Consider the following 57,671-nt stretch of genomic DNA (forward strand, 5'->3'; position numbering starts at 1 on the left):
TTAAAAATCGACTCATTCGTTACTCCTTGATCATTAAGTTGTGGGGACAACTCGATCATAGAGTAACATGAGTCGTACAGATGGCAAAGCCTCTGCACTCTGACCTGGCCCTGAGGGCCAGGGTTTTCACATTAGACTAAAGAATATTTTATAAAAATTTTTTTCGAAATCACAACAACCAGGCAAATTTAGCAAAATTGATGATTTTAATTGAAAGGGTTGGCATCAAGTATGCAATAGTGTTTTTCAGTTATCAGATAAAGTATGCATTTACTTACCTCCAGAATCTGAATAACCACCTCACCGTCATCCGGGGCAGCTTAAATACCGCCAGTAGCTGCCCCGGATTTTTTTGCAAAAACTCGATTAATCATATTGTAAATCTATTAATTGCCATTACATATAATTAACAAATAGTTAATGTTATCCATACACTTTTTTATATTGTTATTGGTTTTAAAATCTATTTTGTTCTATAAAATTAAATGGTTACGAACTGCTTTTTTATATTTACTATAATGGCACAGTGGGAAAGAATTTTTGAAAAAAAGAAAGATTCCCTTATGGGTTAAGGCTGAAGTGGTATATCCCACTTTTTCATGTATTTCCAGATAGATGCCCGGCTCAATCTCACACGTCTGGCCACTTCAGCCTTATTCCATTTACTGTCATGGAGAAGTTCAATCAATTTTTTCCTGGTCAAAGGAGAAATATGTTGACTTGGTTTTTTATTATCAAAAGCGCTTTTTTGTGCAACAGGCTTTGAAATTATAGTTGGTTCCCTGATTTCAATGGGAAGGTCTGCCAGGTCAATTTGCCTGTTGGAACATAAAACAAAAGCATGTTCGATGGCATTGGCCAGCTCTCTTATATTACCCGGCCATGCATAATCCATAAACGCTTTTAAAGCTGTTTTTGCAATTCCTTTTACTTTAGCCGGTTTTTTATTGTTTGTTTTAATGAAGTGGTTGACAAGAAGAGGGATGTCTTCTTTCCTGTTTCTCAAGGGTGGCAGATAAATGGGAAAGACTTTAAGCCGGTAATAAAGATCCTCTCTAAAGTGTCCGGCATCTACCCGGGATTTAAGATCTTTGTTTGTGGCAGTGATGATGCGGATATCAATTTTGCGTTTTCTGGATTCACCCACCCGTTCTATCTCTTTCTGCTGCAGCACCCGAAGCAGCTTTACCTGTATATAAGGGGTTATTTCGCCTATTTCGTCTAAAAAGATAGTACCGCCGTCTGCCTGTTCAAATCGCCCGATACGGTCCTGGATGGCACCGGTAAAGGCACCCCTTACATGACCGAAAAGCTCACTTTCAAGCAGTGATTCCGAAAGGGCACTGCAATTTATGGTTATCAAGGGCTTATCTCTTCGTTCTCCGATGGAATGAATCGCACCTGCAACAAGCTCTTTTCCGGTTCCGCTTTCTCCCAGAATGAGTATGGTTGCATCACTTGCTGCCGAGGCTTTGATAAAGGTAAATACGTTTTGCATGACCTGACTTTTTGCAATAATACCTCCCAGACGATTTAATTCTCCAAGACGGCGAGTGGCTTCTTCCATTTTTACCCGGGCATTTCTCAGTTCTGTTAAATCTGTAACCACTTCAACAATTCCAATGATTTTATTTTGCTTGTTTTTTATCACCCTGGCATTCTTAGTTACAGAGAGGGCGTGTCCTTCTTTATGGCTCAATAAACATTCTGTGGGTTCCACCTTTCCGTGTTTTAAAATACCACAATCCTTTATGTCTGTTGGGCAATCTTTATCAAAACACTGATTGAAGTTCAGAATTTTACAGGTCTGTCCCTTTATTTCGTTGGCTGAATAACCGGTTATTTTTTCCATGGCCGGATTCCAGGCAATGATCGTTCCGTGGGTATCAAGCACAAAAATACCGTCACCAATGGATTCAAGCAGTAATTTGACAAACTCATTGTTTTGTATTTCAAATTCTATGTCTTTCATAAAGGAATCCTTTTTATTCGGTCTCGGCGCCACTAGTGGCGCCACTTTGTCTGGGTGTCATCATAAGTAACGGGGCAGCCATTTGTCAATACGTAATATTTTTGTGAAAAACACTGGTTAAATATAAGTTTTTTTATCTGTAATTATAAATGGTTATAAATTTGGAAACGATTTTACCCAATGCCTGGCATAGTTGTTGAAATAATAGTTTTTAACTCAGTTTTAGAATGCGCATTCGCTGGGAAAGCAAAAATAATAAAAAAATTAATAAAAAGGAGAATGACAATGAGTAAACTTAATAAATATATGATGGTTCATAACAGCCCTGGAATTAATTGTGACGAAATTCAGGCCAATTGGAGAAAACTGGCTGAAGTTGAAGCCGGCACATGGATAAGAACATATTTCAATGAAGAAAAAGGGGTTCGTTATTGTATCTGGATGGCACAAAGTGAAGAAGATTTAAAAAATATTTTTACAGAAATCGGCATCAGCTGGGATTCCATTATACAGGTTGAAGAGACTGTTCCCGATCTTTGGGGCGAAAAGTGGAATGAGCACCTTGAGAAAGACGCCGTGGCTGATACCCTTGGTAACTGATGTTGAATATATGAAGTGTGGGCAGCAATTATTTGTGCCCGCACTTTAACCCATCGATTTTTAAGACAAACCATCGTGCAAAAATAAGGAGACCGGCTTATGTATGCTTTAATTTATGATGATCATAACCTGGACCAATCTCAAAAAAAAGTTATCTCAGCTCATGGAACCAGGGATGAATCAGACAAGGCTCTGATACAAAGACAAAACGAACTTGGAAGAAAAGTCTATGAGTGTAATACTCGCATTGTCTGGACAGATAAAGCTGTGGCTGCTAATGATGTGCTTGAAACAGGCGAATTTGTAACCTGGCATCCCTATGAAGATATCCCTGAAGGTGAATTAAACAGTGATTCGGATTAATTATGTTATTTAGGAGGTTATCGTGGGAGAACAATCATTTAGTGATACTGCAATAGTGGCCTGTGGAACCATGAGCCCTGAAATGAACCATCTTGTAAAAGAAGGATTTCTTGATACCCGGCATATTTTTTATACAACACCCGGGCTTCACCAGGATATTCCTGAACTTGAAACTCAGCTCATAAAATTTATAGAGAAAGCCAAGGCCGTTGCCACTGGTGTGATTGTTGTCTATGGCGGCAAGTATTGCTATGTCAATCCGGACAATCCAACCCGGTTAATGCAGACAATTATCGAGGAACAAGGGTTGAAAGTTGTCAGAATTGAGGCCACACACTGCATGGGAATGCTTGCCAGTGATGATGAGATGAAACAGATAACAAATGAAGTTGCCGGCGGCGAACCGGTCTGGTTTATGACACCGGGCTGGGTTAAATATCGAAAACAGGTGTTCAATGGGTGGGATAAAGCCATAGCCAATGAAAATTTTCCGAGACATACAGGGGGTGCTGTTGTTCTTGATGGTATTGGATACCTGGATCAATATATGGATGAAGACCCGGAGGGATTTCTTGAATATTGTGACTGGATGGGGATTCCCATGCAACCCTATCCCATAACCCTGGACCGGTTTAAGGGTCTGCTTATGGATCAATTGAAAGTATTGAAAAATAAAACAATATAATTTACCATGCCATTGCATGTACGCCTAATTCTATTTAAAACAGGTATACAAATAAAAACGGAGATCGTATGAAATTTGTGATTATCGGTGGTGATGCCGCAGGCATGAGTGCCGCAAGCAGGGCAAAAAGAAAAAATCCGGATATTGATATTATTGTGTTAGAGCAGACCCATGATGTTTCTTACAGTGCCTGTGGTATGCCCTATAACATTGCTGACCCCCAAAGGGATATGGAAAGGCTTGTTGTAAGAAAGGCTGAAGTGTTTATTGAAAAAAACAAGATAAATCTTCTGACGGGCCATAGAGTTACGGCCATAGACCATGCAGCCAAAAAAGTATCTGGAATCACGATTGAAGGAGAGCAGTTCAGTTTTGATTATGATAAGCTGTTTATTGCAACGGGTGCCTCTCCAGTGATTCCCGACCTGCCGGGATTTGATTTGCCCCAGGTGATGTCCTTAAAAAGCCTTGAGCAGGGCAAACAGATAAAAGATTATATCCAGCAGAACAGGATCAAAAAAGCGGTAATTATCGGGATGGGATATATAGCGCTTGAAATGTGTGAAGCCTTTGAGAAAAGAGGTGTAAAAGTGAGTATGGTTAAGCCGGGACCGGTTTTTTTACCCTGGCTGTCCCCCGGCCTCGCAGATGTCATTTACGAGGAGCTGATTCATAAGGGTGTTGATATCTATTCAGGGCATGCCATTCAGAAAATTGAACCCCTGGGTAATGGTGTTCGGGTTGTATGTACAAATTTGACTTTAGATGCAGATATGGTCCTTGTGGCAATGGGGGTAAAACCCTGTAGTGGAATGGCAGAAGAAGCCGGTCTTGACCTGGGAATTTCAGATTCCATAGCTGTGGACAGGTATTTAAAAACATCAGATAAAGATATTTATGCGGCAGGAGACTGTGCTGATGCCTATCATATAGTGACGGATCAAAAATGCTGGATTCCTCTGGCATTAATAGCTAACAGGGCAGGGTGGGCCGTTGCCGATAATGTTACCGGGACTCACACGCGCCTTCAAGGTATTGCCGGGACATCTGTCTTTAAAGTTTTTTCCCTTGAGGTTGCCAGATCCGGTTTAAATTTTAAAGAGGCGATAGACGCAGGATTTGATCCTGTAGAAAACAGCGTTAAAACAAGATCCCGGGCTCATGGACACCCGGGATCAACACCGATTCATATCAATATGGTTGCAGACAAAAAGACCGGCCGCCTGCTGGGGGCTCAGATGGTGGGAAAAGAAGGAGTCGCCCACAGGATTAATGCTGTTGCTGTTGCTTTGCACAATAAAATGACGGTTGAGGATTTTTCTCAGACAGATCTGGCCTATGCACCACCTTTTGGACCGGTTTGGGATCCTTTGTTAACTGCCGCTAACCAGTTGGTAAAGAAAATATAGTTTTTTACCTCCAAAAAAATTGGGGTTATCCAAATGCCCTGTGGCACTGATCTGCCCATGCAAATAACTCAGGTGTGCCGCCCGTATGCCAGAACAACACTGTTTGGTCGTTTGTGAAATAGCCTTTTTGAATAAGGTCTATAAAACCGCCCATGGCCCGGGCCGTGTACACGGGTCCCAAAAGGATTCCTTCATGATGTGCGAGATCTTTGATAGCATTGAATTCCAAATCCCCGGGCATGGCATATCCCGCCCCCAGATAGTCACAGTTAAGAGAAAAATCCGATTCCGTCATCCGGATATCAGACCCGATTCTTTCAGCAGTGGCATTGGTAATTTGGGTCAGGACAGGCGGAAAAGGATCAGGGCCGGTCTTGATCTGGTCAATGCTGATTCCCAGGATTTCGCCGTTGAATCCGGTGATTTTTCCCCCCAGAGTCAATCCTGCCTGTGTGCCTCCAGAACTGGTTGCAAATACAATGGCATCTGGTATAAACCCCATATCATTCATCTGGTTGGCAAGTTCCAGCATGGCACTAACATAGCCTACAGATCCGGTGCTGTTTGAGCCACCCACAGGAATCACATAGGGTTTCTTTCCGGCTGTTTCCAATTCGTCCGCCACCTGGAACAGTCTCTCATCCCTATCTTTTCTGTCGCAAAAATGAACCTTGGCCCCGAAAATTTTATCCAGCAAAAGATTTCCATTGGGGACTTCAGGTTCAGTGCCGTTTAACACCAGATGGCAGTCAAGACCGGCCTTTCTTGCAGCAGCAGCAGTCAAACGGCAATGATTGGACTGTATCCCGCCGGCAGTGACCAGAGTGTCTTTCTGCTGTTCTAATGCTTCTCCAATGAGAAATTCAAGTTTCCGGGTTTTATTTCCCCCCATGCCCAGGGAGGTAAGATCATCCCGCTTCATGTAGATAGCAGGCCCTTGATATTTTTTGGTAAGAAAGTCAAGATATTGAATTGGAGTTGGAAATTCGGCCAGATGAAATCTGGGCAGGGTATCTAATTTCATGGGAATTCCTATTTTATTTTAATGGGTCAGAATTTTACTGATAAATTCTGCAGCACGATCGGTTTTAGGATTGTCAAAAAAATCATCGGGAGTACCGGTTTCAACAATCTTGCCCTCATCCATGAACAATACTCTGTGGGCTACTTTTTTAGCAAACCCCATTTCATGGGTGACTACACACATGGTCATGCCTTCTGACACCAGGTTAACCATAACATCCAAAACCTCTCCGATCATTTCCGGATCAAGGGCAGAAGTAGGTTCGTCAAAAAGCATGATCTCAGGAGACATGGTAAGCCCCCTGGCAATGGCCACCCGCTGCTGCTGGCCACCGGACAGTTGGGCAGGGTAGGCAGAAGATTTTTCGGTCAGTCCAACTTGTTCCAGTTTTTCCAGGGCAATTTTTTCGGCCTCAGATTTGGCAAGTTTTTTTACGTTTACCGGTGCCAGCATAACGTTCTGTAATACAGTCATATGAGGATACAAATGGAATTGCTGGAACACAAATCCGATCTGAGCCCGCAGTTTGGTCAGGTTGGTATGTTTATCATGCACAGGGGTATTGTTAACAATAATTTCGCCTTTTTGTATCTTTTCAAGTCGGTTGATGCATCTGATCAAGGTGGATTTGCCGGAACCGCTTGGGCCGCAGATAACCAGCACTTCGCCCTTTGATATTTTTAAGTCGATATTGTTCAACACATGGAGCTTGCCAAACCATTTGTTTACATTTTTAAATTCTATCATGTTTTACTTGGGTCCTTTTTTTATTAGATTGCCATTTTTCGTTCCAGGTAATTAGACAACAGGATCAGGGGATATGAGATTGAAAAATAGAGGGCTCCGACCAGTGAAAATACCATAAGTCCTTCGGGAATTCTGACCACGGTCACCCATCCCACTCGAGTCAGCTCCATGACGCCGATTACCGACACAACGGAAGTGTCTTTAATCAACAGGACATACTGGCCTACAAGTGGCGGCAAAATTACTTTCATGGCCTGGGGCACGATGACAAGGCGAAGCTGCTGAATCATGGTAAGTCCGGATGAAGTTGCCGCCTCCCACTGGCCTTTGTGGATGGAATTAATTCCGCCGGCCACAATTTCGCATATAAAGGCTGAGCCCATGATGGCCATGGCCAGAAGGGCGGCAGGAAACGCATCCAATTGAAGTCCCCAATCCGGCAGGATAAAAAAGATGATAAAAATCTGGACCACAAAGGGTGTGCCTCTTACAAAGGCGACATAGACCCCGACAATGCGTTTTAGAATAATATTATTACTGGATCTGATAACACCCAGGACAAATCCAATTAAAGTACAGGTCACAAGGCTGATAAAAGCAATCTTACTGGTCATCCACAGGCCTTTGAGGAAAAAGGGGTAAATCTCCACAAGTCGGCTGAAATAAAATCCCATCATATTAATACGCCTCCCTGAAGATCAGTTTTCGCTGGGACCAGTCTGCCAGGGCCTTGAGGCAAAAATAAATACACATATAGAAGAATGCCACAGTAAAAAATGCTTCTGCGGGCATAAAACGCTCGGATGTCATGGTCTGACCGCACCGGGTCAATTCCATGACTGATATCAGAGAGAGCAGGGCAGAATCCTTGACCAGGACAATGTTCTGACCCAGTAGCGGGGGAATGGTGACCCCCAGTGCCTGGGGAAGAATGATAAACCGCATTCTCTGAAAATAGTTAAGGCCCGAGGCCGTCCCAGCCTCAAGTTGACCATCATCCACAGAGGTGATTCCTGCCCGGATGATTTCTGCAATATAAGCCCCTGAATTTAGCATCAATGCCAGGATTCCTGTCTGGAGTTCAGGGACTCTTAAGCCCAGGGTGGGAAGTCCGAAATAAAGAAAATAGATCTGGACCAGAAGGGGAGTGGACCGGATAATCTCAATATAGGCGATGGCAGGGTACTTAATGGCTTTGACACCTGAAATCCTGCATGCACAGGCAATGATTCCGGTTGCAAGGGCAAGGGCAATGGATACAACAGCAATGAAACATGTAGATCTCAACCCGGTTAAAAACAAGGGCAGATACTCAAATATGATTCTGAAATTAAAATCAACCAGCATAGCGGCATCCGTTTTTTGGGGGTGTACGCCCCAAAAGGAAAGTTGCGGGCGCACACCGGATTTGATTTTATTTACATCTTATGGATTCGATTCTGTTAATGATCTTTTTTCCACTCAATGCCTTCCATCCAATAGGCAATATTTTTATCATAGGCGCCATTGGAACGGATGGTTTCAAAATAGAGGTTGATCCACTGCCACAGGTTTACAGATTCATGAAGGACTGCAAAGGAAAGGGGGGCTTTACCTCCCAGACGTTTGTCCAAAAGGCGGATGGAGTTGGGTGGAAAATCCGGAAGTGCAGTGAGAACTGCCAGGTCATCATTGACACCTGCATCCACATGGCCTGCAAGCAGGGCCTGGATAATCATCCTGCCGCCGCCTTTATAAGATTTGATCTTGGCATTGGGCAGATATTGTTTTGCAATGGTTTCACCAGTGGATCCCAAAAGAACTCCCACTGTGATATCTGGTTTATTCACATCTTCAAGGCTCTGATAGCCGGCACCTGTTTTAGTAAAAACACAGGTCTGAACAGACATCCAGGGATCTGCAAAGGAAATTTTAAGAGCGCGTTTAAGCGTTGGGGTCATGTCGGCTGCCAGGATATCGGCTTTTCCGGATAAAAGGGCAGGAATCAGACCGTCCCAGTCAAAATCGAGAATTTTAATCTTTACTCCCATGGCATCAGCCATTCCCCTGGTGAAGTCGACCATGGAACCGGTATGTTCTCCGTGTTTGTCAATAAAGGCATAGGGTGCGGCTCCGGACTGCACTGCCACGCGGAGTTCTCCCCGTTTAACAATTTCGCTCAAAGTACTGGAAAAACTTATACCGGTTAAGAACAGTGTCACCACAACGGCAAGTACAATTGAAACTAATTTTTTTTGAATCATGCTTTTCTCCTTTTTACGGGTTAGGGTTATTTGTTTTATTAATCCTCTTCTCAGTCTGCTATTTCCTCCATTTTTTCGGTTGTTATAATTCCTCTTTTTTTCAGGCGTTCCATAAAAGCCGCCACCGGGATATGGGTGACAGGGGACAATACCCCTTTTTCTTTTATTTCACCTCTGGCAATCATCTTTGCCACAATACAGGCGGTATAGGCAACCCCCTTGCTCATGGCCATGATTCCTGTTTCAAGATCTCTCTCAATAAGCATGCTGGAGGTAAACCGCATTTTTTTATTGTCTTTTTTACCTTCAAAAATGTTGATCATGGCGACAAGATCTTTTTCGTCATCCTGGTAGGCCAATCGAGGACCTAAATGTTTCTCCATGAAATCCATTGGAGATACTGTGCCGTCAAGGCCTTTAACCGGGTCTTCACTTAAAAAGTCCAGTTCCTTGAGGGGCCGCCAGAACGCACTCCATCCGGGCCATCGAAGGGAATACCTGCCTGTGTTAGCAATCGTTTTTGTCAGGCCCATGCGATCAGTGAAAAAAACCGCATCCCCGTTGGGAACAGCCTCCAGGGTACCAAGGTCCGGGAATTCAATTTCATGGACAAAGGATTCATCATGTTGTCTGGCACCGGGGATTTCGATAATCTGTCGATCCTTGATGATCCTTCCGTACCGCATGGTGGAGCTCAAGACCCCTCGCCAGATCCAGGACAGCTTGTAATTCAAGGGATTGGTGCAGGCCTTTCTTTCCGGGAATCCACCACAATAGGAATTGATCACTGACAGGCTGTCAAAACGACTTTTGGCATCTCCATAAATCACAAGATCTATTCCAGGATCCAGACCGCACTCGGGCATGATGGTGATTCCGGCCTCTTTTGCTTTTTTGTCCAAGATTTTGGTGTCATACATATAATTGGTATTCACCACATGAACCTTTGCTTCCAGTGCCGCTTCATTGACATGGGTCTTGAAGTCTTTTGGCAGAAGATCAATGACCACATCCACTTTTTTGTACAGATTCAACAAATCTGATTTGTTTTGGGCATCAATGCTGGCAGTGGTAATTTTTTCCATATCAGTAAAGTCTTTAATCTTTGACAATTCGTCAAACCGGATATCTGCGCAGATAATCTTAGAAATATTTGTATCTGATGCCAGATCGTACAAGGCGGTCCTTCCCTGAATACCGCACCCGCCAAGGACAAGAATTTTCATAAAGGTCCTCTTTTAAATTTTTTTTATACACTGTAGACTAAAGCCAGTATGGTTTAATGTATACATTGATAATTGCTGTTTTTTTGTCAAGTATTTTTATTCAAGCCGGTTGATGTTGAAGTGTATGAAATTTTCCCCAGACCTCCCTTGACAAGACAGGAAGAAAATATCTATCTTACAAAGTAACAGGTTGCTAATAGAATAATGGATCAAGGTGAAATCGTGGAAGAAAATAATCCTGAAATGTTTTTTACCAGCCCGAAATATGACAGAACTCAAAAATTCTTAAGCCAGATTATCTAAATAAGAAGACAGATTAAGGAATCCAAATGTCAGATAATAAATTTCAAATTCATCTTTTGCCACATGGAAGGAAGGTTGAAGCAAAACCCGGAAGAAGCCTGATGGAATCGCTCATGGATCAGAGCATTTTTTTAAGATCTGACTGTGGCGGTAAAGGTGTCTGTAAAAAATGCCGGATCAAGGTTGTTGCAGAAAACGGTGATCTTGAACTGAAAAAGGCATGTACGCTCACTATTCTTAAGGATATCGCCATTGAAATCCCGGAATCCTCCATGTTATCCTCCCATATTATCAGCAAGGCGCCCATATCTCTTCCTGCAGTATTCAAGGACAGATTCAAGAATGTTAACGACAAAAAATGCTACGGCATTGCCACTGACCTTGGCACAACAACCATTGCTATTTACCTTTGCAATATAACCAGGGGCAGGGTGCTTTCTTCATTAGCCGTAAAAAACCCCCAGGCCCTGTATGGGGATGATGTCATGAGTCGGATTGGTGCCATCGGCCAAGAGGAGAAAAACCTTGGACATTTGCAAAGACTTGTCGTCAGGGCAATAGAATGGGGGATCAAAGAACTTTTAATATCTCTTGATCTTGAAGAGGAGATGATCTCTCAAATGGTGACAGTGGGTAATCCAACCATGATTCATATATTGGCCGGGGTCGATCCAAAATCTATTGGTGTTTTCCCTTACCAGCCCGTTTTTAAAAAATCAAGAAATATCCGGTCAAAGGACTTGGGTTTTAAAATAAAAGATTTTTCAATTCAACTACTGCCCCAGGTATCCGGTTTTATTGGAGGAGATATCCTTAGTGCAGCCATAGCGGTTGATCTTGAAAATCAACCTGAAGGAACCCTGCTTGTGGATCTGGGTACCAACGGGGAATTGATGCTGAAAGGGGAAAACGGGTTCTTTGCAACTTCATGTGCAACCGGCCCTGCCTTTGAGGGCGCATCCCTGTCCTGCGGGATGCAGGCAATCCCCGGTGCCATCAATAAAGTTAAAATAAAAAACTTGGAAGACTTACCCGAATACTCAATTATTAATCCGTCAAATTCTTCAGGACTGAAGCCATCCGGAATATGTGGAACGGGCGTTATCAGTGCTGTGGCCCAGTTTTATCGAAAGAACATCATAACGTCCGACGGCGCTTTTAAAAAAGAGAGTCCAGAAAAAAAACAATTTGTTCTTGTACCGGAAAATTCTTCTGTAGATGGTTCTGCTGTTTTTATCACTCAAAAGGATATCCGTTCCGTCCAGCTTGGCAAGGCAGCATTGATTACCGGGATTGAATTTCTTTTAAAGGAAGCAGGGCTTGAAAAGGCGGAAAAAATTATCATTGCAGGAGCCTTTGGATCATTTCTCGATAAGGCGGATATGATAACCTTAGGAATGATCCCGGCAATGGATCTTGGCAGGGTGGACGTCGCGGGGAACTCAGCCGGAGCCGGAGCCATTATGGTTCTGTGTGATAATGTCTTTCTTGAAAAAACGATACAGATAGCAAGTAAGGTTATGGTTGTGGATCTTGCCTGCAATCAGGATTTTCAAGACGTTTTTATTCAAAAGCTCAACTTTCCTAATTTGAAAAATCAGTTTGAAAAAAAGTTGTAATTATTTTTTTGATAGTTATTTTTCAGAGAATTGTTTTAAAAAAATGGATTATACATACAAAATACATTTTAAAGGAGACGGTTATGGCTCTGGTTCAAATCGAAAATGTTTCAAAAATATATCAGACAGGTGATATTGAGATCGCGGCGTTAAGTGATATTAACCTGTCCATAGAAAAATCAGCCTTTGTTTCCTTTGTGGGCCCGTCAGGAAGCGGAAAGACTACCATGTTAAACATGATCGGGTGTCTTGACAAACCGACCCACGGAAAGATTCTTGTTGACGGCAAACAGGTTGATAGTTTTAACCGGCAAAAAAGAGCCGCATTCCGGGGCGATGTGATCGGATTTATTTTCCAGTCCTTCAATCTTTTCCCGGTACTGACGGCTTATGAGAACATAGAATACCCCCTTGTTATGATAAAGGACGAACCGGCCGAAAAAAGAAAAGAAATGATTCTTACTGTTCTTGATTCCGTGGGCATGTTGAACCAGAAAGATAAATTTCCAGACCAGCTGTCCGGGGGGCAAAAGCAGAGAATTGCTGTGGCAAGGGCTTTGGTTACTCAACCAAAACTGGTAATGGCAGATGAGCCCACTGCAAACCTTGATAAGACATCTTCAATCAATGTGATTCGCCTGATGCGGGATATGAAAGACAAGTTTGGCACCACTTTTATATTTTCCACCCATGATCCACGAATTATGGAAGAGGCAGAAATTACACATACACTTGTTGACGGGAAACTTTCATAGACAAAGGAGATAAGAAAATGATTCGGATATTTAAAATCGCGCTTCGTAATCTGTTAAGATATAAACGAAGAACCATCTTGACCTCTCTTTTAATCACCCTTGGCATTGTTCTCGTCATCCTTTTTTCCGGTCTTGCCGGTTCTTTTAAAACCATGATGATCGGACAAATTACGGATTCAAACCTGTCGCAAATGCAGATTCATAAAAAAGGATATGTATCTTCAATTGATACCATGCCCTTAAATCTGACTCTGGATACAAAGCGATATAAGAAAATTGAAGACTTGCTTTCAAGCCATAGTGAAATAAAAGCCTGGGCTCCCAGGATCAAACTCAATGCCATGTTAAGCAATTTTACCGACACCACTAATATCCGCCTGAATGCCATAAGTCCTGAAAAGGAGGTCCTTGTCTGTCCTGATGTGGGAAGCCGGATGACATTTGATGAAAAACGGGACCCCGGGATATTGTTAAATCCGGGTGAGGTAATTATTCCTGAAAAACTTGCCAAGGGAATGAAACTTAAAATTGGTGACCCCATCGTGCTGGTTGCAAACAACAAAGACGGCAGTGTGAATGGCTTGAACTTTCAAGTTGCCGGTATCATTGAAAGCATTTTAGGTCCCCAGGGCAAAGAGGGCTATATGCACATTAAAGATGCCCAGGAGCTTTTGCGGATGGATAACCCTGAAATGATTGAGGTGGCCATTCGATTACATGATTTTGATAAACTTGAAAAAGTATATGCAGTCCTATCGTCAAAATTAGCAAAGTTTATAAATAAAAAAGGAATGCCAGAATTTGAAATCCACACATGGGATCAGCTTTCCCCATTTTCAAACATTGCTAAAATGATTGATTTTATGACCATAACAATGAAAATTATTATGATTGCCATTGTATTAATCAGTATTCTAAATGTTATGATGATGTCTGTTTACGAGCGTGTCAGGGAAATCGGAACCATGTCGGCAATCGGGACTTCCCCTTCCAGGATCATGGGTCTTTTTCTTGCAGAAGGCCTTTTATTAGGGCTTATCAGTTCAATTGTCGGCAATATCATTGGATTGTCCGGCATATTTGTTTTAAATATTTATAAAATCAGTTTTGCTTTTGGCCGACAGGATAATTTATTATTGGCTCCCACTGTGAATATAACAGAGCTTTTGTGGGTATCCGGCATTGTTCTGCTTATCTCTGTCTTTGCCAGTTTGCAGCCGGCTTATAAAGCTTCAAGAATGGAACCGGTTGATGCACTGGGTCATGTTTAATTTAATATAGGTGGAAAAAATGAAAAAAATAATCATCATCACTTTGCTTGGACTGCTTTCCTCAATGACAGCCTTTGCTCTGGATGGAAATGAAATCTTAAAACAGGTGGATCGAAATCTGAATCCCGAAAGTTTTGAAATGTACAGGAAACTGATAAATATAGAGCCGGATGGCACAAAAAAAGAGTTTGTCATGTTTTCCTTAAAAAAAGGTAAAGAAAAAATTGCATCGGTTTTTCTTTTACCTGCCAGTGAAAAGGGAAGGAGCACCCTGCGTATTGGGGAAAACATGTGGCTATATATCCCTAATGTAGGAAAACCCCTCAGAATCACGAGCCTTCAATCTGTGACAGGGGGAGTTTTTAATAACTCTGATATCATGCGGGTGGACTACAACAGTGAATACAATTGTGAAAAAATAGAAACAATAGATAAAGGATACATCCTCTATTTAAGGGCTAAATTAAAGAGTGTGGCCTATGAAACCCTTACCATGTTCATTGATTCTGAAAAGTTGCTTCCATATAAGATTGAGGCCTATGCAGCATCTGGAATGTTAATAAAAAATCTATATTTTAAAAATATTAAGGATTTTGGCAATGGTGTCATCCGTCCGGAAATTATTGAAACAGACAGCCCTTTGTATAAGGGATATAAATCCTATATTGTTTTTGCAAATGTAAAAAAACGAGAGCTTGCCAGCGAAATATTCAGTTTGAATTATATGCATAAAATTGATGGACTGCGGTAATAATGAAACAGGTTTTTTTCATTCTGGCCATTTTGGTTATGGTACTATTTTTCAACGATGGTGCGTTTTCACAAACCACTGATGACATATTGCTTGATCTTGATTTTAATGTTGAGGAAGTTGCAAAAAAACCATATTCGATAAATGCGAATATTGAAACAAAAGAAACCATAAGATTTTTGGATCGGGATGCACTCTTGTTTAAACAGAAATATCTGGACAAGAAAAGTGAGGATGTCGCCTGGCAGACAGATCTTGATTTAACCATTGAAGCCCAGTATCAAAAGGATAGCTTTAAATTATATGGCCGTTTCAATGGTCTTTTCTATTATAATGATGATGAAAATTTTGAATCCCAAAGAAAGGCTGAAGAAGCTTATGTGTCGTTTCAGCCTTCTTTCTCGTGGGCATTTGATGTCGGGAAAAAAGTACATAAATGGGGAAAGGGATATGCCTTCAGTCCCTCTGCATTCTTTTCCAGGCCCAAAGATCTTGATGATCCTGATGCAACCCTGGAAGGGTATTATTCCTTGAGTGCTGATTATATCAAGAGCATGGAAGGCGCCCTGCAGACGATTGCTATAACACCTGTTTTAATGCCGGTTACAAGAGATCTTAATCATGACCTTGGTCCAAAAGATGAGCTCATCTGGGGGGGGAAATTTTATTTTTTTGCCTTTGATACAGATATTGATTTCATGTTTTTAATCAGTGATAATATGGATGACCGCTTTGGGATCGATTTTTCTAAAAATCTTTCCCCTTCGTTTGAAATTCATGGAGATGCAGCTTTGGTTAAAGACTATCATCAATATATTATCGATGAATATGGAAATACCAGCGAGCAGGAATACACGGCATTTAATTTTTTGTTAGGCCTGCGGTATCTTTCAAGCCGGGACACGACCTATATATTTGAATATTATCGTAATGGCCAGGGATATTCAGCCCGGGAATATGATAATTATTTATCATTAATTGAAAGAGGATTTGATCAGTATTTAAATACATCAAGTCAAACATTGATTTCTCAAAGTAAAACCATGTCAGTTTATTATAATCAACAGGCTGCCATGAGAGACTATCTGTATTTAAAAGTTTCTCAAAAAGACCCCTTTGATCTTTTATATTTTGTTCCGGCAATAACCTTAATTTATAACATGACCGATCAAAGTGCATCCATAACCCCACAGATCACCTATTCCCCATTGACCAATTTAACTTTGGACCTGAAAACAGGCCTTCTTTTAGGAGAAAGTAGAACCGAATATGGTGAAAAAATAAATAAAGCCAAGATCGTTCTATCCATTCAATATTATTTTTAAACAAACCTCAGATTTTTTTAGTGGTTAAGATTTCACTGGTATGTATTTTGCTGTCTAATATATCAGGCCATACATTAGGTATAATATCGTATGATATATGGGATGTTTCCAAATTATAATAATAAAAATGGAGAAAAAAATGAAATCATTGATTGTTTATTCCAGTCAGTCTGAAAATACCAAAAAACTTGCAGATACAATTTACAAGAGTCTGGAAGGTGAAAAGGATATTTTTTCTGTTGATAAGGCGCCTTCTACCAAAGGATATGGCTTGATCTTGGTTGGGTTTTGGCTCATGGCTGGAAAACCAGATCCAAAATCCAGTGAGTATCTGTCAAAACTGGGAAAGGATGACCGTTTGTTTCTCTTTGCCACCCATGGCTCCTGTCTTGACATTATCGTACCTCCAGTTTATGAAAGGATGACCGTTTGTTTCTCTTTGCCACCCATGGTGCAGCCGCAGGATCAGACCATGTCAAAAACGCAGTTACCCATGCCATTGGTCTTACAAATGGATCAAATATTGCCTGTGTGTTTACCTGCCAGGGAGAGGTGAATCCAAAAGTGTTGGAAAAAGTGAAGAAAAAATCAGAGCCTCCTGTATGGATTGGTGATGCAGCTCATGCTGTCGGCCACCCCAATGAAGCTGATTTATCTGCTTTAAAGAAAGTGATCACCCAATTATAATGATGAAAAAGAAGCTGAATAATTTGTTGCTTTTATTATTCAGCTTCTTTGTAAATGAGTTAAGTTTCAATTATTCCCTGGATTCGGATAGATTCTTCAACTGGTTTTTAAGTGCTGCAAGTTCTGTTTCAAGCCTATCCACGCTATTCTGTAATGTATCCTGATTGCCGGAAGCCGTTATCGGAGCTGGAGCTGCCCCTGCCCATCGGCCACCACCCATTCCCTGACCGGGTGCATCCTGATATCCTCTCTTGCCTCGCTGCCTGCCCATTCCCATGACATTTCCCCGGCCTGCAAATCCCTGGTCGGGATTACCAGCACCTGTGCAGTTGCCTCTTCCTCTGCCTGTCATGGCACCTTCATTCATTGGTCCTCTTTGATTAAATCCTGGCATGATATTGCCTCCTTTTGTTTATGATAAATCAATTTTTATTACCTCTGCCTCTCCTCCTGTTCCCTTTTCCGTGACCGTGTCGTCCATAACCCCGGCCATTTCCATGTAGCATATAACAGCCGCCTTCTATTTTGAGACGATATGCGTTTACAAGAGCTTTTGACAGGTTAAACCGACCAGCTTTCAGAATTCTTCCAAAGGTTTGTCGAGAGACGTTCATGATTTCTGCTGCCTGGCTCTGATCCAGTCCTTCAAAATCGATATGTCGGATGGCCTCAAACTCTTCAAGGGAGAGCGCTACTTCTCCTCTTTCTTCAACACCTACAGGCCTGAATTCTTTGATGATCGGGCGGGATCTGATACATCTTGGTCTCTTGGGTCTAGGCATGGTGTCTCCTTAGTTTTGATCATTTGACTATAATAATAATGCTGCTGCGGAAGTATGTCAAGTAGAATTATGGTCAAATGACTAAAAAAATGCGATGAGAAATAATTTTATTCCTTACCGCATTTATTATCAGCGTTATTAAAGCTTTGTTTGTATTCTCAGAGTTTTGCTTACAGGTTCTTTTTCTAGGATGGTCTTGCCACAAGCACCGGTATTTTGGATTTAAGAATAACACCGCTGGCAGTACTTCCCAGCACCATCTCCTCAAATTGTCCATGGCCGTGGGTTCCCATGATTATCAGATCAAAATTGTTATCCTGTGCCGTTTTGACGATTTCATTAACCGGGTTGCCTGCTGTAACAATCGTTCGATTTTCTGAAAGCGGACAATGGGGCATTTGTTCAAGAACTTTTCGTGAAGTTATTTTCATTCTTTCGTGGATGAGCTTCTTTGCCGTTTCAATATTTTTTCGGTTAAATTCATCCCATTTCTTTTTATCAATTGAGTGTGACAGATTAATCCCTGTTCCGGAAGAGTATTCATCCAGTACATCAGGAACAACATGAATGGCATGAACCTGGGCGTTATATTTATTTCCAATGCTGCAGGCATATTTAACAGCGTATCTGGCGGTTTCAGATAGATCTGTTGCAAAAAGTATCTTTTTTACATCAATTATCATGGAATCATTTTTTTCAAATTCAGGAACTTTTAATATTTCATCCTTTTCAAATTCAGCTGTTTCTTTCTCCTTTGCCCTGGGTGCGCCAAACATATAATTGACAAACTTTACATACCATGCCGCAGTCTGAATCTGGATGATATAGGCAAGGGCGATCAAAAGTGCTATGGTCATTCCTTGTTTACCAAAGGCCGTCATAGCGATAGCAAGCGCAATGGATAAATCACGCATAACAACACCGAAAACCATTGCAATGGCATCCTCTCTTGAAAAGAAAAGTCTGCCGACTATTGTTAATAAAATATATGAGATGAGATAAAAAACGGCTAATGGGACTAGGATAATGATGATATCGCCAGGATTGGCAATGATATGTTTTGCTTTGAGAGACATGGCAAGAAATGCAATTAAAACGACCCCAAGGGCAGAAAATGGAGGGAATTTAGGTTTGATTTTTTCATTCCATACTTTTTTACCATATTTTTTCATTCCTAAAGTCTGGGTTAAGAGGCCTACAAATAAAGGGAAAAATACAAATATCGCAATTTGTTTAAACATATGAAGCATATTTACTTCTATGGTCGCACCCATAAACACTTTGGTAAAAATCGGAGCAGCAAGAGACCCGATCACAAGTCCGAATACAACCATTTTAATGGCAGCTTCCTTATTGCCTTTGGCAAATCCGGTCCAGGAAATGGTCATTCCTGATGTCGGCAAAACACCTATTAAAAAAAGCCCAACTGCCCAAAGAGCAAATTTGGGTGCTTCACCGGATAAAAATATTTTTCCAATGGAAAAGACAAGCAGAGGAACAAATATGAAATTGATGATCTGGGTTACCAGTTGCAGTTTAAAGTCATGACCTTTAAAAATGGTTTTCACATTTAATGTCACCATCATGGGGTAGACCATGATAAATGTTACCGGAATAATGAATTGTTTTAAGGGTGCCGCGTTAAACAGATATCCATAGATTAATCCGAACATCATGGAGATTGGGATGGCCCAGACGAGATTCTTTTGTATGACTGACAAAAATTTGAGCACTATATCAATTCCTTTGTGTTTTAATCTGTGTGAACGCTTGGAAATAAATTTGCATCGGTATGGGGTAGAAACTGGGCTCTTGTGAACTCTTCCATAAAGGCATTATTACTTGAAAAATCAAGATATGTCATTGTATTTGAAATCGCAATAGCCTGCTGTCGATAAGTATTGGAAAGCAATGCCATATAAGCACCGGCAATGGAACTGTTTCCCATATATTTAAATTTTTCTCTTTCAATATCCGGGAGCAATCCTATGGTTATTGCCTTTTCGATATTTAGGTATTGGCCAAAACCGCCGGTGATAATCATCTGGCTGATGGAAGAAAAATCCATTCCAACCTGATCAAGAAGGATGCTGAATCCTGCATAGATGGCAGCTTTGCTTAGAATCAAACTCTTAATGTCTGACTGGGTAAAAATAATATCTTCTTCTGAGTCAATATTGTCTGCATATTCAATAATAAATGCGGGTTCTTCATTGAAAAGGACAAATCGCGGGTGATTTGTATCAATCTGAAATTTACCATCCTGACCAATGACTTTCTTTAAAAGCATTTCAGATAAAAGATCAATCATTCCTGATCCGCAAATTCCCCTTGCCGGCTTGTTTTCTACAGTCAAATAGTCAGGCTCAAACGTTTTCGAGTCTATAGTAATCTTTTCAATGGCACCGTCTTCTGCACGCATGCCCCATCTGATACCTCCTCCTTCAAAGGCAGGACCTGCGGAGCAGGCTGCCGTCATGAGAAATTCATTATTACCCAGGACAATTTCTCCATTTGTTCCAATATCAATAAAAAGGGTAAGATCTTCAAACTGATTGAACCCTGTATATAGTACACCCGACACAATATCCCCGCCAACATAGCTGGCAGGTCCGGGCATAACAAAAACACCGGCATAATATGCTGCCTTTAATCCGATTTCCCCGGCTTTAATAATGGGGAATTCAGAAACTGTCGGGATATAGGGTTCTCTTCTAATATACTTTGCATTGATTCCCAGCAATAGATGGATCATGGTTGTATTGCCGGATATAACAATGCTCTCAATCTGTTTATGATCTGCATTAATTGAACTGATGGCCTGTTTTGTCAGATCATTGATAGTAGAGATGGCCATCTTTTTTAATTTTTTTACACCATCTTTTTCAGAACAGACAATGCGATTGATGACATCGTCACCACATGCTGCCTGACGATTATGACCTGATGCAGTACTCAGTATGGCACCATCAGACATATCCACAATGTAGACAACGATAGAGGTCGTTCCCAGATCCACAGCCATGCCGAATGATTTTTTTTGATCCTTGGCCGGGCTGACATCAACAATTTCCGAAGAGCATTTTTTCCATAGTAAGGAAGCAATAACCTTCCATTCATCATTCCTTACAGACTCTGTCAGCTGACGCATTACTCTGATATTGCTGCTCATTTTGGACGTATCATATCCAAATTTTTTAAGCTGTCGTTTCAGCCGGTCAAAATCACTGACAGTATCTTCCATGGTCGGCAAATCAAGCTGCAGGGGAACTTTTTCGACGATGGGTTCAATTTTTTCCACAAGGCCTGAAAGTTTTTTTGTGGCAGTCTCTCCCATTCCGGCCGCTTTTAATTTTTTTTCGATTGTCTCTTCAGGTATTTTGACTATGATATTTTCAAAAATTTTTGATTGACAGGCAAGGACATATCCCCTTTCATTTTCTTTTTCACTTAAAAGGGATGTTTTTTCAGAGTCTGCCTTACCGGATTCTATGATCAGTTTGCATTTCCCACATGATCCCTTACCATTGCAGGAGGCATTGATATAGATATCGGTTTTTTGAGAGGCTTCCAATAAATTTGTCCCCGGGGTAACGGCAACTTTTTTTCCCCCTGGTTGAAAAGTGACGATACATTCTTCTTTATCAGGAACGTCCTCTGAAGATTCAAAACCTTTTTTTGTAATAAAATGAATCGGGCAGGAGGGTCTGAACTTGCAATATATATCAGGATCACGGCATTCCATACAATCTTCGCAAAAATAAATGTTATGTTTCATGCAGATATAACCGGTTTCTCGATCAGGATGATTGACACATTTACCCATTTCAAACCTCCATTTTTTTAATGATTCAATTTTTATAATGCGTCGTCCAGGCTCTTTACAATGGTGTTTTCGGATTGAAGACCAACGAACCGTTTAATCTCTTTGCCATCCTTAAAAAGGATTAAGGTAGGAATACTTTGGACCATATATTTTGTTGCTAAGGCTCTGTGTTCATCAATATTAATTTCAATAATAGATGCACGGTTCTGATACGTGTTAATCAGCTTTTTGATGACAGGTTCCTGTGCCTTACAAGGAGCGCACCAGGTTGCATTAAAATCCATAAGTGTAACACCATTTTTTAAAGTTTCCTGGAATTGATCTATACCCATTTTTAGTTAACCTCCATAGATGATTTGATAAAGTGGCGATTCTAAAAATTAGTATAGTCAAAAAGTATGCCATATATGTTTTTCCGGCAGTGTAATATGTTGTAATATATTGAAAATAAAGAACATAATAATAGAGAGCACCTGAATTTATTGTTTCTGGTGGTTTTGGTTAAAAAAAAAGGAACGTTACTTTATCGAAACGGTTTCGGTCTGTAACGTTTTTTTGACAAAGACCATATCATATATAAGTTATATTCAATAGAAATATATAGATGGCACAACCCTTGCTTTAATATACTTTGGTAATTATGTAATTAACCCGTAACCATGAGGTACATATGAAAGAAATGATTTATGTTTTTCTCTTCCTGGGAATTTATATCCTGGTACAAGTCTATATCCTGCCTAAAATGGGGATATCCACCTGAATGAGAGATGCCTGTCAGGTGACAGACAAGAAAAAAATTCAAAAAAAGATGCCTGAGGATAACTCATAGTGTTTAAAAATTTTCCTGGTATTGACTATAATAGTAACGTTACCTATTCTTTGTGGTTAGGACAAAATGTGTTACACAAAAGGATAAGATATGGAAACCCATCAATTATGGAATGTTAGTTTTTTAAACCAGATTCTTGATACGATGGCAGAAGGTCTTTTCACTCTGGATGACCAGGGCATAATTACATCCTGGAACAAATCAATGGGAAAAATCACGGGCTATTCTGAACAGGAGGCTGTCGGCAATACCTGTAGTTTGATTGAATGCAGCCGGTGTTTCGGTAAAGAGTGCCCGGCCAATATTAATAAATGCGGTGTAATCAAGCATGGAAAAACAGAAGCTAAAGAATGTTTTATTAAGCATAAGGACGGACACAGTATTGCCGTAATAAAAAACGCAAGGCTTGCCCGGGATGAAAATGATCAGATCTTGGGAATTGTTGAAACCATTACAGATCTGACCGAATTAAAAAAAATTAAAAAAACCGCTGAAGAGGCTCAAGGGAAACTTAAAAAAACTTACCGGCTTGGGAGTATTATCGGGAAAAGTGCTGTAATGCAGAATGTGTTTGATGCCATACAGGCTGTAGCAAACAGTCGGGCCACAGTGCTGATCCAGGGTGAAAGCGGGACGGGAAAAGAACTGGTTGCCAAGGCCATTCATTATACAGGTGCCGGTTCCTCAAGCCCTTTGATTACGGTGAATTGTTCCGCCCTTTCTGAAACCTTGCTTGAAAGCGAACTATTCGGACATGTTAAAGGGGCCTTTACAGGGGCTCACAAAGATCGAAAAGGCAGATTTGAGGAGGCGGACGGAGGGACTGTTTTTCTTGATGAAATTGGAGAATTGACCCCATATATGCAGATAAAACTGCTAAGAGTCCTACAGGAAAGAGAGATTGAAAGGGTAGGGGACTCAAAGAAAAGAAAGATAGATATCAGAATTATTGCCGCGACCCATAAAAACCTTTATGACTTGACTCAGCAGGGTAATTTCAGAGAAGATCTGTTTTATCGATTAAAGGTTTTCCCCATTAATGTTCCATCCTTAAGAAAACGCCGTGAAGACATCCCAATACTTGTCAGACATTTTATTAAAAAAGGGAATAAAAGAGAGAATAAATCCATAGGAAAGGTTGATACACAAGGGATGAAACGATTGATGGAACATTCATGGCCCGGAAATATAAGGGAACTTGAAAATGCCATTGAACATGCATTTGTGATTTGTAATTCAAATCGGATTGAACTCAAAGATCTGCCTGTGGAGATCAGAGAAAACCAGGGGCACATGAAAAGCATTCCTCCTATTACGAATCTGACCCAAACCAGATCATATAGTACAGATAAGGTTGCAAAGCTAACAAAATTGGATCTTGTAAAATTGCTCGAAGAGTGTAATTGGAATAAGGCAGAAGTGGGTCGACGAATTCAAAAAAGCCGAACCTCGGTGTGGAAATACATGAAAAAATGGGGCATCCCATTGCAAAAGCCCTAAAATGAAAAAAGAGCAAAAGCCTTGATGGAAAGTTTTGGCAAGGCTTTTTATCGGTTTGGTTTAAGCCCCCAGGTACGCCTTTTTAACATCCGGGTTATTGAGCAATTCATCTGAAGGCCCTTTAAGGACAAGAGAACCATTCTCTATTACATAACCCCTCTGGGCGAATTTCAAGGCAAGCCGGGCGTTCTGTTCAACCAGCAAAATTGTGGTACCTAGCTTATTGATTTCTCTTAACGCATCAAACATTTCCATCATGAGAATCGGGGCCAACCCCATGGAGGGCTCATCTAAGAGCATGATTTTGCGACCGCTCATGTAACCTCTTCCAACAGCCAGCATCTGCTGCTCACCACCGGACAGAGTCCCTGCAAGCTGGTCTTTTCGCTCATTAAGCCTTGGAAACAGATCAAACACCCATTTTTTGTCCTTGTTGATCTGATCAGTGTCTTTTCTGGCAAAGCAGGCAAGGGCAAGATTTTCTGTTACCGTAAGGTTTCCAAAGACTCTCCTTCCTTCGGGTACATGAGATATGCCTAATTTTGAGACAACTTTATCCGTACTGTATTTAAGAAGATCTTCTCCTTCAAACTCAAGAACAGATCCAGGCTCAGCTGGAATCATCCTGGAAATTGCCCTTAAAGTAGTGCTTTTCCCGGCACCATTGGCACCGATAATGGTTAGAATTTCACCCGCTTCAACACTAAAGTCAATTCCGTGAAGCGCCTTGATATTTCCGTAAGAAACTTTTAAATTTTTAACTTTTAGCTGCATCAGGTAAGATCCTCCTTGCCAAGATAAGCCTCAATAACCTGGGGATTATTCTGAATTTCTTCGGGTGGTCCCTCTGCAATGAGTTCTCCAAATACCAGGGTCTGGATATGCTGGCACAATTCCATTACAAATTTCATCCTGTGTTCAATCAGAAAGATGGCCACTTTAAAATCCTTATGGACCTGGCGGATAATTTTTATCATTTGAAGCAGTTCATCCGGTGTCATCCCTGCGGTGGGTTCATCAAGGAAAAGAATCTTCGGGTTGGTTGCCATGGCCCTTGCCATTTCTACCCGTCTTTGTGCCCCATAAGGCAAGTTAGTAACTATTTGATCTGCATGCTGTTTGATATCAAATAATTCAAGCAGGTGATAGGAATTTTCTTCAATCTGGGTTTCCTGCTGTCTGCATTTTGAGGTATTGAAAAATGATCCGATCAGCCCATAGGATAATTGTGAATAATGGGCCATTTTAATATGATCCAGAACATTCATGTGTCGCCACAACGCAAGGTTTTGAAATGTTCGGCCCAGCCCTTTGGCAGCAATTTCATTGGTTTCAAGCCCTTTGATATTCTCGTTTTCAAGGGTAATGGAGCCTTCTGTCGGCGTATAGACGCCTGTAATTAAATTAAATATGGTTGTCTTTCCTGCACCGTTAGGGCCGATAAGTCCTGTGATCTGCAGGGGTTCGATATTTAGATTATAATTATATACAGCTCTAAGACCACCAAAATAATGTGTCATTTTATTTACATTGAGCAAAGCAGACATGGGTTTTAAGCTCCTTGTTCTCTTTTATGTTTGGCTCTTAAGAGTTTTTTGGCGTTGATTTCTTTAAAGGAAATCAGGCCGTAAGGACGGAAAATCATTACCAAAATTAAAATTAAAGGAATAATAATCCATTTAAAGAGTTCAAGCGGCCTTAAGGCTTCGCCCAAAACATTGATACTGACAGCCCCGACAATGGAACCAATAATAGAATTAAGACCGCCAAAATAAACCATGGCAAGTATTTCGGCAAGTCTGTTTATGCTGAACATACCCGGATTGATATAGGCCAGTACATGGGCAAACAATCCCCCTGCAATGCCTGCCCAGAATGCTCCGAACATAAAGGCGGTCATTTTTGTTTTCCGGGTTTTAACTGTCATGGATTCCGAGGCAGCCTCATCGTCTCGAACAGCATTTAATGCTTTTCCCATGATAGAGGTGACAAAATTGTGGACCACCCAGATGCAAAGCATGGTCCAGATGAAGATGATGGGCAGGGGCGCATAATCGGGCTGCCCTCCCATTCCCCTGGCCCCGCCAATGACATTGAGGTTTTCAATAGCACTCTTTATAATAAACATAAATGCAAGGGAGATAATGGCCAGATAATCCCCCCTGGTTCTAAAAGAAGGGATCGCTACCAGCAGCGAAGCAAGTGATGCTCCAATGCCACCTACTATAAGAGCAAAGGGAAATAGCCAGGGACCCAGGCCCTGGGATAAAACAGCGGCACCAAAGGTTTTGTCATTAACAAAAAAATATAGTGTTATGATTGAGGAAATATAGGCTCCTATAGCCATGAATCCGGGATGGGAACAGGAAAATTCTCCCTGGTACCCATTAATCACATTGATACTGATGGTTAATATGATGGAAATCAGAGTCAGCTTAACAACAAGTACCCTGTAATCATTGATTCCAGCCCATAGATGAAGCACGCCATAGAAAAAAATCAAATGAATAATGGCTGACATCCACAGAGGTGTTGTTTCCAGGATGGCTGCCATCGGATTGGTGAAAAAAATGCTTGCCTTTGCAATCAAAAGAATCGGAATAACATAAACGATAAGATCATACCCAATCACACCGGGTATCATCATTGGATCCTTAAGCACAATCAGAGCGCCGAATAAAACCGGTATCTTGGGTAAGCCAAGATAGTATGAGATATAATCATAGCCCCAGTAATATTCGATGAGTACGGCGGTAAATACACCCAACAGCCATCCCAGCATCGGCACTGTAGAAAACATATTTTTAAATTTTCTTGCTATTTCCATGTAACTTTCCTGTATTTGTTGAAGTTAAAGAATTAAAGCCTTAATTTTGTGCTGTGTTCCATGCCAAAGAATCCCCTGGGTCTGAATGTCAGGATAAGAAGAATAATGGAATAGGCAATAAGATCCCTTAAGGTTGACGGGAAAATCGTTGCAACAAATATCTCGATAAATCCTATAAGGTATCCGGCAAGAGCTGCGCCCTTAATGGAGCCCCTGCCACCAAGAATAGCCGCAACAAATGCCTTCCATCCAAGGATGACACCCATATAAGGATCCAGAATCGGATAGGCTTGTCCATAAAGAATTCCGGCAACTGCGGCCAGGCCTGCACCCACTGCAAAAGTTAAGGGTGCAATAATATTTATGGATACCCCCATCAATGGAACGGCAAGAAAATCATATGACATTGCCCTCATGGCCATTCCCCATTTTGTTTTCTGGATGAATGTATGAAGGGCAACCATTAAAAGAAGTGATATGATAATAATCATCACTTTTACATTCGTAAAATAGATACCACCGACATTGTAGGAAATAGATTCCATCAATGGTGGAAAATTCAATCTTTTAGCACCCAGCAAGATTAAAATACCGGTCTCAAAGATAATGCCGATCATCAAACCTGTAATGGCTGCTGATGCACGGGGTGCGGATCTTAAAGGTCTGTATCCTGCAACTTCAACAAAAACGCCGACCCAGGATGCCAGAAACATGGTAACAACGACTGTGGCAAGGAAGATAAGGGGACCGGGTAGAAACCCTGTAAACAATGCAAGGAAGAGTGTTGCAATCCCAAAGCCGATATATGTGGCCACCATAAAAATATCGCCATGGGCAAAATTAAAGAGCATTAAAACACCGTATACCATTGAATAACCAATGGATATCACTGCATAAAAACTGCCTCTCTGGAGTGCATTTATCAGGTTTTGAAGAATAAATTGACCTAATTCTATCAAAGCTTCCATTCACCAGCTCCTGTTCTATAGAGTTATGACTGCCATGCACACAAGTTGCATGGCAGTCATATGATTACTTAAACGATACCATTTGGCTTAAATTTATGGACAACTGGATTTGTAAAATTCATATTCGCCGCTATCATTGATTTTTACGATAACAGCACATTTGATTGGGTCACCTTCAGGGGTAAACGTCATATTTCCTGTAATACCGGAAAAATTCTTGATGTTGGCCAGGGCATTTTTAACAGCTACTCTGTCTTTTTCAATTTTACCGGTAATTTTACCGGCATCCTGAATAGCCTGCTGGGTAAGACGAAGTGCATCCCAGGTTAAGGCTGCAACATCATCGGGAACATAGCCGAAATTGGCGGTATATCTGTCAATAAATGTTTTTGTTGCTCCTTTGGCACCTGCCGCTGCATAGTGTGATGAAAAATATAGTCCGTAACATGCTTCACCGCATAATTCTACAGTTTCAGCAGACCCCCAGGAGTCAGATCCAACGATGGGGCCTTTCCATCCAAGTTCCTTTGCCTGTCGAACGATAAGGGGAACTTCATTGTAATACTGGGGAGTAAAAAGAACTTCGGCACCTGATCTAACAATCTGAGTTAACTGAGAAGAAAAATCCGTGTCTTTTGTCGTAAAGCTTTGATAAGCAACAACAGATCCTGCGCCATGTTTTTTCTCCCATGCTGCTTTAAACACTTCAGCCAATCCTTTTGGGTAGTCAGAGGCAACATCATAAAGAACAGCAGCTTTTGTAAACCCAAATTCATCAGTAATAAAGTTGGCTATAACAGGACCCTGAAAAGGATCAAGGAAGCAGCCGCGAAATACATATGGTCTGTCAAGTGTTGTGCTTGGATTGGTAGACCAGGGGCTGATCATAACGGTTTTATATTTATTGGCAACTTCACCGGCAGGAATCGCCTGTTTGGAAGACTGGGGACCAACGATGGCAAGAACATCATCCTGGCTAATCATTTTCATATTTGCTTTTACTGCTGATTCTGCTTTTGCCTCATTATCTTCAATAACAAGTTCAACATCATATTTTTTACCGCCAACTTCAAGTCCACCGGCTTTTTCAATGTCTTCAAGCCACAACATGGCAGCAAATTTAGTCCCTTCACCCACCTTTGGAATGTCTCCGGTCATGGGGGCATTAATACCAATTTTGATAATCGTTTTTCTTGCACTATATGCTGATGTAGAAAACATCATGGCAAAGGCAAAGGCCACAACCACTAAACAAGCAAGCTTTTTCATGTTACCTCCTTTAAATATTAATTATTTTTTAAAAGCATCATGGAATACGCTTTTAAAACACATACGAGTTTAATTTATATGTAAAAATATAGGTTAAGTAAAGGATAATAACGCAAAATTAATAAGTGTCGATCATATTGCTGCAAGCATATCTTCAATTTTAATTTTGTTTAAGGTTCTTGCCTAATTCAAAAATTAATACTATAAAACGTGCATACAATAGCAGAATAGAATATTTATCAATCTGATAATTCTTAATTAAGGAAATTTCAATGAAAAAAAGCATCATAAAAAGTAGTGGGATGTTTGTACCGCCCAACGTCATTACCAACCATGATCTTGAAGAAATATTAGACACCTCGGATGAATGGATAAGACAAAGGACGGGGATTGAGCAAAGATACTGGATCGATTCGGAGGGGGTAACCGGTTCATCTGATTTAGGGTTTGAAGCTTCCAAAAAAGCTTTGGACAATGCCGGATGGACACCTGAAGATCTTGATTTTATTATATTTGCTACGCTAAGTCCTGATATTATGTTTCCAGGCTCAGGATGTCTGCTCCAGGCAAAACTGGGGCTCAACTCAACTCCTGCATTAGATATCAGACAGCAGTGTACAGGATTTCTTTACGGCCTTGCCACAGCAGATGCCTATATAAAAACAGGCCTTGCCAATAAAATTCTTCTGGTTGGTGCAGAAGTACACTCTTCAGGTCTTGATAAATCAACCAGGGGGCGGGATGTTACGGTTATATTTGGTGATGGGGCAGCAGCCGTGTGCATTGAAGGAGTTGAAACCGATGAAACGGCAGGAGTACTTGCTTCAGCTCTTCATGCAGATGGCAATTTTGCCGAGGCATTAATGACTGAACTTCCTGCATCAAGACTTCCTTTGCGGATGCCGCCGGATGTACCACTTGATGATGCAAGATACTATCCTGTTATGGATGGCCCGGCTATTTTTAAAAAAGCGGTTAGAATGCTGCCCAAGGTTATAAAGGAATCCCTTGAAAAAGCACAAATCAGTCTTGATGAAATTGATTTGATTATCCCGCACCAGGCCAATATGAGAATCAATCAAGCCCTGGGGCAGTTTTTAAAATTAGATGATGATAAAATTTTCCATAATATTCAGAAATATGGAAATACCACTGCAGCAAGTATTCCGCTTGCACTTCATGAAGCCATGGAACAGGGACGTATCGGTAAATCCGGTGATATCGTTATTTTAACGGGTCTTGGTGCCGGCCTTACCTGGGGCAGTGTAATTTATAAGTTTTTATAATGATCCTTTAAACAGGGTATCAAGATAAAATTTTGATGCAGGATCAAGGGAACTAAAATCATAGGTTTCATCAATATTTTTTCTTTTTATTTGACCCCTGATATCGGTCGCAAGAACTTTGCCCAGTTCCACACCGAACTGATCAAAAGGATTTACACCGAGTATAAACCCTTCATATATGGTTCTTGCTTCATAGAAAGCCAGGAGCAAACCAATGCTTTCAGGTGTCAGGTCATTGATGAGGATGGTGGAAGAGGGCCTGTTTCCTGTAAAATATTTTGCCTTGTTATCATTATCCCTTCCCATCGCCAGGGCATTAGCCTGTGCAATCATATTGGCCCATAATTCCTGGTGATTGTAAACCCCTTTTGATTTAGCCTGGTCCTTATTATAAATCGGTTTTACAACCCCGATAAATTCTATGGGAAACGGACTTCCCTGATGGGCAAGCTGGAAAAATGAGTGCTGTGCATTGGTCCCGGGCTCACCAAAAATGATAACTCCGGTCTTATGATCTGTAATTTTACCGTCAGATGTTACTCCTTTTCCAAGGCTTTCCATAGATAGCTGCTGTATATGAGGCACAAGTTTGGACAAGGCACTGGAATAGGGAATAATGGCCTGAGCCGGATACTGTAAAAAATTGGAATTCCATATGCTGATCAAAGCTGCTGTCAAAGGGATATTTTTTTTCTCCGGGGCGTTTAAAGCATGTAAGTCCATATCATGACAGCCTTTCAGGAAACGGCTGAAAATATCAAATCCAAAGGCAAGACTTAAGGGGAGACCTCCGACTGCAGAGGTCACAGAATACCTTCCTCCAATAAAATCAAACATATGAAAAGCACCTAAACCCGAGCTTGAGGGATCATCCCCAGGGCTGCCTTTCGCAGTAACCGTCACAAGATGTTTTAAAGGATCAAGGTGATTGTTTTTTAAAAATAACAGGGCCTGGTTAAGATTGGCCATGGTTTCGGTTGTGGTATATGATTTTGAAATAACAATCCAAAGGCAAGTTTCAGGGTCAATGGCTTTGATGACCTGCCCAAAATTGTCAATATCTACATTGGGTAGAAAATGAAGATTAATAACCGGCTCAATAGTATGTTTTAATGCAGTATAAACAAATTCGCACCCAAGATAAGAACCGCCGATTCCGATGATAATCGCATCGGTAAAAGATCGCCCCGTAGAACCTTTCAAGTCATTATTATGAACTTTTTGGGAAAAATATTTTATCTGTTTGTTCACACGGTTGATTTCCGAAATAACATCCAGATCATCCAATAGGACGGGGCCATGGGTAAAATCTCTTGCGGCAGTATGAAGGGCGGCTCTATTTTCAATTACATTAACGATTTTGCCCGACATCATTTTTGAAAAAGAATCTTTTGCTCCGGTTTCTCTGGCAAGGTCCAACAATTCATTGAGCAGAATATCATCTATTCTTTGTTTGGAAAAATCATAGAAAAACTCCTCCAGTTTTAATGAAAAATTTTCAAGTCTGTCCTTATTTTGAATTAAATTTTTTAAATGGAATTTTTTGTCCTCAAAGGTTTTTGAAAGACGTTTTAGATTTTGACAGGCGGTATGAGTACTAAATGTTTTCCGGCCCATTCCCATTATAATCTCCCATTTTAATTTCTTGTGTCATGCATTCAGATAATTGGCCGGGGGTTATATCGAGGCGGCAAAAAATTTTATTTTCCAGGTCCAATGTGTTTGCCCACATCATCTGAATACGGTCTTTAAATTCTTTCCTGGTTCCGTATCGTAATTTGATGTATTCAAGTCTTTTTTTCAACGGCACCACCTTATCATGTAATACTCTTTTATCGGAATAATTAACTATTTCCTGCTCCGAAACAGGGGAATCGTTTTCATAAGAATCCAGAATGACATGCTGACGTATGATATTACCTACTTCGGGATATCCCAATCGGGTTAACATCAGGCCGCCGGTTTCGGGATGGGACTCTTTTGTATCAAAGCTTCTGGTTTTTGTTATATCGTGAAGCAACGCTGCAGAAGTTGTTAACCGGATATCAAGATCGGGAGAATGTTTTTTAAGCTTTAGACATATAAACAATGCAATATTGGAAACCATGATAGAGTGGTCGATAATATGATCCATCATCTCTATTTTTTTTATCAGTTTAAAACATTCTGTTCTAGAAGGTATGTTCATAGATCCTTATTTTAATTTAATCAGGTTAAATTATTTTAAATGATAAAATAGTATTGAAGTTATACCCCTTACTGATATGATATAAAAGGATTTTTTTTTAAAGGCGGTGATACGGTTAAAATGTTGAAAAAAATCATTTCAGGCGGACAGACAGGTGCAGACAGGGCAGCACTTGACGTTGCCATTAAATTCAATATTGAACATGGCGGATGGCTTCCAAAAGGTCGCAGAACGGAAAAAGGACCATTGCCAATGAAATATCAATTGAATGAAATGGATACGGGTGATTACAGGGCCAGAACAGAGCAGAATATCGTTGATTCCCATGGTACCGTGATTATTTCCCGTGGTAGACTTACCGGGGGATCAAAGCTTACCCAAAGTTTTGCAGAATTTGTCGGCAGGCCGAATTGTTATATTGATTTGTTAAACACAGAAGAGTTTGAAGCATCTATTATTTTAAAATCCTTTATAATGGAAAAGGAAGTTCAAACTTTGAATGTAGCAGGTCCCAGATTGAGCCATCATCCCGGGATTTACATGGATGTCAAAACGATTCTCGAAGCCACGCTCTATCTTCTCTTTTTAGATACGCGGAAGGATAGGGGTATGAGAAAATATATACCTTCCTGTCCTGTTAAAGAGGATTTTCCTCAAACCCTGGAAGAGTCCATTGATTTGCTGTGTGACGATTTGCCGCTGAAGACCAGAACATTTATTGCAAAACTTGAACCTCACAATATCCACATGCTCTATTTTACACTGCTGGAATATGTTAGACAGCGTGTGGGATTTGACATGGAAAATCAACCCCTTTTAAAAGATTGTTCCGTCAGGATGAAGGATGACAGGTGTACCATTGAAGATGTTGTCATGGAGATTTTAAAACGGTTTAAACAACATCTTGAAAAAGATCATATATTGAGGATGGTGCAATGATACCCATTCGAGATACTCAACCCTCCAATTGTATTCCTGTCGTGACTTATATTCTCATGGGAATTAACCTGCTGGTATTTATCCTGCAAATTCAAACCGGATTAGATAATGAGGTCTTTTTTTATTCTTACGGGTTGGTTCCGGCCAAATATACGGTACATGAAATGTCGAGGCATTTTTCAACAGGCAATCAGTTGTTTTCCATTTTTTCATATATGTTTCTGCATGGCGGGTTTTTACATTTCATTGGGAATATGTGGACCCTGTATATTTTTGGAGACAATGTCGAAGAACATTTCGGTTCGTTAAGATTCTTAGGGTTTTATTTGATTTGCGGCATCATTTCAGGATTGTCCCACTTTTTTTTAAATCCCGTATCCATGGTGCCGACCATTGGTGCCAGTGGGGCGATTGCCGGTGTCATGGGCGCTTATTTCCTCTTGTTTCCAAAATCACGGATTTTAACTGTTATTCCCATCATTATCATACCCTTGTTTATTGAAATACCGGCATTTATTTTTCTCGGGGTCTGGTTTTTTATTCAGTTTTTAAATGCAGCAGGCGCAAGCGCCGGATCGGGTATTGCCTGGTGGGCACATATCGGGGGATTTATAGCTGGGCTCGTATTAGTCAAGCTGAACAAAAAACTGCCAAAAACAGGCACAAAGCAGAAGATCAGTCAATTTACCGCTAAAAAGCGCACCCCAAGACTTCAAATGATTGTTGCATCCGGCAAGGCGGACAGCCCTGATCTTTATGGAAATATTGATATTACATCTATTGAGGCCATTGCCGGCACAAATAAAACAGTGACGATTCCCTGGGGATTTTATAAACCCCTGTACAAGGTTAAAATCCCTTCAGGGGTGAAACACGGAACCAGATTAAGGCTTTCCGGAATGGGGAAATCCGTTCCAGATGGAATAAAAGGGGACATGTACCTTACGGTGAATGTTAAAAATACAATTTTATAGAAAATAGGGGTTTGCCCCGATTGATTTTTCCAATATCCTCTTATATAGATGAAGGGGCACAAAAAATTGCTTTCTCACAAATATCTTGACCAGTGATATAGTAATCGAAAGGGCGGAGCTGTGCCTTAGCCCTGGAAAAGAAAGACTGCTGATCACTCCTGAGGCGGCATTCTGTGTTTCATGTGCTGAAAAGATCAGCAGGAGCCATACCTCAAAAAAATAGCTTAGCGTTCAAAGGAAGGTGATGGACGTGTGGCGGTATATTCTTTAGTATGGTGGTATGATGGCTGGATAAATTTACAGAGAGGTAAGGCCAATGTCAGACACTAAAAATGCGTGGAAGAACTTTAAAAAAAATGAGTTTAAAATTGGAAGATATAATTATCTGGTTATTGAAAGCAGGTCTGATTTTGGTTTGTATTTAAGTTATGATGAGGGCAGGATTCTGCTTCCCAATAAATACGTTTCTGACGATCTAATTATTGGTGATACTCTTGAAGTGTTTGTATACACCGACTCTGAGGATCGGTTGGTTGCTACCACTTTAAAGCCTGCCGGTATTGTTGGAGATTTTGTTTTTCTTAAAGCAAAAGATGCGGCTCCATTTGGAACATTTATGGAGTGGGGGCTTGAAAAAGACTTGCTGGTGCCCAAAAATGAGCAGCAGGACAGAATGGTGCCCGGAAAAAAATATCTGACAAAGATCTGTTTGGATAACGAGACACAGCGAGTGTGTGGCACAACTCAAATATCTGCGAATTGCGATAAAAATATTAAGGACCTTAAAGTAGGCCAACAGGTCGATCTTATTATCCATTCTATTACCAAAATTGGTATTATGAGCGTAATAGACAATCGATACTTTGGTATGCTGTATCTCAACGAAATTTATCAGGATCTGTCAATTGGAGATACGTGTACAGGCTATATCATGCGGCTCCGTGAAGATAAAAAAATTGACCTGACTTTGAAAAAACCAGGGTATATGTCTGTGAAAGGATCTACCCACAAAATTGTAAATATTTTAAAAGAGGCCGGAGGATTTATACCCTGTCATGATAAAAGCTCTCCTGAAGATATCAAAAGGGTTTTCTCCATGAGCAAAAAAGAATTTAAAAGAGCGGTTGGAGGATTGTACAAAAAGGGGATTTTAGAGTTGAAAAAAAACGGGATTAGCCTGAAATAATGAATAAGAATGATATCTTACGCCGTATTCGGTATGTTTTTGATTCAGTCAATGCGCAAAAAAAGTTGGTAAAATGAGTTTGATGTACGAGGAATTAGATTTTCGACCAACGCCTATCGGAGACTTGATGTTGCGCCGTCGCCGTTTGATTCAACTCGGGGGGCTTGATATTTATGAGGTCAAGCTTGGAGAGTATTTTCTGATGACCAGCTTGTTTCATGAGGCAGAGGTTCAGCTTTCCAAGCTTGGGCTTGGCGGGTTGGATAAAAAAGACCTCGACGTTGTAGTCGGTGGCCTCGGGCTTGGGTACACAGCTGTTTCCGCATTGGAAGATAAGCGTGTAACATCGCTCGTTGTTGTGGAGTATTTAGAGGGGGTGATCGAGTGGCATCAAAACGGGCTTGTCCCGCTGGGCAAGGTGTTGACGGGAGATCCTCGCTGTCGACTGGTGCATGCCGATTTTTTTGCCCTGTCCCGAGACGTGTCGAAAAGCTTTGATCCGGAGTATCCTGCAAATAAACATGATGCCATTCTTTTAGATATAGATCACACTCCGACGAACGTATTACACCAAACAAACACGCGTTTCTATACTGAGGAAGGGCTTGAGGAGCTTGCACAGCATTTGAAACCTGGCGGGGTGTTTGGTCTCTGGGCAGATGGTTTCCCGGAGGAATCTTTTACCGACCTTTTGGCTATGGTTTTTGAAAGCGCTGAGTCGCACACCATTGAGTTTGATAATCCTCTAACCGGTGGCTCGTCTGAAGGTGCTGTTTACGTGGCACGAGTGAGCCTGTAACGAAAATATGAGGCATGAAATGAAGATATGGGAGGATGTGCATGAAAGAATCAAAAAAAATGGTTCTGGTTTTAATCGGTTGTTTCCTTCTGTTCCTGCTTCCATTTTCTGTTGCCTTTGCAGATGATGACAACCACAAGGACCCAAAAAAATGGTACGAGAAAATTTTCGATGACGACGATCATGATGATGATCATGAAAGCAAATATCTTACGCCTGTAAACAATGAAACATTCAAACAGGAATGTGGGGCCTGCCATTTCGCTTATCAACCAGGCCTGCTGCCGGCCGGGTCCTGGGGGAAAATTCTTTCTAACTTACCCGCTCATTTTGGAGAAGAAGTTTCATTAGATCAAGAATCAAAAAATATTATTAATGAATACCTTCAATCAACTGCTGCCGAGAATTCATCTGCAAAAAGAGCAAGAAAGATTTTGAAAAGCCTTGGAGAAAAAACGCCGTTACGAATAACAAAAACGCCTTACATACAAGAAAAACACCACGAGTTGGATTCGAATATTTTCAGCAGGCAATCAATTGGTTCCCCATCCAACTGCATTGCCTGTCATCCTACTGCCGAGCAAGGCAACTATGATGATGATTTTGTGAAGATACCAAAATAGAAAAATTACATAGCGAATAAGGTTAGATGAGGGAAATGATAGAAACGATCGTTATTAAGTTTGATGAGCAATATGCTCTCAGGATTAAGAATATAAGGAATGCCGTATTCACGGATGAGCAGCATATTGACCCGGATATGGATTTTGATGGTCAAGACCGTGATGCTGTTCATGTGTTGAGCATCTGCAATGAAAATTATGCGGGCACAGGCCGCATGCTGAATGATGGACATATTGGCAGATTGGCAGTGCTTAGAGAATATCGGGGACAGGGATTGGGTGCAAAAATGGTTCTATCATTAGTTAAAGAGGCAGAAAATAGAGATATGGAAAGAGTCTATCTTGGTGCTCAAAAACATGCCGTAGGTTTTTACAAAAAGCTGGGCTTTTCTGTCTATGGTGAACCCTATACCGAGGTCAATATTGAACATATATATATGGAAAAAATCAGCATGGGCTGAATTCATAGAAAAAGTGGCACAAACAGCTATAACAAACTCTTAGACAATAAGGATTTACAATGAATGGTCGAAATATTTCCTGTCATTTGAATGACATACAACACAAGTATGATCCGTCATTATTTGATTTTGCTAATGACAAGATAGCCATGCGTGTTGTTAATTTCCATAAAAGCCTGCCCGACTATAAGCCGACACCGCTTATCCGGTTATCTTCACTTGCGGATAAACTTGGAATTGACGAACTGCTCATCAAAGATGAAAGCCAGCGCTTTGATTTAAATGCATTTAAGGTTTTAGGTGCAAGTTATGCTATCGCTAAGGTTCTGGGAAATAAATTGAATTTGAGTAACGATGAATTGACCTTTGAAAGAATCGTGTCTGAGCAATTTAAATTTAAAAAAATCATATTTGCTACTGCAACAGATGGTAACCATGGCAGGGCCGTCGCCTGGACAGCGGAAAAATTTGGCTGCAAAGCTGTTGTGTATCTGCCTAAAGGTTCCTCTTTAGCACGCTTAAAAGCAATAAAGCAATTTGGAGCTACGGCATCAATTGTAAATCAAAATTTCGATGATACGGTTATTTATGCTGAAAAGATGGCAAAAGAGAACGGGTGGATTTTGTTACAGGATACCTCATGGGCCGGGTACGGGGAAGTACCGATACATATTATGCAAGGTTATTTCACGTTGATAACTGAATTTCTTTACCAGGCACAAGAAATATGGCCAACACATGTTTTTTTACAAGCGGGTGTCGGGTCTTTTGCTGCGGCCATTTTAGCCTGCTTATGCAGTTTCACTAATAAAACGACACCAATATTTGTAATAGTTGAACCTCACGGTGCACCCTGTCTCTATGAGTCGATTAAATTGTGTGATGGTGAGCCTTTTAAGGTGAAGGGTGATTTGCCGACTATTATGGCTGGTCTTGCTTGTGGTGAGCCCAGCCATATAGGGTTGCGAATACTAAACGCTGCTGCAAGTGCTTTTATTAAATGTTCAGATGATGTGGCTCGGCGGGGAATGAGGGTTCTTGGAAACCCTTTGGCCGGTGACCAGGCTATTATATCAGGTGAGTCTGGTGCTGTAACTCTTGGACTGGTTTACGAACTATTTTCCAATAAGCGGCATGGCAATTTAAAAGATGACCTGTGCATAACGGGCAATTCTAAAATATTACTATTTTCGACAGAGGGAGATACTGACCCAGAGGCTTATCGTGAGGTTGTCTGGTCTTAACGGAGATGGCAGAAATATTTCAAAGGGGTCACTATTGGCGTATCCACCTTCTGCCTGCAATCATATAGACAAGAACAGACCCCAGAATCAGATATCCAAACATCTCGGCATTTTTTGTTTTGAAAATAAAAGAAAGTATAAGGATAATTGCTGAACTGATCAGAAAAAATACGGGTTTAGGGATCTGCTTGAGGATCACCCGTCCAAAATGGACAAAACGAATATGACTCACCATTAAGCTGACAGAGACACTGGTCAGTCCCCACAATATGCCCGGAGTTGCAATAAGAGATGCACCCAGAACGATCAACGCTCCCGCAGGACTTGGAAGCCCGTTGAATATACCTTCAGGCAGGTCGGTCCGGGTTTTATCCATCGCAATAAACCGGATGAGGCGAAAAGCAACCCCGATAATAAAGACACCACCGACAACCCATGCCAGTGAACCGCCTATTTGCACAATCACATAGGCTGGCGCCAGTCCAAAGCTGACAAAATCAGCAATATCATCCAGATAAGGACCATATTTGGTTCCGCCATGCTTTAGAGCCATTCGTCCATCAAACAAGTCAAACAACTGCCCGGTGATGATGATACAAATTGCCCAGGCAAAATGATGATGATGGGTCAGGATAAGGCTGGTTACACCACAACCAAAATTAAGCACGGAAAGGATATCTGCATAGAGCCGGTTGGGAATAAATTTAAAGACCACAGATGCGGAAGAAAGTACAATGCAGGCGATGAGCACTTCATCGGTAATGTTTATGAATTCCGGGTTTTTATCCATCAATGCACATAAAATAACAAGGCCAAAGCAGATGATGGCCTTTATTTTTCCAAAATTATTGGCAGCCCCGGAGAATTTGATCCAGGTCAAAATCCGCCGGGCAAAAAACTGGCCCACAAATTCAATGGTCACAAGGACCCATATCAATTCTATTGATATAATTCCTGCATAGGCAAATCCAATCAATGGCGGCAAATAGGTCAATTTATCACACATGGGATCCAGCCATTCTCCCCAGAGGGACGAAAGATTGCATCCTCTTGCCACAACACCGTCAGCCCCATCAAGGATTGCTGAAAAGGTAAATATAAATATAGCAACGGATTGATAAGGGGTAAAAAAGTAGAGGATAAATCCAAAGGCAGCCATGGCTGTTCGCCAGTAGCAGATTGAGTTCGGGTGCAAAAGCCATTGGTGTGACATGATGTAGTCGCGCATAGATTGCTTTTTAACAGCCCGGGAAAACCATAAGAAAAAAGCAGTTCCAATAGCAGCGGAAACAGCAATAACAAAAAATCTTTCCATTTTTTGGCAACAGCCTCCTTTTTTTAGTTCCTGTCTATTTATCATTTTAGCCGTCAATAGTCCATCATCTAAGAAGAACTCAAAAAGAAAAATGAATCATTCGGAATGTTCAAAATGCTTTTTAAAAAATTCATAAAAATAATCGTCTGGCTTTGTCTGGTTTTTACGCTTGTCTGCCTTTTGGCGTTCATCAGTCTTCCCGGTATTGTGGAGTCACAGATCGAAAAGAGACTGCCTCAATTTTTAAATCCAAATGATGTTGAGTTTGATATCCAAAAGATAGGGCTTTTCAATACATTTGTTTCCAAAATTCGTGTCAATAAAGGGATTTCAATTGATTCGATAAATATTGATTATGATATTAAAAAGTTGCCGTCTATTCATCTTAGTAAGGTGACCATATCAGGATTAAGTGTTCATGCGAGCCTTGATGAAAATAATCAAATTAAAATTCAGGGATTGGAATTTCCCAAGACATCAAAAGATAAAATCGGGCAACCTGATTTGTCTGATCTGTTCTTTTTACCTGAAAAAGTTGTCTTGCAGAATGGTAAAATAATCTTACGTACAGTGGATGATGAATTTTTAATTCCTTTTGATGTGTTATCTACCATCAGCTCAAAGAATGGAAAAATAGTCGCCCGGACCCTGGTGTATCCTTTTGGAGAAAAAATCAGCACCCTTGTCACTTATGACATGAATAAGGGCATAGAGTTCTTAAAGATTGAAGGGGAATCCTTTGATTTAGGGCATATTGACCCGTTTCTTTCAAAAAAAACCCAAAAGATACAATTAAAGGGACCGGTTGATTTCATTCTGGAAACATCTTCACCTCAAAAAAAATGGAACATAAATGTTTCTCAAATCGGGTTTGTTCAACCTATTGAGGCGGCCATTCAAGATTTGTCCACGACTCTTCTGATAGACCATCAGAAGATAAGCGCCAGCGGCACCTTTGGCATAATTCATTCGCTGCATCCAGTAACATTTAATGCCCGGTTCAGCGGTACTTCGTCAAAAAGCAAAGGGAAAATAACCCTGGGTTTGAAAGAAGGCCGTATTGAAAATCAAAAAGAGGTTCTTCTTTTTGGCGATACAAAAATAACCTCGGATATTGTCGCAGATTTTACCGATCGCGGAAAAGGATTGAACTTAAAATGGGCATTAACTGCAAATAACATCAGTATAAAATCAGAGTCAATGGCGTCATCATTTCCTCTTGCAGGTGTTTCAGGGTGGTTCCGTCTCAACAAAAACAACAGGCCGTCCCTTGGCATGATATTAAAAGCTTCTGACGGAAAAATAACATCCTCGGAATTTAAGACAAAAGCTGCAGGCATTAACATTGAAATCCCGGTTTCTTATCCGAATACCAAAAGCAAATTATATGGAAAGTATTCTGTCCCGAATATTTCATACAATAATCAATATAACTTCAGCACAAATGGTAAAATTCTTCAAACAGGTTCAAAAGAATTCCAGATCACCGGGGGGGCAACCTTTAAAACACTGCCGGATTTAAAAGCCCAGTTTAAATCAATCATCGGGTTTGAAAAAGGGCTTCGTGCATCTCTGGATTTTAAAACAAATCCTGTCAAATTAAATTATGCAGATATTGAAAAATTGATCCCGCAAAAACTTCAAGCCGCAGATATTGAGGTGACCGTTTCTGCTAAAGGGCAGGCCAGTTATATTAATCATCAACTAAAAACTTCCATGCGGATTAAGATAAATAATGGGGGAATCTCGATGCCGGATGTTAATTTCAGCGTGTCCGGGATCAACACCACAGTCGATTTTAATGATCTGCTGGTGCTGGAAAGTGTTCCTGGGCAGATTTTAACGATTGATGCAATTAAAGTAAATAAAATCAAAATAGATGATGCAAAAGTTCGATTCAGCATAGAAGATGCCAGAACCCTTCTTGTCGAAAATATACGGTTTAAGTGGTGCAACGGACTTGTTTCAACGGAATCCATCCGGTTCCCTCAAGACAATAATACGTATTCTCTGAACCTCTATTGTGATCGGTTGGAACTGGCACAACTCTTAAAACAGATGGGGGCGTTTCATTCTGAAGGAACCGGCACATTGAACGGCCGGATTCCCGTGATTTATTCTGAGGGCAATATTTCGTTTGACAATGGATTCTTGTTTTCAACCCCGGGCAGCGGTGGAAAAATTGTTATTGAAAATTCAGACATGATAACCGCAGGTATCCCAATGGATGATCCGCAGTTTGCACAACTTGATCTTGCCCAGGAAGCGTTAAGGGATTTTGATTACAAATGGGCAAAATTAATATTCAACACCTTTGAAGACATCCTTTATGTGAATATGGAGCTTGATGGAAAACCTTCTAAACTCCTGCCCTTTGAGTACCGGAAAGAGCTGGGAGGATTTGTCAGGGTGGATGCGTCAAGTCCGGGATCACACTTTCAGGGAATAAAACTTGATGTGAATTTAAAACTTCCCTTTAATGAAGTGATGAAATTTGGTAATAAATTAAAATCAATCTTAAATTAATAAAGGAGAGCAGATGACCAGAAATTTATTTTTCATCGTATTGTTCCTTATTCTTTTTATTTTTGCAGGCTGCCAGTCAAGCCATCAAGTTGAAGTAAAGCCTGTTGAAATAAAACCTATCCATATCACCATTGATGTAAATATCAGGGTTGAAAAAGCCCTTGATGACTTTTTTGATGATCTTGAAGACGCTGAAGACAAAATAAAAGAATAGGAGGAAGTATGAATATACGCAATGTTTTTAAAATACATGTTTTGATAATCGTGTGTCTGGTTGTTTCGTCCCAGTTTGCTCTTGCCGATGGAATTAAAGAGAGAATGAAACAGCGACTCCCCGTGATTGCCGATTTAAAAGCAAAAGGTATTATTGGAGAAGACAACAAAGGCTATCTTGGATTTGTCACTGACACAAGGGTCCACGAAGGGGTTATCGCAGCTGATAATAAAGATAGAAAAATGATCTACAGCCATTTTGCAAAACAGCAGAACACCTCGCTGAATGTAGTTGAAAAAGTCCAGGCCAAACGAAAGGCCGAAAGGGCAAAACCGGGAGAATTTTTCCAAAATCCAGATGGTTCGTGGCATAAAAAGTAAATCTTACAACCTGTTCCGTTCAGGCCGGACAGTTCCGGGCCCGGCCTGAATGAATTAAAATCGTTCCTTTTTGCCGTCCAAATCCTTACCCTTTTCAAGTTTAGATTTTGCAGTGGTCAATGAAAAGGGAATTGCATCTCACAGGGCTAAGGTAACGGTAGTAAGAAGTATATTGGCAGCATTATATGGTATGTAGAAAAAAGGAGATGTTTTGAATTCTTCAAGCTACGGTTGGTGGGGAAAAATTTTAAGAGTCGACCTTTCCTCAGAAACCATCACAGAAATTGACACTCATCCGTATGCGGATCGGTTTTTAGGCGGACGAGGAATCGCTACCCGCCTTTATTGGGAATATGTCCCTGTCATGGCAAAGGCCTTTGATCCGGAAAATCATTTGATTTTCATGACAGGTCCATTGACGGCAACAGGTGCTCAAGGCGCATCACGGTTTGAAGTTGTGGGTAAATCACCTATGTTGATGCCGGAAGGCTTTTGCTACGGCAATATGGGCGGATATTGGGGGCCTGCATTAAAAAGAGCCGGCTTTGATGGACTGATGGTATTCGGAAAAGCTAATCGCCCTGTTTATTTATTCATTTCAGATGGAAAAGCAACTCTTCAAGATGCAGCCGAAATTCATTTTGAGGGGGTTAAGCGGGTGGGGGAGTATTTAAAACAAAAACATGGTAAAAACACACATTTCATTACCACTGGTCCGGCCGGGATGAACCTGTGCCGCAATGCCAATCTGATGACGGATAATGAGGGTAGTGCAACCGGTGGTTTTGGAGCGGTTTTGGGTGCTAAAAATTTAAAAGCCATCGCTGTGATAGGCACTCAATCTCCTCTGGTAAGTGATCCTGAGGCGTTAAAAGAGCTTAATCATTTGACAATAAAATTAAATCAGCGTGATACAACATTCAATCCATACCCACCGGATCAGATTTCCCGTAAAGGCAAGGCGTCTTGTTTCCAGTGTGGTCTGGACTGTATCATGCGATCCACCTTTAAAACCAAATCGAATAAGGAGGTTGTTAGAAAGTGCCAATCCATATTTGTATACTTTCCATGGGTGATGGGACGTCCGGGGGAGCCAGCCGAAACTGCTCTGGATGCAACGGGACTTTGCAACGATCTATCTTTGTGTACCATGGAGATGGCCAATATCGTCCAGTGGATCAGCGCCGGTTACGAGGCAGGTTATCTGAACGACTCCCAGACCGGTCTTGAAATTGACAAACTGGGGGAGTGGGAGTTTTTTGAAAATCTCTGTAATATGATCGCTTATCGACAGGGATTTGGTGATCTTCTGGCTGAAGGACTCTTGAGGGCTGGAGAAACCCTCGGCACAGAAGCCCAAAAACTTTTTGCCAATGAAGTTGCAGGCGTTGGCGATGGCGCCACCTATTCGGCAAGAGAATATTTGATGAACGGTTTGCTGTATGCCTTTGAACCCCGGCAGCCCATTGCCATGCTGCATGAGATCAGCAGGATTATCGGTTACTGGGTCATGAACTTGCAATATCCCGGATCAACACCGGTTTCTGCGGATGTGTACCGAGCTGCTGCAGCCAAATTCTGGTGCCATGACAAGGCCTGGGACCTGAATACCCATGAAGGCAAAGCCATAGCTGCCTCACGTATCATAGATCGTACCTATGTTAAGGACAGCCTGGGCCTGTGTGATTCCTGCTGGCCATTGATGTTTTCAAACCATACGGAAGATAAAGTGGGCGATACAACCTTGGAGGCCCGCATATTTAATGCAGTAACCGGAAAAGATCTGGATGAGAATGCTCTGCACAAATTTGGTGAAATTATTTTTAATCAACAGCGTGCCATTCTTTTGCGGGAAGGCTGGGACCCAAAAACAGATGATACGGTTGCGGAATTCAATTTCACTGATCCGGTTCAATCCGTTTTTATGAACCCCGATGTGCTTGTACCCGGCGAAGGTGATACCATTTTGAGCCGTAAAGGCCAAACCTTGGACCGGGAAGTCTTCAAAAAAATGCGGGATGAATTCTATCAATTACGAGGGTGGAATCCCGAAACCGGCTATCCAACAGCAGAAAAACTTTTTGAACTGGGGCTTTCGGACCTTAGCAACATTTAACAACCTAAATTATGAGAAAACTATAACACACCCAGATATATTAAAAACGAATGGGTTCTATTCTTATGAAGGTTCTATTAGTATCTGCCAATACAGAAATGATCAATATGCCCGTGCTGCCTTTGGGAATGGCTTTTGTGGCCAGAGCAACAGAAGATGCCGGTCACGAGGTGTCACAAATTAACCTGATGGCAGAACCAGAAGCGCTGAAAACGTTAGCCGCGCGCATTCAAAAGGTTCAACCTGATATAATCGGTATATCAGTCAGAAATATTGATGATCAGGTTTCTGCTCAGCCTCGGTTTCTTCTCGATCCAGTGAAAAAGATCGTTTCTGTGTGCAGGCAGAACTCTGAGGCCAAGATAGTTCTCGGTGGTGCCGGCTACAGCATTTTTCCCCGGCACGCATTAACATATCTTGCTGCAGACATGGGTATCCAGGGGGAGGGCGAACAATCTTTTGTCACTCTTCTGGACAGGTTAAAAAACGATGATGATTTATCAAATATTCCCGGCCTGTATCATGCCGAGCAAGGCATTGGCAACCCTCCTTCTACTTTCAAGGAAATTGATCAGAATCCTTTTCCTCAACCTGGCAAGCATATCTTTGCCTTGGAACATATTGGAGATGAGATCATCTGGTTGCCGTTTCAAACCCGCAGGGGCTGCCCTTTAGACTGTAGCTATTGTTCAACCCCATTGATCGAAGGAAAAATCACCCGCAAGCGTGCTCCAAGTCGAATCATCGAGGCATTGACCGCTTACGTGTCTGCCGGATTTGATCATTTCTTTTTTGTGGATAACACTTTCAACCTGCCGTCCGGTTATTCAAAAGACCTTTGCGATCAAATGATCCAATCAGGTTTGAATATTACCTGGAGAGGTATTCTCTATCCCTGGAAACTGGAAGAAGAACTCGTAACTAAGATGGCAAGATCCGGTTGCGTAGAGGTTAGCCTTGGATTAGAAAGCGGTTCGGATATCATACTGAAAAAGATGAATAAGCAGTACCGTATAGTAGATATACGCCGTGCTTCAGATCTGCTGAAAAAATGCGATATCCGCCGGATGGGATTCCTTCTTTTGGGCGGTCCAGGTGAAACCCGGCAAACTGTGCTGGAAAGTCTCGAATTTGTGGATTCTCTTGCATTGGAAATGGTCAAAGTGACCATCGGCCTTCGAATTTATCCGGGTACCGGGTTGGCCTCCCATGCAAGACAGATTGGAAAAATATCATCTGATGACAACCTCCTGCTTCCTAAGTTCTTTATTGAAAATGGAATGGAGGCATGGATTCGAAAAACGGTTGAAGTATGGATGAAAGACAGGCCCAACTGGATTCAATAATACAAATAGTACGCCATCAAATTTAATTAAATGAATACCTGCATTCCCAAATATATCAAGGCAAAACAGAAGGGCTGGTTATTGAAAAAAATTAAACAATCCTCAGCTCTTTTGACCTCGTGTACTTTGTGTCCAAGGCAGTGCAGGGTGGATCGGACAAGACAAGAAAAAGGATATTGTTCAACAGGGAAAAATGCGGTTGTATCAAGCTTTGCACCTCATTTTGGTGAAGAACCGCAACTGGTTGGTAATAAAGGTTCAGGAACCATTTTTTTCTCCCATTGCAATTTGAAATGCATTTTTTGCCAAAATTATGACATCAGTGTTCAAGGCATGGGGCAGGAGGCTGATGATGAGCAAATCGCATCTATCATGCTGTATCTGCAAAAGAAAGGGTGCCACAATATCAACCTTGTTACCCCCAGTCATGTGGTTCCACAGATTTTAAAAGCATTGGATATAGCAGTCGGTTACGGATTGAATATCCCGCTGGTTTACAATTGTTCGGGGTATGAAAGCATTGATACCCTGCGTATTTTAAAAGATATCATTGATATTTACATGCCGGATTTTAAATTTTGGGACCCTGAGATTTCCAAATTATGCTGTCATGCCCGGGATTACCCTCAGACAGCAAGGAAAGCAATCAAGGAAATGGTTGATCAGGTGGGGGATTTAAAAGTGGATAAGACCGGCATTGCTTGTTCAGGGCTTATGGTCAGGCATCTTGTCATGCCGGGAAACCTGGAGGGGACCTATCATATTTTAAAATTCCTTAAAGAAAAAGTATCCCCCCATACCCATGTTAATATCATGTCCCAATACCGCCCCATGGGAGATGCCTGCAGGGTCAAAGAGCTTTCAAGACCGGTGACGCCTGAAGAGTTCAGAAAAGCAGTGTACATGGCCAAAAATTTCAATCTGGAAATTATCCATTGACATATTGGGTGTGAAAAGATAATTAAAATTTAATTTCAGGCAGAAGTCTGAAGAAAAACAAAAAAAATTAATAGACAATTTAAACCATGAAGGTTGCAATGTCGGTAAAAGAATACCGACACCTTTTGTGGTTTTTTAATTTTTAGGAGATGTAAAATGAAAAGCTTTAAACTGATTTGTATTGTAAGTCTAATGATTTGTTTTTCCTATGGCCTGTCTTCAGCACATTTTGGAATGGTTATTCCTTCAGATAATATGGTCATGCAGGAGGATTCAAGAAAACTTGAACTTCAACTTTCTTTTTCCCATCCCTTTGAAATTGTCGGGATGCCGCTTGTAAAACCGGAAGATTTTTTTGTGATCAACGATGGGGAAAAACAGGATTTAAATGCAACGCTTAAAGAAACAAAAGTTATGGATCACAAGGCCTGGAAAACAGGGTATACCATAAAAAGACCCGGGGCATATACATTTGTAATGGAACCCAAACCCTATTGGGAACCGGCTGAAGATTGTTTTATTGTTCATTATACAAAAACCGTGGTAGCCGCTTTTGGTGATGATGAGGGCTGGGACAGCGAGCTGGGACTGAAAACCGAAATTGTTCCGTTGTCCAAACCTTTTGGTCTTTATGCCGGAAATGTGTTCCAGGGAATCGTAAAGCTTGATGGTAAAGCAGTTCCCTATGCAGAAATAGAAGTGGAATTTTTTAATATTGATAAGAAAGTCCATGCGCCATCTGACTATATGATAACCCAGACCATAAAGGCTGATGGAAACGGTGTGTTTACCTATGCCGCACCTGTTGCCGGATGGTGGGGGTTTGCCGCATTAAATACATCTGATAAAAAATTGATGCATAATGGTGAAGAAAAGGATATAGAGTTGGGTGCAGTTTTATGGGTAAACTTTGAGAGTTGGCAGGAAAAATAGTATGCACATTTCAGAAGGCGTTCTTTCAGGTCCGGTATTGGCCTCCGGCGCAGTTCTGGCCATGGCCGGGACCGCAATAGGGTTAAAAAAAATTGATTATGACCGCATTGTTCATGTGGCCATTCTGGCATCGGCTTTTTTTGTGGCATCATTGATCCATGTAAATATCGGGCCTGCAAGTGCCCATCTGATTTTAAACGGGATTATGGGATTGCTGCTGGGATTTGCAGCAGTTCCGGCAATCCTGACCGCACTGCTTTTGCAGTCAGTCTTTTTTCAATATGGAGGCCTTACGACATTGGGGGTTAATGTTGTGGTGATGGCTGCTCCGGCAGTACTTGTACATTATCTTTTTTTACCATTGCTGGGAAAATCATCTCCCCTTAATTTCACTGCGGGATTTTTGGCCGGTCTGTTTTCCATATTGTTCTCATCCCTGTTATTAGGGCTGGCCTTATGGTTCACTGACGAGAATTTTTTTGAAACAAGCCTTGTTATTATTACGGCCCACATTCCCGTAATGATCATTGAAGGAATTGTGACAGGATTTTGTGTCACATTTCTTTTAAAAGTATATCCTGAAATTATACCGGTGAGAAAAAAATGAAAATAAAACATACCATCCTCTTTGCACTCATATTAGCTATGATTCCTGCAAGCTTCGCCTTTGCTCACAAGGTCATCATTTTTGCATGGGTTGAGGATGGCATGATACATACGGAAAGCAGTTTTGGTTCAAAAAGAAAAGCAAAAAAATCTACTATAACTATCGTTGATGAGAAAGGTTTGGTTGTTCATAAAGGAATTACAGATCAGGAAGGAAACTATTCATTTAAAATTCCTGATAAAATCGATTCTGACCTTATATTAAAGCTTGATGCAGGAACAGCCCATCAAGCCCAGTGGAAAATTTCTAAAAATGAGCTTGTGACCGTTCATTCAGCCAAAGATACCCGGGCAGCAATGAAGGAAAAAGAAAAACTGGAAGAACGTCCTTCTATCTTTAAAATAATCACAGGCATTGTCATAATTTTTGGACTGGCCCTGGCTGTAAAGTTTTTAAAAAGGAAATTTTTTTGAAATGATTGAAGAAAAATTTGCATCAGGTCGGTCTTTCATCCATCAGCTTGATCCTAAAATACGCATCATTGCTTCGATTATTTTATCTTTTGCTGCGGCACTTTGTGATAATCTTTACATTGCAGGATTCTATTTTATTATTTCATCCATTTTAATCACAATGGCTAAATTAAAATGGATGGATGTCGTTAATCGGTTAAAACCCCTTTTCTGGTTCCTTTTGATGATCTGGATTATCCTTCCCTTAACCTTTGACGGAGAAACTGTGTACCAATATTATGGGTTAAGAATAACAGTTTCCGGTGTCATATTATGTTGCAAGATCACCATTAAATCGATAACCATATTACTAATATTCACCGCCCTTATTGCCACAATGACCGTGGCTTCCCTTGGAAATGGGCTTCACAGGCTTTATGTGCCCGACAAGATGGTCTTCCTTTTATTGATGTCATATCGATACATTGCAGTCATTGAGGAAGAATACAAAAGGCTTTTGCGGGCTGCAAAATTCAGGGGATTTAACCCTAAGACCAATCTGCATTCCTATAAGACATTTGCTTATCTTGCCGGCATGCTCTTTGTCCGGGCATCACTTAGAGCCCAAAGAGTACACCAGGCCATGTTGTGCCGTGGATTCAATCAAAAGTTTCATACCCTTGACGTTTACCAGCCAAATAGATTAAACTCGATTTTTTTAATGGGTATATTTGCGGCAAGCTTAAGTCTTGTCATATTTGAAATTATGTGGATCTAACAGTGACTGACAATTCCAGTGTAATCAGATTAGAGGATATTTCTTATTCTTATCCGGGATCAAATACAAATGTCTTGGATCATCTGAATCTTGAGATCAACAAAGGTGACAGAATTGGAATGATGGCTCCCAACGGGTCCGGCAAAACCACGTTGCTGCATACGATCATGGGGCTTTGCAAGCCTGAATCCGGCACCATAGAAGTGTTTGGAAAGTTGTTGAAAAATGAGAAAGACTTTATTCCGGTTCGTTCCAAAATCGGGTTATTATTCCAGGATTCTGATGATCAGTTGTTCTGTCCAACAGTACTGGACGATGTGGCATTTGGACCGTTGAATCTTGGATTTTCTCCCCAGGATGCCATTGATACTGCAAGAAATACCCTTGAAAGGCTTGGAATACAAATTTTGGAAGGGCATGTAACCCACAGGCTGTCAGGTGGACAGAAACGCCTGGTCGCATTGGCTGCAGTCCTTGCCATGGAGCCTGAGGTTCTTTTGCTTGATGAGCCGACAGCAGGGTTGGATCACAAGGTTAAGGAAAAATTGATTCATATTCTCAATAGTCTTGATATTTCTTACTTTGTCATTTCACACGAATTTGATTTTGCCAAAGCTGTAACAGATAAAATATATTCCATGGAAGATGGTAAGATTTTAAGAGATGATGAAATTCATATCCATCGCCATGAGCATGTCCATAAACATGGAAGACATCCCCACAATCACAAATAACGCTTAGGTAAATTGCTAATAGGCCTGATATGTCTTTTATCAGACACCAAGTTCTTTTCGAAATGATTTCATATTGGCTTTGTATTGTTCAAATTCATCTGTTGAGAGTTCATCAGGAAAAACAAGCTCGACAGAGGTTAGTAACTCAATTACATTATTGGCATGGGGAGCCACAGCAAGCACACCAATTTTGCTTCCCTTTTCAAGCTTGATTTTTCCCAGCATAAACTCTGTGATAAATTTACTTTCTTTTTTTAAGATCTTTTTCCAGACCTGGGGTGTGGCTCCCATAAGGAATTCAGCCTCTTTTTTACCCTTTTCTTCTGATACCAGTTCAAGCCTGATGAGTTCTCCTTGTTCAAAAAACAGGCAAAAAAATACGTCCTTTTCAATCCCCCATGAGGGCTCTGCTTTGACTCGATAAACCATTTTTCCGGAAAGTTTTTTCAGTTTTTCTTTGGCCTGCGGATTTGACCGGTAAATCCTGGCACTTTCTTTCAACCATTCCGGTGTGCAGTAATAAAAGGTTGCCATGAATTTTCTCCTTTAGTAAACAATATGATTCATTTGATTTTTTTTTTGTGAAATTTTATCTATGACTTCATCCCGCAAAACTTTTTTAAAAAGTTTTTCCGTAACGGTCATGGGAAGTTCATCCCTGAACTCCACAAACTTTGGCACGGCATAGGGAGCCAGGTGTTCACGGCAAAAACTGCGGATATCATCTTCAGTTACAATTTCAGGATAGTCTTTATGCAGCTTGATTACCGCTGCGATTCTTTCACTTCCCGGGATCTTGGGATCAGGAACTCCAAATGACGCTGCCATGAGCACAGCAGGATGCTTAAAAATCACCTCATCTACCTGGGTGGAATAGACCTTGTTACCTGACACATTGATCATATCTTTGATCCGGTCTGTCATATGAAAATAACCGTCTTCATCCATGTAGGCAATGTCCCCGGTTTTCAGCCACCCGTCTTTAGTAAGACCGGAACCTGTTTCAGGCCAATACCCTTTCATGACCTGTGGGCCTTTCACCAGGATTTCTCCGGGCTCTCCAAAGGGCGTTTCCTCCCCGGTATCCTGGTCTATGATTTTACATTCCGTGTCAGGGGCAGGCACACCAAGCCCTGTTTTTTCCTTGAGCATGAATCCTGTGATTTTAGAAAAACCAGAGATATTAAAATGTGTTAAAGGTCCGGTTTCGGTAAGACCATAGCCTTCAGATACAGGGTTTCCAAGTTCATCTTTGATGGAATCTGCTACATCCTTTGGCAAAGGAGCGGCTCCGCTCATGGGGATCGCATTGATTCTACCGACTTTTTTCTGTGCAATGCGCATGAATTGCGTGGGTACGGCCGTAATCATGAATGGCCTGTACTCCTTTATGGTTTCCACAATAAATTCAATGTCCCTGGGATCAGGCATCAGAATCAGGCGCATCCCAAGATATGCGGCAGACTGGGACATATACCGGCCGTAGGAGTGAAACAGAGGCACTGGTAAAAGAATCGAGGATTTACCTTGAATGCCCTTGATCATGGGTTTCATCATCCAGGGAAGCCCCATGCGGATACAACAAGCCCGGTTGAAATGGGTGATCATGACACCTTTTGGCACCCCTGTGGCACCTCCGGTAAAGGCCAGTTCACACAAATTGTTTTTAGGGTCTATTGTTATGTCGGGTGGTATAGCCTCGCTGTCCTCAAGAAGCTGTCTGAACTCATAAACGCCGTCAGGTATGTCTTCTTCTACGGGTTCTATGTCAAACCCCTCTTTTGAAGTCACAATGACAGAGGAAAACCTGCATTTCTCCTTGAGATTTAAAACCCTTGTTAGCTGGTCTTCACGGCAGATCAGTACTTTGGCTTTTCCGCTGCCTGCTTCATGGACCAGTCCATCATCCGTACGCAGAATACTGGTTGGGATAGCTGCCGCACCTGTTTTTAAAATACCCCAGTCTGCAATAATAGCTTCAGGGCAGTTGGGCAGGAAAACACAGACCTTGTCTCCTTTTTTCACGCCGAGACCTGTCAGGGCGTTGGCAAGTTTGTCTGCATAAATCTTGAGATCCTTGTAGGTAATGGTGCGCTTAAGAAACAGAATTGCAGTCTGGGCAGGATATTTTTTGGCAGCATTGTCCAGAACATTGAAAAGAGGCTCTTCAGGATAGGGTGCCAGGCTGTGGTCCAGCTTATAGGGACCCAGTTTATAGCTTTTTAACCAGGGTTTATCTAAATAACTCAAAATTTTCACTCCTGCGATTATTTTTTTTAATTAATAAAGGACAAGATAATTTATTTTGCAGCTTTTCCGCGGATCTACTTGGCAATATCTTCTTGAATTCCAAGTGCTAAAAGTTTATCAGATCCGGGGTTGCCCGTTGTCTTGTCCCAGCCCCTGAAATCGTAATAGGCATCTTTCATCATTTCCAGGGTTTCTTCATCTATGACCATGCCCTTTGCCGGACCTTCAGGCAAAGGATCTTTCATTAAGCGACCAGGAAGCGTATCATGGGTCCTGTCCATGCCGACTTTTGCATTATACAGCCGTGCCAGGTTGTAAATACGCTCGCCGCAGCGGCGGAAGTCATCCACATCCATGTCCCAGCCCAGGGCATAATTTATCAGCTCCGTATAGTCTGATGCTGGAAGCAACATACCCATGAATTTGCAGGCCCCGATTGCATCAAAAGCGGTCAAGGCGTTTTCCAGGTCCACAACAACTTTTGTTTCTCGGGGGTCTGCAACAAAAGGATCTTTTATTTTGCTGTCATCCACTAAAACAAAGGGAGAATCAATAAAAGTAGGGCCTTCTATAAAAGCTGTGATATGATCTCCTCCTCTGTTGGCTGTCACATACCCCAGTCCGCATATCTTTGCGGCACGCGGATCATAGGCCGGCAGTTCCATGCCTTTGACGTTCATGGCAAAATGGCTTGAATTTTTTCCAAGTTTTTGAGCTGCAATGCGGGAACCTTCTGCCAGAAGATCACCAATACCTTCTCTTTTAGCAATTTTTTTCACCAGATCAATGACCAGGTCTGCATTACCAAATTTAAGTTCCAGTCCATGGGTCATTTCTTTGGTCAAAATACCCTTTTCATAGCACTCCAAAGCAAAAGCAATGGTGGAGCCTGTAGATATGGTATCAAGTCCGTTTTCATTGCAAAGATAGTTAGCCATGGTTATGGCATTCATGTCAGATACACCGCACAGGGCTCCTAAAGTGTTGGCAGATTCGTATTCAGGGCCTTCACCGGTTTTTCCGGCATACTTTCCTTCTTTAATCGTTGTGCCGCGACCGCAGGCGATTGGACAGGCAAAGCAGGATACACCCTTATCCAGAACCGTGTTGGTCAATGCCTCGCTGTTGACTTTTTCGATGTCATCAAACACACCCGTCTGCCAGTTACGGGTAGGATAGCCGCCCCGTGCATTGACCATGTCCGATACCATGTTTGTGCCAAAAGCTTCAAACCCCACTTTGAGCATGGATTCATCCAGAAAATCAATCTGACGTCTGGCAGTTGTTTTAAATTTTTCAGGATCTGCAATATCGAATTTGGCTTTTCCTGCACAAACAATGGCTTTAAGCTTTTTAGACCCCATGACGGCGCCCATACCTGTTCGGCCGACCGCACGGTGCTTGTTGTTCATAATGGCAGCATATCGTACAAGATTTTCTCCGCCAGGACCGATGGACGCAATAGTAACTTTGTTGTCACTCGTCTCTTCGAGGATGTCTTCGGTTTCCGGAACGGTTTTGCCCCATAAATTTTTGGCAGGCAGCAATTTAACTTCTCCGTCCAGAATTTCAAGGTATACCGGAATTTCAGAACTTCCTTCAATTATAAACCCGTCAAAACCAGCCCGTTTCATGGCAGGTCCAAAACTTCCCCCTGAGTTTCCATGACCCCATAAGCCTGTGAGAGGGGATTTTGCAACAACCGAGTATCGACTGGCACTTGCTGATGAGGTGCCTGTCAAAGGTCCCGTCATGAAAATAAGCTTATTATCCGGACCTAGGGGATCGGTATCAGCAGGTACTTCTTCGAACAGATATTTTGTTGCCAGCCCAGCACCACCCAGGTAATCCCTGGCCCATTGTTCTGGAATTGTTTCAATAGCTGTTGTGCCGCTGGTGAGATTAACCCTTAAGATTTTATCCATAAATCCGTATTTCATATTTTCCCTCCATTTAAATTAATCGGTCTTAATTTTATTTCTTCTGATGAGTGTCATCGAATAATAGCTGAATGGATCGAAAAATTTAATGATTAAAAAAAATAACAGGTGTTGTGTAAAGAGGTTTTTAAACCATTAAACTCAGATTAAACTTTTCAACAAAGGCAGGATGGAATATCTTGTATCAGGATTTTGGCAATAGGTTTGCAAGTTCTTTCTGAATACAATAATAAATGTCTTCGTCACTGCCATAAACATCAATGACATCTCTGTGATTGATTAGTTTTTCCACAATAAATGTTGTCAGGTACAGGCTTGCAATGTTAGGATTTGAAATAAGCGTCCTAAAAGGGGCGACCATAAAATCAATATCAAAATCGTCTGCTTTACAAAGAGTATCAAGACACCTTGCTATTTGCTTTTCAATGCTGGATTTGGAGACTGTTTCAACGAGGCCTGTTTCAATGAGTTTCATGGAGATTTTATTGCTAAAGGCATCTACGTTGTCCCGGATGGTGCTGATGGTTCTGATTCTTTCCCGTTCTTTGGATGATTCGATTTTTGAAAGAAGTTTTGCTTCCCTGTTTCCGGTATAAAAAATTTTAGCCATAAAATTATCCTTACTTATCAAAATCATAAAATATTAATCTATATTTATATAATAAAAACAGGACGTTTTTCAAGCTAAAAATTAAAAATCCTCGATAATAATCTGAGCCGTGTTTGTTTTGAATTTATTAATTTTAATCTTAAATGCAATTTTAGGATAATAATCAGGGGAATTATCTGGATCATTGATATTAAAATGAAACGCCTCAACCCGATGCCGGGAAATGGAAGCGGCTTTTTCAAGAACCATTTTCCTGTGGTTGTTTCCAATAATATAAGAAGAGGTTACCCGGATGTCTTCACAGATAAATACCGGTTCAGGGTTTGCCACACCAAAAGGCCTTAACCGGTCAAGTTCTTTGGCCAGGTTGTAATCGATATCTTCTAAATCAAGAATGGCATCAATGGTCAAGGTTTTTTGAAAATCTTTTTCAGAATAAACTTCTTCCATATGCCGATTCAAACTTTGACAAAGCGCTGGTAAATTACTTTTTTTCACCGTAAGTCCCGAAGCCATGGCATGACCGCCGAATCTCTCAAGCAGCGTCTCATTTTCCATGAGTGCCTGATGGATATTAATATGATTGATACTTCGACCGGAACCAATGGCATATTCACCGCTGCTTCCCAGTAAAATAACCGGGCAAAAATATTTTTTTGACAGCTTTGATGCGGCAATCCCTAAAACACTCGGGTTCCATTGATCATCCCATAAAAACAGGAGGTTGCTGTCTAACAGGTTGGGATTTTTGAGCAGGCGGCGTTCAATATCAACTATAATTTCTTTCTCGATCTTTTGTCGTTTTGTGTTTAACTGGTCAAGAAGAGATGCTGTTTTTTCGGCATTAACGATATCCGGGCTGGTAAGTTGTGTAACACAGATTCTGGCATGGGAAATTCTGCCGGCAGCATTGATCTTTGGGACAATTTTAAATGAAATGTCATCTGAATCAATCTTTCGGGAATCAATTCGGCAGATTTCGACAAGCGATTTTATTCCAAGCCTTGTCCCCTGTCTGATTCTTTTAAGCCCTGCAATACAAAGCACACGATTTTCATTGATTAACGGAACCATATCTCCGATGGTTCCAATGGTAAAAAGATCCAGATAGTCTATGAGATTGGGTTCAGTGATGTCACCCCAAAAATTTTTTTCTCTAAAAAATTTTCTTAAACCCATGACAAGAAAAAAAGCAACGCCCACACCAGCAAGAAAGTTTAAACCGGATGGACAGTCTTCTCTTTTGGGGTCAACCACTGCCACAGCAGAGGGCAGGGTGGCAGAAGGCTCATGATGATCGGTGATGATGACGTCGATATCTTCAAGATTGGCATCCTTGACTGCTTCATGGCTGCTCACACCGCAGTCAACCGTAATAATCAAATCAATCTCCTGATCCAAGGCCATTTGAATATGATCTGGCTGGAGGTTGTAGCCCTCTTTGATCCGATGGGGAATATACCATGAAACATTTGCACCTGAATATTCAAGAAAATCACTGAGAAGCGCTGTGGCGGTGACACCATCCGCATCAAAATCTCCAAAAACAAGTATTTTTTCCTGATTTTCAACCGCAGTAAAAATCCGGTCCACAGCCTTGTCCATATCCTTTAAAAGGAAAGGATCGGTAAGATTTTTAAGGTTTGGATTTAAGAAGAAAATGGCATCCTCTACCGTGGAAATGCCTCTTGCTGAAAGCAGTGTAGCCAAAAGAGGATGGCAGTCCAAGCCTTTGGCTAACAGCTCAACGGTTTTCTGATCAGGGTCAAAATGTTTTAGTATTGTATCCATTGGTTTAGAAGGAATTTATATAAACAAACCACCATAATGTCAATTTGTACCTTTAATAA

55 protein-coding genes and 1 pseudogene are annotated in these 57,671 nt (G+C 41.2%); 31 read left to right on the forward strand and 25 right to left on the reverse strand.

The features are described from left to right. Positions 1-568 precede the first annotated feature (568 nt). Positions 569-1,972, reverse strand: a complete 1,404-nt coding sequence (locus QAI40_RS00005; protein WP_299983658.1) for a sigma-54 interaction domain-containing protein — start codon at positions 1,970-1,972, stop codon at positions 569-571. Between the two features lie 285 nt (positions 1,973-2,257). Between QAI40_RS00005 and QAI40_RS00010 the strand changes: the two genes are divergently transcribed. The 4 genes from QAI40_RS00010 to QAI40_RS00025 all read left to right on the forward strand — a co-directional run bounded on the left by QAI40_RS00010 (position 2,258) and on the right by QAI40_RS00025 (position 5,029). Next, on the forward strand, positions 2,258-2,572 hold the full coding sequence (locus QAI40_RS00010; RefSeq protein WP_299983656.1) for a DUF4242 domain-containing protein: 315 nt from the start codon (positions 2,258-2,260) through the stop codon (positions 2,570-2,572). A 99-nt stretch (positions 2,573-2,671) separates the two neighbouring features. Then, positions 2,672-2,935, forward strand: coding sequence for a hypothetical protein (locus QAI40_RS00015; protein ID WP_299983654.1), 264 nt, complete (start codon positions 2,672-2,674; stop codon positions 2,933-2,935). Positions 2,936-2,957: 22 nt separating this feature from the next. Continuing rightward, positions 2,958-3,620: a DUF1638 domain-containing protein gene (locus QAI40_RS00020; protein ID WP_299983652.1), complete on the forward strand. Its 663-nt coding sequence runs from the start codon at positions 2,958-2,960 to the stop codon at positions 3,618-3,620. Between the two features lie 68 nt (positions 3,621-3,688). Further along, complete coding sequence (locus QAI40_RS00025; RefSeq protein ID WP_299983649.1) at positions 3,689-5,029, forward strand: FAD-dependent oxidoreductase; 1,341 nt, start codon at positions 3,689-3,691, stop codon at positions 5,027-5,029. A 25-nt stretch (positions 5,030-5,054) separates the two neighbouring features. Here the strand turns inward: QAI40_RS00025 and QAI40_RS00030 are convergent, their stop codons facing one another. The 6 genes from QAI40_RS00030 to QAI40_RS00055 form a co-directional block, all read right to left on the reverse strand. Further along, the gene (locus QAI40_RS00030; protein ID WP_299983648.1) at positions 5,055-6,053 is read right to left on the reverse strand and encodes a D-cysteine desulfhydrase family protein; all 999 of its coding nucleotides are present in this window, start codon (positions 6,051-6,053) and stop codon (positions 5,055-5,057) included. A gap of 18 nt (positions 6,054-6,071) precedes the next feature. Then, positions 6,072-6,800 (reverse strand): amino acid ABC transporter ATP-binding protein, encoded by a 729-nt coding sequence (locus tag QAI40_RS00035; protein ID WP_299983646.1) that lies wholly within the window; start codon positions 6,798-6,800, stop codon positions 6,072-6,074. Between the two features lie 23 nt (positions 6,801-6,823). After that, entirely contained in the window at positions 6,824-7,477 is a 654-nt protein-coding gene (locus tag QAI40_RS00040) for an amino acid ABC transporter permease (protein ID WP_299983644.1), read from the reverse strand. Between the two features lies 1 nt (position 7,478). Beyond that, the gene (locus QAI40_RS00045) at positions 7,479-8,147 is read right to left on the reverse strand and encodes an amino acid ABC transporter permease (RefSeq protein WP_299983642.1); all 669 of its coding nucleotides are present in this window, start codon (positions 8,145-8,147) and stop codon (positions 7,479-7,481) included. Positions 8,148-8,242: 95 nt separating this feature from the next. Then, positions 8,243-9,043, reverse strand: coding sequence for an ABC transporter substrate-binding protein (locus QAI40_RS00050; RefSeq protein ID WP_304511415.1), 801 nt, complete (start codon positions 9,041-9,043; stop codon positions 8,243-8,245). A gap of 50 nt (positions 9,044-9,093) precedes the next feature. Next, complete coding sequence (locus QAI40_RS00055; RefSeq protein ID WP_304511416.1) at positions 9,094-10,269, reverse strand: saccharopine dehydrogenase family protein; 1,176 nt, start codon at positions 10,267-10,269, stop codon at positions 9,094-9,096. Positions 10,270-10,598: 329 nt separating this feature from the next. On the opposite strand from QAI40_RS00055, the gene QAI40_RS00060 reads away from it, so the two are divergent. The 7 genes and pseudogenes from QAI40_RS00060 (at position 10,599) to QAI40_RS00090 (ending at position 16,980) form a co-directional block, all read left to right on the forward strand. Then, positions 10,599-12,191: an ASKHA domain-containing protein gene (locus QAI40_RS00060; RefSeq protein ID WP_299983919.1), complete on the forward strand. Its 1,593-nt coding sequence runs from the start codon at positions 10,599-10,601 to the stop codon at positions 12,189-12,191. An 83-nt stretch (positions 12,192-12,274) separates the two neighbouring features. Continuing rightward, a complete protein-coding gene (locus QAI40_RS00065) occupies positions 12,275-12,946 on the forward strand; it encodes an ABC transporter ATP-binding protein (protein ID WP_299983917.1) in 672 nt (223 codons plus the stop codon). Between the two features lie 17 nt (positions 12,947-12,963). Further along, positions 12,964-14,217, forward strand: coding sequence for an ABC transporter permease (locus QAI40_RS00070; protein WP_299983915.1), 1,254 nt, complete (start codon positions 12,964-12,966; stop codon positions 14,215-14,217). A 19-nt stretch (positions 14,218-14,236) separates the two neighbouring features. Next, complete coding sequence (locus QAI40_RS00075) at positions 14,237-14,968, forward strand: outer membrane lipoprotein-sorting protein (RefSeq protein ID WP_304511417.1); 732 nt, start codon at positions 14,237-14,239, stop codon at positions 14,966-14,968. A 2-nt stretch (positions 14,969-14,970) separates the two neighbouring features. After that, a complete protein-coding gene (locus tag QAI40_RS00080; RefSeq protein WP_299981248.1) occupies positions 14,971-16,293 on the forward strand; it encodes a hypothetical protein in 1,323 nt (440 codons plus the stop codon). Positions 16,294-16,432: 139 nt separating this feature from the next. Beyond that, a pseudogene (locus tag QAI40_RS17130) lies at positions 16,433-16,582 on the forward strand (flavodoxin family protein); the annotation flags it as partial. 140 nt (positions 16,583-16,722) lie between these two features. Next, positions 16,723-16,980, forward strand: a complete 258-nt coding sequence (locus QAI40_RS00090; protein WP_299981244.1) for a flavodoxin family protein — start codon at positions 16,723-16,725, stop codon at positions 16,978-16,980. A 70-nt stretch (positions 16,981-17,050) separates the two neighbouring features. Here the strand turns inward: QAI40_RS00090 and QAI40_RS00095 are convergent, their stop codons facing one another. The 5 genes from QAI40_RS00095 to QAI40_RS00115 form a co-directional block, all read right to left on the reverse strand. Continuing rightward, positions 17,051-17,374 (reverse strand): DUF5320 domain-containing protein, encoded by a 324-nt coding sequence (locus tag QAI40_RS00095; RefSeq protein WP_299981242.1) that lies wholly within the window; start codon positions 17,372-17,374, stop codon positions 17,051-17,053. 28 nt (positions 17,375-17,402) lie between these two features. Continuing rightward, the gene (locus QAI40_RS00100; protein ID WP_299981241.1) at positions 17,403-17,762 is read right to left on the reverse strand and encodes a DUF134 domain-containing protein; all 360 of its coding nucleotides are present in this window, start codon (positions 17,760-17,762) and stop codon (positions 17,403-17,405) included. Between the two features lie 185 nt (positions 17,763-17,947). Beyond that, positions 17,948-19,495 carry a universal stress protein gene (locus QAI40_RS00105; RefSeq protein WP_299981239.1) on the reverse strand — a complete coding sequence of 516 codons (1,548 nt, stop codon included), beginning with the start codon at positions 19,493-19,495 and terminating at the stop codon, positions 17,948-17,950. A gap of 20 nt (positions 19,496-19,515) precedes the next feature. Beyond that, positions 19,516-21,588, reverse strand: coding sequence for an ASKHA domain-containing protein (locus tag QAI40_RS00110; RefSeq protein ID WP_299981237.1), 2,073 nt, complete (start codon positions 21,586-21,588; stop codon positions 19,516-19,518). A 32-nt stretch (positions 21,589-21,620) separates the two neighbouring features. After that, positions 21,621-21,920, reverse strand: coding sequence for a thioredoxin family protein (locus QAI40_RS00115; protein WP_299981235.1), 300 nt, complete (start codon positions 21,918-21,920; stop codon positions 21,621-21,623). A 587-nt stretch (positions 21,921-22,507) separates the two neighbouring features. On the opposite strand from QAI40_RS00115, the gene QAI40_RS00120 reads away from it, so the two are divergent. Further along, positions 22,508-23,917 carry a sigma-54 interaction domain-containing protein gene (locus tag QAI40_RS00120; RefSeq protein WP_299981233.1) on the forward strand — a complete coding sequence of 470 codons (1,410 nt, stop codon included), beginning with the start codon at positions 22,508-22,510 and terminating at the stop codon, positions 23,915-23,917. A 60-nt stretch (positions 23,918-23,977) separates the two neighbouring features. Here QAI40_RS00120 and QAI40_RS00125 read toward each other — a convergent pair whose 3' ends face one another. The 5 genes from QAI40_RS00125 to QAI40_RS00145 form a co-directional block, all read right to left on the reverse strand. Continuing rightward, positions 23,978-24,691, reverse strand: coding sequence for an ABC transporter ATP-binding protein (locus tag QAI40_RS00125; RefSeq protein WP_299981231.1), 714 nt, complete (start codon positions 24,689-24,691; stop codon positions 23,978-23,980). Next, on the reverse strand, positions 24,691-25,464 hold the full coding sequence (locus QAI40_RS00130) for an ABC transporter ATP-binding protein (RefSeq protein ID WP_299981229.1): 774 nt from the start codon (positions 25,462-25,464) through the stop codon (positions 24,691-24,693). Before QAI40_RS00130 ends, QAI40_RS00125 begins: the two co-directional genes overlap by 1 nt. A 5-nt stretch (positions 25,465-25,469) precedes the next feature. Further along, positions 25,470-26,744 carry a branched-chain amino acid ABC transporter permease gene (locus tag QAI40_RS00135; RefSeq protein ID WP_299981227.1) on the reverse strand — a complete coding sequence of 425 codons (1,275 nt, stop codon included), beginning with the start codon at positions 26,742-26,744 and terminating at the stop codon, positions 25,470-25,472. A 32-nt stretch (positions 26,745-26,776) separates the two neighbouring features. Beyond that, the gene (locus QAI40_RS00140; protein WP_291347141.1) at positions 26,777-27,712 is read right to left on the reverse strand and encodes a branched-chain amino acid ABC transporter permease; all 936 of its coding nucleotides are present in this window, start codon (positions 27,710-27,712) and stop codon (positions 26,777-26,779) included. A 93-nt stretch (positions 27,713-27,805) separates the two neighbouring features. Next, positions 27,806-28,981, reverse strand: a complete 1,176-nt coding sequence (locus QAI40_RS00145) for an ABC transporter substrate-binding protein (protein ID WP_299981223.1) — start codon at positions 28,979-28,981, stop codon at positions 27,806-27,808. A 272-nt stretch (positions 28,982-29,253) separates the two neighbouring features. Between QAI40_RS00145 and QAI40_RS00150 the strand changes: the two genes are divergently transcribed. Further along, entirely contained in the window at positions 29,254-30,267 is a 1,014-nt protein-coding gene (locus tag QAI40_RS00150; protein WP_299981221.1) for a 3-oxoacyl-ACP synthase III family protein, read from the forward strand. Here the strand turns inward: QAI40_RS00150 and pgi are convergent. Together pgi and QAI40_RS00160 are read right to left on the reverse strand one after the other, a co-directional pair. After that, positions 30,262-31,884 carry a glucose-6-phosphate isomerase gene (pgi, locus tag QAI40_RS00155; RefSeq protein ID WP_299981219.1) on the reverse strand — a complete coding sequence of 541 codons (1,623 nt, stop codon included), beginning with the start codon at positions 31,882-31,884 and terminating at the stop codon, positions 30,262-30,264. The genes QAI40_RS00150 and pgi overlap by 6 nt on opposite strands. Next, entirely contained in the window at positions 31,865-32,455 is a 591-nt protein-coding gene (locus QAI40_RS00160; protein ID WP_299981217.1) for an HDIG domain-containing metalloprotein, read from the reverse strand. The genes pgi and QAI40_RS00160 overlap by 20 nt, the downstream gene beginning before the upstream one ends. Before the next feature lie 120 nt (positions 32,456-32,575). Here QAI40_RS00160 and QAI40_RS00165 point away from each other — a divergent pair, with 120 nt between their 5' ends. The 7 genes from QAI40_RS00165 (at position 32,576) to QAI40_RS00195 (ending at position 38,681) form a co-directional block, all read left to right on the forward strand. Beyond that, positions 32,576-33,394, forward strand: a complete 819-nt coding sequence (locus tag QAI40_RS00165) for a putative molybdenum carrier protein (RefSeq protein ID WP_299981215.1) — start codon at positions 32,576-32,578, stop codon at positions 33,392-33,394. Further along, the gene (locus tag QAI40_RS00170) at positions 33,391-34,368 is read left to right on the forward strand and encodes a rhomboid family intramembrane serine protease (protein ID WP_299981213.1); all 978 of its coding nucleotides are present in this window, start codon (positions 33,391-33,393) and stop codon (positions 34,366-34,368) included. The genes QAI40_RS00165 and QAI40_RS00170 overlap by 4 nt, the downstream gene beginning before the upstream one ends. Positions 34,369-34,684: 316 nt before the next feature. After that, positions 34,685-35,554 carry a CvfB family protein gene (locus tag QAI40_RS00175; RefSeq protein WP_299981212.1) on the forward strand — a complete coding sequence of 290 codons (870 nt, stop codon included), beginning with the start codon at positions 34,685-34,687 and terminating at the stop codon, positions 35,552-35,554. Between the two features lie 73 nt (positions 35,555-35,627). Further along, entirely contained in the window at positions 35,628-36,353 is a 726-nt protein-coding gene (locus QAI40_RS00180) for a spermidine synthase (RefSeq protein WP_299981210.1), read from the forward strand. Positions 36,354-36,394: 41 nt separating this feature from the next. Then, entirely contained in the window at positions 36,395-36,976 is a 582-nt protein-coding gene (locus tag QAI40_RS00185) for a diheme cytochrome c (protein WP_299981208.1), read from the forward strand. Between the two features lie 35 nt (positions 36,977-37,011). Further along, on the forward strand, positions 37,012-37,437 hold the full coding sequence (locus QAI40_RS00190; RefSeq protein ID WP_299981206.1) for a GNAT family N-acetyltransferase: 426 nt from the start codon (positions 37,012-37,014) through the stop codon (positions 37,435-37,437). Positions 37,438-37,496: 59 nt separating this feature from the next. Further along, positions 37,497-38,681 carry a diaminopropionate ammonia-lyase gene (locus QAI40_RS00195; protein ID WP_299981204.1) on the forward strand — a complete coding sequence of 395 codons (1,185 nt, stop codon included), beginning with the start codon at positions 37,497-37,499 and terminating at the stop codon, positions 38,679-38,681. Between the two features lie 31 nt (positions 38,682-38,712). On the opposite strand, the gene QAI40_RS00200 is transcribed toward QAI40_RS00195, so the two are convergent. Then, positions 38,713-39,996 carry a CDP-alcohol phosphatidyltransferase family protein gene (locus tag QAI40_RS00200; protein WP_299981202.1) on the reverse strand — a complete coding sequence of 428 codons (1,284 nt, stop codon included), beginning with the start codon at positions 39,994-39,996 and terminating at the stop codon, positions 38,713-38,715. Positions 39,997-40,110: 114 nt separating this feature from the next. On the opposite strand from QAI40_RS00200, the gene QAI40_RS00205 reads away from it, so the two are divergent. The 11 genes from QAI40_RS00205 (at position 40,111) to QAI40_RS00255 (ending at position 51,021) form a co-directional block, all read left to right on the forward strand. Beyond that, positions 40,111-42,522: an intermembrane phospholipid transport protein YdbH family protein gene (locus QAI40_RS00205; protein ID WP_299981200.1), complete on the forward strand. Its 2,412-nt coding sequence runs from the start codon at positions 40,111-40,113 to the stop codon at positions 42,520-42,522. Between the two features lie 13 nt (positions 42,523-42,535). Next, positions 42,536-42,736: a YnbE family lipoprotein gene (locus tag QAI40_RS00210; protein ID WP_304511418.1), complete on the forward strand. Its 201-nt coding sequence runs from the start codon at positions 42,536-42,538 to the stop codon at positions 42,734-42,736. An 8-nt stretch (positions 42,737-42,744) separates the two neighbouring features. Continuing rightward, the gene (locus tag QAI40_RS00215) at positions 42,745-43,116 is read left to right on the forward strand and encodes a YdbL family protein (RefSeq protein WP_299977385.1); all 372 of its coding nucleotides are present in this window, start codon (positions 42,745-42,747) and stop codon (positions 43,114-43,116) included. Positions 43,117-43,327: 211 nt separating this feature from the next. After that, positions 43,328-45,232 carry an aldehyde ferredoxin oxidoreductase N-terminal domain-containing protein gene (locus tag QAI40_RS00220; RefSeq protein ID WP_299977388.1) on the forward strand — a complete coding sequence of 635 codons (1,905 nt, stop codon included), beginning with the start codon at positions 43,328-43,330 and terminating at the stop codon, positions 45,230-45,232. 65 nt (positions 45,233-45,297) lie between these two features. Further along, complete coding sequence (locus tag QAI40_RS00225) at positions 45,298-46,578, forward strand: B12-binding domain-containing radical SAM protein (protein ID WP_299977390.1); 1,281 nt, start codon at positions 45,298-45,300, stop codon at positions 46,576-46,578. 81 nt (positions 46,579-46,659) lie between these two features. Continuing rightward, positions 46,660-47,517, forward strand: a complete 858-nt coding sequence (locus tag QAI40_RS00230) for a radical SAM protein (protein ID WP_299977392.1) — start codon at positions 46,660-46,662, stop codon at positions 47,515-47,517. A gap of 156 nt (positions 47,518-47,673) precedes the next feature. Next, complete coding sequence (locus QAI40_RS00235) at positions 47,674-48,450, forward strand: DUF4198 domain-containing protein (protein WP_299977395.1); 777 nt, start codon at positions 47,674-47,676, stop codon at positions 48,448-48,450. A gap of 1 nt (position 48,451) precedes the next feature. Further along, a complete protein-coding gene (gene cbiM / locus QAI40_RS00240) occupies positions 48,452-49,057 on the forward strand; it encodes a cobalt transporter CbiM (protein WP_299977398.1) in 606 nt (201 codons plus the stop codon). Beyond that, positions 49,054-49,530 (forward strand): hypothetical protein, encoded by a 477-nt coding sequence (locus tag QAI40_RS00245; RefSeq protein ID WP_299977401.1) that lies wholly within the window; start codon positions 49,054-49,056, stop codon positions 49,528-49,530. The genes cbiM and QAI40_RS00245 overlap by 4 nt, the downstream gene beginning before the upstream one ends. Before the next feature lies 1 nt (position 49,531). Next, positions 49,532-50,287, forward strand: a complete 756-nt coding sequence (gene cbiQ, locus QAI40_RS00250; RefSeq protein WP_299977405.1) for a cobalt ECF transporter T component CbiQ — start codon at positions 49,532-49,534, stop codon at positions 50,285-50,287. A 2-nt stretch (positions 50,288-50,289) separates the two neighbouring features. Then, complete coding sequence (locus QAI40_RS00255) at positions 50,290-51,021, forward strand: energy-coupling factor ABC transporter ATP-binding protein (RefSeq protein WP_299977408.1); 732 nt, start codon at positions 50,290-50,292, stop codon at positions 51,019-51,021. A gap of 39 nt (positions 51,022-51,060) precedes the next feature. On the opposite strand, the gene QAI40_RS00260 is transcribed toward QAI40_RS00255, so the two are convergent. The 5 genes from QAI40_RS00260 to recJ form a co-directional block, all read right to left on the reverse strand. Further along, positions 51,061-51,555 (reverse strand): SCP2 sterol-binding domain-containing protein, encoded by a 495-nt coding sequence (locus QAI40_RS00260; RefSeq protein ID WP_299977411.1) that lies wholly within the window; start codon positions 51,553-51,555, stop codon positions 51,061-51,063. Positions 51,556-51,567: 12 nt separating this feature from the next. Next, a complete protein-coding gene (locus tag QAI40_RS00265; protein WP_299977414.1) occupies positions 51,568-53,271 on the reverse strand; it encodes an AMP-binding protein in 1,704 nt (567 codons plus the stop codon). Between the two features lie 74 nt (positions 53,272-53,345). After that, positions 53,346-55,211, reverse strand: a complete 1,866-nt coding sequence (locus QAI40_RS00270) for an aldehyde ferredoxin oxidoreductase family protein (RefSeq protein WP_299977417.1) — start codon at positions 55,209-55,211, stop codon at positions 53,346-53,348. Between the two features lie 184 nt (positions 55,212-55,395). After that, positions 55,396-55,821, reverse strand: a complete 426-nt coding sequence (locus tag QAI40_RS00275) for a hypothetical protein (protein ID WP_299977420.1) — start codon at positions 55,819-55,821, stop codon at positions 55,396-55,398. A gap of 81 nt (positions 55,822-55,902) precedes the next feature. Then, positions 55,903-57,612 carry a single-stranded-DNA-specific exonuclease RecJ gene (gene recJ, locus QAI40_RS00280; RefSeq protein WP_299977422.1) on the reverse strand — a complete coding sequence of 570 codons (1,710 nt, stop codon included), beginning with the start codon at positions 57,610-57,612 and terminating at the stop codon, positions 55,903-55,905. Positions 57,613-57,671: the final 59 nt, after the last annotated feature.

The organism is Desulfobacula sp., from assembly GCF_030611305.1.
Lineage (GTDB): Bacteria > Desulfobacterota > Desulfobacteria > Desulfobacterales > Desulfobacteraceae > Desulfobacula.

What these genes read in the sequence shown, in the direction of transcription:
- QAI40_RS00100 (WP_299981241.1), bottom strand. Translation starts at nt 17,762, where the DNA reads ATGCCTAGACCCAAGAGACCAAGATGTATCAGATCCCGCCCGATCATC.
- QAI40_RS00130 (WP_299981229.1), bottom strand. Translation starts at nt 25,464, where the DNA reads ATGTCTGCTTTGCTCAATGTAAATAAAATGACACATTATTTTGGTGGT.
- QAI40_RS00170 (WP_299981213.1), top strand. Translation starts at nt 33,391, where the DNA reads ATGATACCCATTCGAGATACTCAACCCTCCAATTGTATTCCTGTCGTG.
- cbiM (WP_299977398.1), top strand. Translation starts at nt 48,452, where the DNA reads ATGCACATTTCAGAAGGCGTTCTTTCAGGTCCGGTATTGGCCTCCGGC.
- QAI40_RS00010 (WP_299983656.1), top strand. Translation starts at nt 2,258, where the DNA reads ATGAGTAAACTTAATAAATATATGATGGTTCATAACAGCCCTGGAATT.
- QAI40_RS00195 (WP_299981204.1), top strand. Translation starts at nt 37,497, where the DNA reads ATGAATGGTCGAAATATTTCCTGTCATTTGAATGACATACAACACAAG.
- QAI40_RS00205 (WP_299981200.1), top strand. Translation starts at nt 40,111, where the DNA reads ATGCTTTTTAAAAAATTCATAAAAATAATCGTCTGGCTTTGTCTGGTT.
- QAI40_RS00200 (WP_299981202.1), bottom strand. Translation starts at nt 39,996, where the DNA reads ATGGAAAGATTTTTTGTTATTGCTGTTTCCGCTGCTATTGGAACTGCT.
- QAI40_RS00260 (WP_299977411.1), bottom strand. Translation starts at nt 51,555, where the DNA reads ATGGCAACCTTTTATTACTGCACACCGGAATGGTTGAAAGAAAGTGCC.
- QAI40_RS00145 (WP_299981223.1), bottom strand. Translation starts at nt 28,981, where the DNA reads ATGAAAAAGCTTGCTTGTTTAGTGGTTGTGGCCTTTGCCTTTGCCATG.
- QAI40_RS00080 (WP_299981248.1), top strand. Translation starts at nt 14,971, where the DNA reads ATGAAACAGGTTTTTTTCATTCTGGCCATTTTGGTTATGGTACTATTT.
- QAI40_RS00165 (WP_299981215.1), top strand. Translation starts at nt 32,576, where the DNA reads ATGTTGAAAAAAATCATTTCAGGCGGACAGACAGGTGCAGACAGGGCA.
- QAI40_RS00235 (WP_299977395.1), top strand. Translation starts at nt 47,674, where the DNA reads ATGAAAAGCTTTAAACTGATTTGTATTGTAAGTCTAATGATTTGTTTT.
- QAI40_RS00025 (WP_299983649.1), top strand. Translation starts at nt 3,689, where the DNA reads ATGAAATTTGTGATTATCGGTGGTGATGCCGCAGGCATGAGTGCCGCA.
- QAI40_RS00140 (WP_291347141.1), bottom strand. Translation starts at nt 27,712, where the DNA reads ATGGAAGCTTTGATAGAATTAGGTCAATTTATTCTTCAAAACCTGATA.
- QAI40_RS00160 (WP_299981217.1), bottom strand. Translation starts at nt 32,455, where the DNA reads ATGAACATACCTTCTAGAACAGAATGTTTTAAACTGATAAAAAAAATA.
- QAI40_RS00275 (WP_299977420.1), bottom strand. Translation starts at nt 55,821, where the DNA reads ATGGCTAAAATTTTTTATACCGGAAACAGGGAAGCAAAACTTCTTTCA.
- QAI40_RS00270 (WP_299977417.1), bottom strand. Translation starts at nt 55,211, where the DNA reads ATGAAATACGGATTTATGGATAAAATCTTAAGGGTTAATCTCACCAGC.
- cbiQ (WP_299977405.1), top strand. Translation starts at nt 49,532, where the DNA reads ATGATTGAAGAAAAATTTGCATCAGGTCGGTCTTTCATCCATCAGCTT.
- QAI40_RS00120 (WP_299981233.1), top strand. Translation starts at nt 22,508, where the DNA reads ATGGAAACCCATCAATTATGGAATGTTAGTTTTTTAAACCAGATTCTT.
- QAI40_RS00015 (WP_299983654.1), top strand. Translation starts at nt 2,672, where the DNA reads ATGTATGCTTTAATTTATGATGATCATAACCTGGACCAATCTCAAAAA.
- QAI40_RS00185 (WP_299981208.1), top strand. Translation starts at nt 36,395, where the DNA reads ATGAAAGAATCAAAAAAAATGGTTCTGGTTTTAATCGGTTGTTTCCTT.
- QAI40_RS00115 (WP_299981235.1), bottom strand. Translation starts at nt 21,920, where the DNA reads ATGGGTATAGATCAATTCCAGGAAACTTTAAAAAATGGTGTTACACTT.
- QAI40_RS00150 (WP_299981221.1), top strand. Translation starts at nt 29,254, where the DNA reads ATGAAAAAAAGCATCATAAAAAGTAGTGGGATGTTTGTACCGCCCAAC.
- QAI40_RS00180 (WP_299981210.1), top strand. Translation starts at nt 35,628, where the DNA reads ATGAGTTTGATGTACGAGGAATTAGATTTTCGACCAACGCCTATCGGA.
- QAI40_RS00005 (WP_299983658.1), bottom strand. Translation starts at nt 1,972, where the DNA reads ATGAAAGACATAGAATTTGAAATACAAAACAATGAGTTTGTCAAATTA.
- recJ (WP_299977422.1), bottom strand. Translation starts at nt 57,612, where the DNA reads ATGGATACAATACTAAAACATTTTGACCCTGATCAGAAAACCGTTGAG.
- QAI40_RS00075 (WP_304511417.1), top strand. Translation starts at nt 14,237, where the DNA reads ATGAAAAAAATAATCATCATCACTTTGCTTGGACTGCTTTCCTCAATG.
- QAI40_RS00245 (WP_299977401.1), top strand. Translation starts at nt 49,054, where the DNA reads ATGAAAATAAAACATACCATCCTCTTTGCACTCATATTAGCTATGATT.
- QAI40_RS00135 (WP_299981227.1), bottom strand. Translation starts at nt 26,744, where the DNA reads ATGGAAATAGCAAGAAAATTTAAAAATATGTTTTCTACAGTGCCGATG.
- QAI40_RS00070 (WP_299983915.1), top strand. Translation starts at nt 12,964, where the DNA reads ATGATTCGGATATTTAAAATCGCGCTTCGTAATCTGTTAAGATATAAA.
- QAI40_RS00175 (WP_299981212.1), top strand. Translation starts at nt 34,685, where the DNA reads ATGTCAGACACTAAAAATGCGTGGAAGAACTTTAAAAAAAATGAGTTT.
- QAI40_RS00030 (WP_299983648.1), bottom strand. Translation starts at nt 6,053, where the DNA reads ATGAAATTAGATACCCTGCCCAGATTTCATCTGGCCGAATTTCCAACT.
- QAI40_RS00045 (WP_299983642.1), bottom strand. Translation starts at nt 8,147, where the DNA reads ATGCTGGTTGATTTTAATTTCAGAATCATATTTGAGTATCTGCCCTTG.
- QAI40_RS00225 (WP_299977390.1), top strand. Translation starts at nt 45,298, where the DNA reads ATGAAGGTTCTATTAGTATCTGCCAATACAGAAATGATCAATATGCCC.
- QAI40_RS00210 (WP_304511418.1), top strand. Translation starts at nt 42,536, where the DNA reads ATGACCAGAAATTTATTTTTCATCGTATTGTTCCTTATTCTTTTTATT.
- QAI40_RS00125 (WP_299981231.1), bottom strand. Translation starts at nt 24,691, where the DNA reads ATGCAGCTAAAAGTTAAAAATTTAAAAGTTTCTTACGGAAATATCAAG.
- QAI40_RS00190 (WP_299981206.1), top strand. Translation starts at nt 37,012, where the DNA reads ATGATAGAAACGATCGTTATTAAGTTTGATGAGCAATATGCTCTCAGG.
- QAI40_RS00065 (WP_299983917.1), top strand. Translation starts at nt 12,275, where the DNA reads ATGGCTCTGGTTCAAATCGAAAATGTTTCAAAAATATATCAGACAGGT.
- QAI40_RS00035 (WP_299983646.1), bottom strand. Translation starts at nt 6,800, where the DNA reads ATGATAGAATTTAAAAATGTAAACAAATGGTTTGGCAAGCTCCATGTG.
- QAI40_RS00050 (WP_304511415.1), bottom strand. Translation starts at nt 9,043, where the DNA reads ATGATTCAAAAAAAATTAGTTTCAATTGTACTTGCCGTTGTGGTGACA.
- QAI40_RS00060 (WP_299983919.1), top strand. Translation starts at nt 10,599, where the DNA reads ATGTCAGATAATAAATTTCAAATTCATCTTTTGCCACATGGAAGGAAG.
- QAI40_RS00215 (WP_299977385.1), top strand. Translation starts at nt 42,745, where the DNA reads ATGAATATACGCAATGTTTTTAAAATACATGTTTTGATAATCGTGTGT.
- QAI40_RS00110 (WP_299981237.1), bottom strand. Translation starts at nt 21,588, where the DNA reads ATGGGTAAATGTGTCAATCATCCTGATCGAGAAACCGGTTATATCTGC.
- QAI40_RS00055 (WP_304511416.1), bottom strand. Translation starts at nt 10,269, where the DNA reads ATGAAAATTCTTGTCCTTGGCGGGTGCGGTATTCAGGGAAGGACCGCC.
- QAI40_RS00095 (WP_299981242.1), bottom strand. Translation starts at nt 17,374, where the DNA reads ATGCCAGGATTTAATCAAAGAGGACCAATGAATGAAGGTGCCATGACA.
- QAI40_RS00040 (WP_299983644.1), bottom strand. Translation starts at nt 7,477, where the DNA reads ATGATGGGATTTTATTTCAGCCGACTTGTGGAGATTTACCCCTTTTTC.
- pgi (WP_299981219.1), bottom strand. Translation starts at nt 31,884, where the DNA reads ATGGGCCGGAAAACATTTAGTACTCATACCGCCTGTCAAAATCTAAAA.